65 protein-coding genes and 3 tRNA genes (1 of these 68 only partly in view) are annotated in these 55482 nt (G+C 50.6%); 41 read left to right on the top strand and 27 right to left on the bottom strand.

What is annotated here, in order from left to right; translation table 11 throughout:
* Window positions 1-100 precede the first annotated feature (100 nt).
* From ACMHXI_RS05935 to ACMHXI_RS05920, 4 genes are all read left to right on the top strand, one after another.
* Complete coding sequence (locus ACMHXI_RS05935) at window positions 101-1543, top strand: glyceraldehyde-3-phosphate dehydrogenase (protein ID WP_028779943.1); 1443 nt, start codon at window positions 101-103, stop codon at window positions 1541-1543.
* Window positions 1544-2102: 559 nt separating this feature from the next.
* Window positions 2103-2178, top strand: a tRNA-Gly gene (locus ACMHXI_RS05930).
* Between the two features lie 20 nt (window positions 2179-2198).
* Window positions 2199-2272: transfer RNA gene (locus ACMHXI_RS05925), tRNA-Cys, on the top strand.
* Between the two features lie 43 nt (window positions 2273-2315).
* Window positions 2316-2402, top strand: a tRNA-Leu gene (locus tag ACMHXI_RS05920).
* 85 nt (window positions 2403-2487) lie between these two features.
* Here the strand turns inward: ACMHXI_RS05920 and ACMHXI_RS05915 are convergent.
* The 25 genes from ACMHXI_RS05915 to ACMHXI_RS05795 form a co-directional block, all read right to left on the bottom strand.
* Complete coding sequence (locus tag ACMHXI_RS05915; protein ID WP_413734335.1) at window positions 2488-3498, bottom strand: tyrosine-type recombinase/integrase; 1011 nt, start codon at window positions 3496-3498, stop codon at window positions 2488-2490.
* A gap of 8 nt (window positions 3499-3506) precedes the next feature.
* On the bottom strand, window positions 3507-3755 hold the full coding sequence (locus ACMHXI_RS05910) for a DUF4224 domain-containing protein (protein ID WP_082052656.1): 249 nt from the start codon (window positions 3753-3755) through the stop codon (window positions 3507-3509).
* Between the two features lie 115 nt (window positions 3756-3870).
* Window positions 3871-4329, bottom strand: a complete 459-nt coding sequence (locus ACMHXI_RS05905; protein ID WP_413734333.1) for a hypothetical protein — start codon at window positions 4327-4329, stop codon at window positions 3871-3873.
* Entirely contained in the window at window positions 4326-4706 is a 381-nt protein-coding gene (locus ACMHXI_RS05900; RefSeq protein WP_413734331.1) for a hypothetical protein, read from the bottom strand. The genes ACMHXI_RS05905 and ACMHXI_RS05900 overlap by 4 nt, the downstream gene beginning before the upstream one ends.
* Before the next feature lie 10 nt (window positions 4707-4716).
* Window positions 4717-5001 carry a hypothetical protein gene (locus tag ACMHXI_RS05895; RefSeq protein WP_129978534.1) on the bottom strand — a complete coding sequence of 95 codons (285 nt, stop codon included), beginning with the start codon at window positions 4999-5001 and terminating at the stop codon, window positions 4717-4719.
* Window positions 4965-5456: a hypothetical protein gene (locus ACMHXI_RS05890; RefSeq protein ID WP_167715875.1), complete on the bottom strand. Its 492-nt coding sequence runs from the start codon at window positions 5454-5456 to the stop codon at window positions 4965-4967. Before ACMHXI_RS05890 ends, ACMHXI_RS05895 begins: the two co-directional genes overlap by 37 nt.
* A 533-nt stretch (window positions 5457-5989) precedes the next feature.
* Entirely contained in the window at window positions 5990-6613 is a 624-nt protein-coding gene (locus tag ACMHXI_RS05885; protein ID WP_413734328.1) for a phage N-6-adenine-methyltransferase, read from the bottom strand.
* 43 nt (window positions 6614-6656) lie between these two features.
* A complete protein-coding gene (locus ACMHXI_RS05880; RefSeq protein WP_413734326.1) occupies window positions 6657-6977 on the bottom strand; it encodes a PapB/FocB family fimbrial expression transcriptional regulator in 321 nt (106 codons plus the stop codon).
* Window positions 6974-7276, bottom strand: a complete 303-nt coding sequence (locus ACMHXI_RS05875) for a hypothetical protein (RefSeq protein WP_234518151.1) — start codon at window positions 7274-7276, stop codon at window positions 6974-6976. The genes ACMHXI_RS05880 and ACMHXI_RS05875 overlap by 4 nt, the downstream gene beginning before the upstream one ends.
* On the bottom strand, window positions 7273-7518 hold the full coding sequence (locus tag ACMHXI_RS05870; RefSeq protein ID WP_413734324.1) for a hypothetical protein: 246 nt from the start codon (window positions 7516-7518) through the stop codon (window positions 7273-7275). The genes ACMHXI_RS05875 and ACMHXI_RS05870 overlap by 4 nt, the downstream gene beginning before the upstream one ends.
* Window positions 7515-8138, bottom strand: a complete 624-nt coding sequence (locus tag ACMHXI_RS05865; RefSeq protein ID WP_413734322.1) for a hypothetical protein — start codon at window positions 8136-8138, stop codon at window positions 7515-7517. The genes ACMHXI_RS05870 and ACMHXI_RS05865 overlap by 4 nt, the downstream gene beginning before the upstream one ends.
* The gene (locus tag ACMHXI_RS05860) at window positions 8135-8401 is read right to left on the bottom strand and encodes a hypothetical protein (protein WP_243893894.1); all 267 of its coding nucleotides are present in this window, start codon (window positions 8399-8401) and stop codon (window positions 8135-8137) included. The genes ACMHXI_RS05865 and ACMHXI_RS05860 overlap by 4 nt, the downstream gene beginning before the upstream one ends.
* A complete protein-coding gene (locus tag ACMHXI_RS05855) occupies window positions 8398-8985 on the bottom strand; it encodes a hypothetical protein (protein WP_345873027.1) in 588 nt (195 codons plus the stop codon). Before ACMHXI_RS05855 ends, ACMHXI_RS05860 begins: the two co-directional genes overlap by 4 nt.
* Entirely contained in the window at window positions 8982-9518 is a 537-nt protein-coding gene (locus ACMHXI_RS05850; RefSeq protein ID WP_413734319.1) for a hypothetical protein, read from the bottom strand. The genes ACMHXI_RS05855 and ACMHXI_RS05850 overlap by 4 nt, the downstream gene beginning before the upstream one ends.
* 8 nt (window positions 9519-9526) lie before the next feature.
* Window positions 9527-9706, bottom strand: coding sequence for a PA3496 family putative envelope integrity protein (locus tag ACMHXI_RS05845; protein ID WP_413734317.1), 180 nt, complete (start codon window positions 9704-9706; stop codon window positions 9527-9529).
* A complete protein-coding gene (locus ACMHXI_RS05840; RefSeq protein WP_144225486.1) occupies window positions 9693-10208 on the bottom strand; it encodes a hypothetical protein in 516 nt (171 codons plus the stop codon). Before ACMHXI_RS05840 ends, ACMHXI_RS05845 begins: the two co-directional genes overlap by 14 nt.
* 64 nt (window positions 10209-10272) lie before the next feature.
* A complete protein-coding gene (locus ACMHXI_RS05835; protein WP_413734315.1) occupies window positions 10273-11448 on the bottom strand; it encodes a hypothetical protein in 1176 nt (391 codons plus the stop codon).
* A 117-nt stretch (window positions 11449-11565) separates the two neighbouring features.
* Window positions 11566-12138 (bottom strand): exonuclease domain-containing protein, encoded by a 573-nt coding sequence (locus tag ACMHXI_RS05830; RefSeq protein ID WP_413734313.1) that lies wholly within the window; start codon window positions 12136-12138, stop codon window positions 11566-11568.
* A gap of 46 nt (window positions 12139-12184) precedes the next feature.
* On the bottom strand, window positions 12185-13120 hold the full coding sequence (locus ACMHXI_RS05825; RefSeq protein ID WP_413734311.1) for a RecT family recombinase: 936 nt from the start codon (window positions 13118-13120) through the stop codon (window positions 12185-12187).
* Window positions 13117-13494, bottom strand: coding sequence for a hypothetical protein (locus ACMHXI_RS05820; RefSeq protein ID WP_345842487.1), 378 nt, complete (start codon window positions 13492-13494; stop codon window positions 13117-13119). Before ACMHXI_RS05820 ends, ACMHXI_RS05825 begins: the two co-directional genes overlap by 4 nt.
* A complete protein-coding gene (locus tag ACMHXI_RS05815; protein WP_413734308.1) occupies window positions 13491-14696 on the bottom strand; it encodes a PD-(D/E)XK nuclease-like domain-containing protein in 1206 nt (401 codons plus the stop codon). The genes ACMHXI_RS05820 and ACMHXI_RS05815 overlap by 4 nt, the downstream gene beginning before the upstream one ends.
* Window positions 14697-14698: 2 nt before the next feature.
* Window positions 14699-15022 (bottom strand): hypothetical protein, encoded by a 324-nt coding sequence (locus ACMHXI_RS05810; RefSeq protein WP_234518183.1) that lies wholly within the window; start codon window positions 15020-15022, stop codon window positions 14699-14701.
* Window positions 15012-15386 (bottom strand): hypothetical protein, encoded by a 375-nt coding sequence (locus tag ACMHXI_RS05805; RefSeq protein WP_045282840.1) that lies wholly within the window; start codon window positions 15384-15386, stop codon window positions 15012-15014. Before ACMHXI_RS05805 ends, ACMHXI_RS05810 begins: the two co-directional genes overlap by 11 nt.
* 399 nt (window positions 15387-15785) lie before the next feature.
* Complete coding sequence (locus tag ACMHXI_RS05800) at window positions 15786-15911, bottom strand: hypothetical protein (protein ID WP_413734306.1); 126 nt, start codon at window positions 15909-15911, stop codon at window positions 15786-15788.
* A 112-nt stretch (window positions 15912-16023) separates the two neighbouring features.
* The gene (locus tag ACMHXI_RS05795; RefSeq protein WP_413734304.1) at window positions 16024-16266 is read right to left on the bottom strand and encodes a hypothetical protein; all 243 of its coding nucleotides are present in this window, start codon (window positions 16264-16266) and stop codon (window positions 16024-16026) included.
* Between the two features lie 480 nt (window positions 16267-16746).
* Here ACMHXI_RS05795 and ACMHXI_RS05790 point away from each other — a divergent pair, with 480 nt between their 5' ends.
* From ACMHXI_RS05790 to ACMHXI_RS05775, 4 genes are all read left to right on the top strand, one after another.
* Window positions 16747-17085 (top strand): hypothetical protein, encoded by a 339-nt coding sequence (locus ACMHXI_RS05790; RefSeq protein WP_045282838.1) that lies wholly within the window; start codon window positions 16747-16749, stop codon window positions 17083-17085.
* A 28-nt stretch (window positions 17086-17113) separates the two neighbouring features.
* The gene (locus ACMHXI_RS05785) at window positions 17114-17755 is read left to right on the top strand and encodes a hypothetical protein (protein ID WP_413734302.1); all 642 of its coding nucleotides are present in this window, start codon (window positions 17114-17116) and stop codon (window positions 17753-17755) included.
* The gene (locus ACMHXI_RS05780; protein WP_045282836.1) at window positions 17752-18051 is read left to right on the top strand and encodes a hypothetical protein; all 300 of its coding nucleotides are present in this window, start codon (window positions 17752-17754) and stop codon (window positions 18049-18051) included. Before ACMHXI_RS05785 ends, ACMHXI_RS05780 begins: the two co-directional genes overlap by 4 nt.
* Before the next feature lie 354 nt (window positions 18052-18405).
* Complete coding sequence (locus tag ACMHXI_RS05775; RefSeq protein ID WP_144406717.1) at window positions 18406-18954, top strand: hypothetical protein; 549 nt, start codon at window positions 18406-18408, stop codon at window positions 18952-18954.
* 2 nt (window positions 18955-18956) lie between these two features.
* Here the strand turns inward: ACMHXI_RS05775 and ACMHXI_RS05770 are convergent, their stop codons facing one another.
* The gene (locus ACMHXI_RS05770; RefSeq protein WP_045282833.1) at window positions 18957-19406 is read right to left on the bottom strand and encodes a hypothetical protein; all 450 of its coding nucleotides are present in this window, start codon (window positions 19404-19406) and stop codon (window positions 18957-18959) included.
* A gap of 622 nt (window positions 19407-20028) precedes the next feature.
* Between ACMHXI_RS05770 and ACMHXI_RS05765 the strand changes: the two genes are divergently transcribed.
* The 31 genes from ACMHXI_RS05765 (at window position 20029) to ACMHXI_RS05615 (ending at window position 52711) form a co-directional block, all read left to right on the top strand.
* Window positions 20029-20769 carry a hypothetical protein gene (locus tag ACMHXI_RS05765; RefSeq protein WP_413734299.1) on the top strand — a complete coding sequence of 247 codons (741 nt, stop codon included), beginning with the start codon at window positions 20029-20031 and terminating at the stop codon, window positions 20767-20769.
* A complete protein-coding gene (locus ACMHXI_RS05760; protein WP_413734297.1) occupies window positions 20766-21455 on the top strand; it encodes a replication protein P in 690 nt (229 codons plus the stop codon). Before ACMHXI_RS05765 ends, ACMHXI_RS05760 begins: the two co-directional genes overlap by 4 nt.
* A gap of 307 nt (window positions 21456-21762) precedes the next feature.
* Window positions 21763-22194: a hypothetical protein gene (locus ACMHXI_RS05755; protein WP_413734295.1), complete on the top strand. Its 432-nt coding sequence runs from the start codon at window positions 21763-21765 to the stop codon at window positions 22192-22194.
* Between the two features lie 10 nt (window positions 22195-22204).
* Window positions 22205-22771, top strand: a complete 567-nt coding sequence (gene ssb / locus ACMHXI_RS05750) for a single-stranded DNA-binding protein (RefSeq protein ID WP_407829357.1) — start codon at window positions 22205-22207, stop codon at window positions 22769-22771.
* 84 nt (window positions 22772-22855) lie between these two features.
* Window positions 22856-23449 (top strand): hypothetical protein, encoded by a 594-nt coding sequence (locus ACMHXI_RS05745; protein WP_413734293.1) that lies wholly within the window; start codon window positions 22856-22858, stop codon window positions 23447-23449.
* Window positions 23450-23740: 291 nt separating this feature from the next.
* The gene (locus tag ACMHXI_RS05740) at window positions 23741-24049 is read left to right on the top strand and encodes a hypothetical protein (RefSeq protein ID WP_413734291.1); all 309 of its coding nucleotides are present in this window, start codon (window positions 23741-23743) and stop codon (window positions 24047-24049) included.
* 45 nt (window positions 24050-24094) lie between these two features.
* The gene (locus ACMHXI_RS05735; protein WP_413734289.1) at window positions 24095-24466 is read left to right on the top strand and encodes a DUF1870 family protein; all 372 of its coding nucleotides are present in this window, start codon (window positions 24095-24097) and stop codon (window positions 24464-24466) included.
* A 215-nt stretch (window positions 24467-24681) separates the two neighbouring features.
* Window positions 24682-25230: a DUF2829 domain-containing protein gene (locus tag ACMHXI_RS05730; protein ID WP_413734287.1), complete on the top strand. Its 549-nt coding sequence runs from the start codon at window positions 24682-24684 to the stop codon at window positions 25228-25230.
* Between the two features lie 2 nt (window positions 25231-25232).
* On the top strand, window positions 25233-25877 hold the full coding sequence (locus tag ACMHXI_RS05725; protein ID WP_413734285.1) for a lysozyme: 645 nt from the start codon (window positions 25233-25235) through the stop codon (window positions 25875-25877).
* The gene (locus ACMHXI_RS05720; protein ID WP_413734283.1) at window positions 25843-26253 is read left to right on the top strand and encodes a hypothetical protein; all 411 of its coding nucleotides are present in this window, start codon (window positions 25843-25845) and stop codon (window positions 26251-26253) included. The genes ACMHXI_RS05725 and ACMHXI_RS05720 overlap by 35 nt, the downstream gene beginning before the upstream one ends.
* 83 nt (window positions 26254-26336) lie before the next feature.
* On the top strand, window positions 26337-26600 hold the full coding sequence (locus ACMHXI_RS05715; RefSeq protein WP_045282901.1) for a holin: 264 nt from the start codon (window positions 26337-26339) through the stop codon (window positions 26598-26600).
* The gene (locus tag ACMHXI_RS05710) at window positions 26593-27135 is read left to right on the top strand and encodes a terminase small subunit (RefSeq protein WP_413734280.1); all 543 of its coding nucleotides are present in this window, start codon (window positions 26593-26595) and stop codon (window positions 27133-27135) included. The genes ACMHXI_RS05715 and ACMHXI_RS05710 overlap by 8 nt, the downstream gene beginning before the upstream one ends.
* A gap of 6 nt (window positions 27136-27141) precedes the next feature.
* The gene (locus tag ACMHXI_RS05705; protein ID WP_129978501.1) at window positions 27142-28644 is read left to right on the top strand and encodes a terminase large subunit domain-containing protein; all 1503 of its coding nucleotides are present in this window, start codon (window positions 27142-27144) and stop codon (window positions 28642-28644) included.
* Window positions 28644-30872, top strand: coding sequence for a hypothetical protein (locus tag ACMHXI_RS05700; RefSeq protein WP_413734278.1), 2229 nt, complete (start codon window positions 28644-28646; stop codon window positions 30870-30872). Before ACMHXI_RS05705 ends, ACMHXI_RS05700 begins: the two co-directional genes overlap by 1 nt.
* A gap of 3 nt (window positions 30873-30875) precedes the next feature.
* Complete coding sequence (locus tag ACMHXI_RS05695) at window positions 30876-31058, top strand: hypothetical protein (RefSeq protein WP_144225507.1); 183 nt, start codon at window positions 30876-30878, stop codon at window positions 31056-31058.
* Between the two features lie 92 nt (window positions 31059-31150).
* Complete coding sequence (locus ACMHXI_RS05690) at window positions 31151-32119, top strand: hypothetical protein (protein WP_413734276.1); 969 nt, start codon at window positions 31151-31153, stop codon at window positions 32117-32119.
* Between the two features lie 11 nt (window positions 32120-32130).
* On the top strand, window positions 32131-33141 hold the full coding sequence (locus ACMHXI_RS05685) for a N4-gp56 family major capsid protein (protein WP_219031478.1): 1011 nt from the start codon (window positions 32131-32133) through the stop codon (window positions 33139-33141).
* Between the two features lie 68 nt (window positions 33142-33209).
* On the top strand, window positions 33210-33716 hold the full coding sequence (locus ACMHXI_RS05680) for a hypothetical protein (RefSeq protein ID WP_144225510.1): 507 nt from the start codon (window positions 33210-33212) through the stop codon (window positions 33714-33716).
* Window positions 33716-34342: a hypothetical protein gene (locus tag ACMHXI_RS05675; RefSeq protein WP_413734273.1), complete on the top strand. Its 627-nt coding sequence runs from the start codon at window positions 33716-33718 to the stop codon at window positions 34340-34342. The genes ACMHXI_RS05680 and ACMHXI_RS05675 overlap by 1 nt, the downstream gene beginning before the upstream one ends.
* A gap of 41 nt (window positions 34343-34383) precedes the next feature.
* On the top strand, window positions 34384-35931 hold the full coding sequence (locus ACMHXI_RS05670; protein WP_413734271.1) for a hypothetical protein: 1548 nt from the start codon (window positions 34384-34386) through the stop codon (window positions 35929-35931).
* 8 nt (window positions 35932-35939) lie between these two features.
* Window positions 35940-36587, top strand: coding sequence for a hypothetical protein (locus tag ACMHXI_RS05665; RefSeq protein ID WP_368880696.1), 648 nt, complete (start codon window positions 35940-35942; stop codon window positions 36585-36587).
* Window positions 36587-37072, top strand: coding sequence for a hypothetical protein (locus ACMHXI_RS05660; protein WP_413734269.1), 486 nt, complete (start codon window positions 36587-36589; stop codon window positions 37070-37072). Before ACMHXI_RS05665 ends, ACMHXI_RS05660 begins: the two co-directional genes overlap by 1 nt.
* Before the next feature lie 2 nt (window positions 37073-37074).
* Entirely contained in the window at window positions 37075-38004 is a 930-nt protein-coding gene (locus ACMHXI_RS05655) for a hypothetical protein (RefSeq protein WP_413734267.1), read from the top strand.
* 2 nt (window positions 38005-38006) lie between these two features.
* Window positions 38007-39344: a hypothetical protein gene (locus ACMHXI_RS05650; protein ID WP_413734265.1), complete on the top strand. Its 1338-nt coding sequence runs from the start codon at window positions 38007-38009 to the stop codon at window positions 39342-39344.
* Between the two features lie 112 nt (window positions 39345-39456).
* Entirely contained in the window at window positions 39457-40812 is a 1356-nt protein-coding gene (locus ACMHXI_RS05645; RefSeq protein WP_413734263.1) for a hypothetical protein, read from the top strand.
* 2 nt (window positions 40813-40814) lie between these two features.
* A complete protein-coding gene (locus ACMHXI_RS05640; protein WP_045282811.1) occupies window positions 40815-41276 on the top strand; it encodes a GNAT family N-acetyltransferase in 462 nt (153 codons plus the stop codon).
* A 249-nt stretch (window positions 41277-41525) separates the two neighbouring features.
* Window positions 41526-42059 carry a hypothetical protein gene (locus tag ACMHXI_RS05635; RefSeq protein WP_413734261.1) on the top strand — a complete coding sequence of 178 codons (534 nt, stop codon included), beginning with the start codon at window positions 41526-41528 and terminating at the stop codon, window positions 42057-42059.
* A complete protein-coding gene (locus ACMHXI_RS05630; protein ID WP_342203246.1) occupies window positions 42020-42289 on the top strand; it encodes a hypothetical protein in 270 nt (89 codons plus the stop codon). Before ACMHXI_RS05635 ends, ACMHXI_RS05630 begins: the two co-directional genes overlap by 40 nt.
* Before the next feature lie 3 nt (window positions 42290-42292).
* Entirely contained in the window at window positions 42293-42814 is a 522-nt protein-coding gene (locus ACMHXI_RS05625) for a hypothetical protein (protein ID WP_045282808.1), read from the top strand.
* A 1-nt stretch (window position 42815) separates the two neighbouring features.
* The gene (locus tag ACMHXI_RS05620; RefSeq protein ID WP_413734259.1) at window positions 42816-43640 is read left to right on the top strand and encodes a hypothetical protein; all 825 of its coding nucleotides are present in this window, start codon (window positions 42816-42818) and stop codon (window positions 43638-43640) included.
* Window positions 43641-43702: 62 nt separating this feature from the next.
* A complete protein-coding gene (locus tag ACMHXI_RS05615) occupies window positions 43703-52711 on the top strand; it encodes an LPD38 domain-containing protein (RefSeq protein WP_413734257.1) in 9009 nt (3002 codons plus the stop codon).
* On the opposite strand, the gene ACMHXI_RS05610 is transcribed toward ACMHXI_RS05615, so the two are convergent.
* Window positions 52697-52903 carry a hypothetical protein gene (locus tag ACMHXI_RS05610; RefSeq protein WP_413734255.1) on the bottom strand — a complete coding sequence of 69 codons (207 nt, stop codon included), beginning with the start codon at window positions 52901-52903 and terminating at the stop codon, window positions 52697-52699. The two genes, ACMHXI_RS05615 and ACMHXI_RS05610, sit on opposite strands and share 15 nt — an antisense overlap.
* A gap of 929 nt (window positions 52904-53832) precedes the next feature.
* On the opposite strand from ACMHXI_RS05610, the gene ACMHXI_RS05605 reads away from it, so the two are divergent.
* Together ACMHXI_RS05605 and ACMHXI_RS05600 are read left to right on the top strand one after the other, a co-directional pair.
* Window positions 53833-54702, top strand: a complete 870-nt coding sequence (locus ACMHXI_RS05605) for a CLCA_X family protein (protein WP_144133616.1) — start codon at window positions 53833-53835, stop codon at window positions 54700-54702.
* A 94-nt stretch (window positions 54703-54796) separates the two neighbouring features.
* Window positions 54797-55482, top strand: the 5' portion of a protein-coding gene (locus ACMHXI_RS05600; protein ID WP_054744399.1) for an SDR family oxidoreductase. 4 nt of this gene lie beyond the right edge of the window; the window shows 686 of its 690 coding nt (coding positions 1-686); the start codon lies at window positions 54797-54799; its stop codon lies beyond the right edge, outside the window.

Raw genomic sequence — 55482 nt, 5'->3', positions numbered from 1 at the left:
GGCAGGTTTAGCTGTCATAAATATGATTATTGGTCTTTTCTTTTTGTTACTCAAACCTTTCCCGACAATAAAGTGGAAAAGTGAGATAAAGGATCTGTAAATGAGCGCTGATAAACACCTACAAAGTTGGCAAGAACGCTTCGAACTGGCGGAGGCTATGCAGCCCCTGTTGGGCAAGTTGTATCGCAATCAGGGCGTAGAAGTGGTGGTTTATGGTAAACCCCTGCTGATCGCCTCCACCATCGATATTATCAAGGCCCATCGTCTGGTTCGTCGCCATGTGGGCGATAAGCTGCGCCTGCGTGAGAGCTTCCCCTTCGTAGAAGCCCTGAGCAAACTGGATGTCAAACAGTGCAAAGTGGATATAGGTAAACTGGCGGTTAAATACTGGCGTAACCACACCGACGGCAGCGAAATCGAAGCTTATATGAGCCGCGAGCTGGCCAGTGCCATTGAAAGCAAAGATGAAGTTGAGCCACGTAACGTTGTACTCTACGGTTTTGGCCGCATCGGTCGTCTGCTGGCCCGTTTGTTGATTGAAAAAACCGGCCGCAGCAACAAGCTGCGCCTGCGCGCTATCGTTCTGCGCGGTGGCCGTAAGGGCGATCTGGAAAAGCGTGCCAGCCTGCTGCGCCGTGATTCAGTACACGGACCTTTCAACGGCTCTGTCGAGGTGGATGAAGAGAACAACGCCATCATCGCCAACGGTACTTATATTCAGGTGATTTACGCCAACTCACCCGATGAAGTGGATTACACCAAGTACGGTATTACCGATGCCCTGGTGGTCGACAACACAGGCATCTGGAAAGATGAAGACGGTTTGGGTCTGCACCTCAAGAGCCCGGGGGCGTCCAAGGTTCTGCTGACAGCCCCTGCCAAGGGCAGCATCAAGAACATAGTCTATGGTGTTAACGACAGCGATATTCTGCCGGAAGATGTTATTGTTTCTGCCGCCAGCTGTACCACCAACGCCATTACGCCTGTACTGAAGGCCGTTAATGACAAGTACGGTATCGAAAATGGTCACGTGGAAACTATCCACTCTTATACCAATGACCAGAACCTGATCGACAACTACCACAAAGCAGACCGTCGCGGTCGCAGTGCACCGCTGAACATGGTGATCACTGAAACCGGCGCCGCCAAAGCGGTTGCCAAGGCGTTGCCGGTACTTTCCGGTAAGCTGACAGGTAATGCGATTCGGGTGCCAACTCCGAACGTGTCCATGGCCATCATCAGCCTGAACCTGAACGCCGAAACCAGCAAAGAAGATATGAACGCTTATCTGCGTGATATCGCGCTGCACTCTGAGCTGCAGAACCAGGTAGACTTCACCGAGTCTACTGAAATTGTGTCCTGTGACCTGGTGGGCTCACGCTACGCCGGTGTGGTTGATTCTCAAGCCACTATCGCCGACGGCAAGCGCGCCATCCTCTACGTGTGGTACGACAACGAGTTTGGTTACAGCTGTCAGGTGGTTGGCGTGATGCAGAAGATGCTGGGGCTTAACTACCTGTCTCTGCCTTTGTCTGAAGAGTAATTTCGACTCTTGCTATCAAGGCCCGGTCTGAGTATCGGGCCTTGTTGTATTCAAGTCTTGTGTAGCTAAGGAAGGTGCGAACAAGTCCCATGCGTGCTCTGCGTCAGCTTACGGGCATGGATGCAAGGCGTGGTTCGCAGCAAATGGCCTTAGTCCTTTGTAAGATTCCCGAAGCCTCAATACGCTCATTTTACTGGAATACTTATCAAATATTTTGATAAGGGCCTTGATAAGGGGGTTTTACAACGGCTTTTGTGATGGTATTCGGTGGGAGAGGGCGCTGACAAGCTACTGAATCGGATTGTATTTTAATCATGATAATGAAAATTTGACCCGCTTTGAGCAAATTGCCAGCATCCGAGTGATTTTGGCATAAAAATGCCAATTTGCCGATTGACTCCCTGCCTCAAATCGGTAGAATGCCAATCCGCAGTCAGGGGATAACACTCTGGCTTCCGCTTCAATAGCGGAACAGGTATGCGACATTAGCTCAGTTGATAAAACAGAAGGTTGGTACCTTTGTTGATTGTCAACTCGGAAGATGAAGCAAACAAGTGATGCGACATTAGCTCAGTTGGTAGAGCGGTACCTTGCCAAGGTACAGGTCATCGGTTCGAACCCGATATGTCGCTCCAATCCCAGCCTTATGGCTCGGGGCGCGATGGCAGAATGGCTATGCTGCGGATTGCAAATCCGTCGATCTCGGTTCGACTCCGGGTCGCGCCTCCACTCTTTCAGTGACAATGAGTAATATCTCCTTGTTACACAGTTTGCCCGAGTGGTGGAATCGGTAGACACAAGGGATTTAAAATCCCTCGCTGGTAACAGCGTGACGGTTCAAGTCCGTCCTCGGGTACCAATTCAATCAACAGGTTACAAAAAGTTTCCTGTTTGAAATAATCATCTTCAGAACAATTTCAGAAGATGATTTCAGAAGAAAAGCGCTACTTCTTGGCGCTATCTACTGCATAAACTTGCTTAATCTTACGGTCATAGATGGCCGTTTGATTGGCATTTTTGTGCCCTGATATCGCTTGCTTTTCCTGCAGCGTCCCGTCTATATCAGATATGCCCTTGGCCTTCAGATCATGAAATGTAAAGTCCAAAGGTAACCCGGTTAATTCCCTTGTCTTGCGCCGGTCTTCTGACCATCGAGAATTAAATCCGTCTCGAGTCCACTTGCCGCCATCGGGTTTGCATACCACAAACGTCGAGGCAACTCCCGGCGCCGAAAGGGTTTTAGACAACTCTATCGCTGCACGAAGGCGAGGGGACCATAACTTGATTTGTTCCGCGCCAGTTTTGCCCTGGGCGATGAATATCCCTTCTTCAAGTATCTGTGATGTACGCATGGCAAGAACATCCCCTTGTCTGGCGCAGCACAGATACGCCAACTCCATGGCCACTTTCACCGGAGCTGATGAATTCTTGTATAGCTCATTATACTCCATGTCGGTTATATACCGCTTCCGAGCTTCTTCTTTGAACTTTCTCACTCCCTTGCAGGGGTTACCCTTGCACAGGCCTCGCTCATAGCCAAAGCGATAGCAGCGACTGAAGAACGCGTGCTCTCTGTTTGCTTGGATCCGGCTTTTGATGCCTCGTTTGTCCATGTAGATCCTGATGTGCTGGGGCTCCACCTTGTCAACGTGCATACTGCCGAAAACAGCCAGGATGTTTTTGGAGTATTTGCGATAGTCCTTCTGTGTTTCCTTGCTCAGCTCAATAAAGTCGGCACTTGCAAAAAATCTCGATACCAGGCCAGAAACAGTGGCCGCATTCTCGGCTTCGCTGCTTACGGCCTCATATTGGCGCCATACTTCTGACATAGGAGAATCAAGCGAACAGAGACGGACAGTGCCGCCGCCTTTCGGTTTCCATTCAAAGGCACTGCGCCCGCGGTATACCCTAAGCGGTAGCGAACTGTCAGCTTTGTTTTTGCGTTTGCCTACCATGGCACACCTCACTTTCTATCTAACGCACTAAAGTCCGGGCCGTCGTTAATTGGCTGGCGCATCATGTGCGCATTGTTGTACTGATACCAAGTAAGTTTAGGACGCCCATTGGCATCCACCAGGTGGGGAATGCCGTTCCGGCACAGGATAGCAATTTGCTTAGCTGGTTGTTTGGCGCCTGTCACTTCTGCAATGTCGTCCTGAGTCATCAGCGCGCGCATTGAGTCGATTTCTGGTAGTACCGTTGCTGTTTGCATTCTGATTACCTCAAAAAGAAACCCGCCGTGGCGGGTTAGATGGTTTTCAGTGAATGATCCGGAAATTCCGGATAGTTGGATGGTACCGACATCTGTGTCGGTACCAAATTAAGGTCTATTGAAGAAGTGGCTTATCCAGCTTATCGAGACTGAACTCACCGCCTTTCTTTGTCATGCCCCTGGCATAGCGCAGGATACCGGCAGGGTTTGCCTTTACGCGCCGTGGGCATGTGTTAATTGGCCATTCGCCATCCGGAGCGCTTTTCCAGTCGTCAAACGAATCGACTACGTATGACTTGATGATTGACCATGCATCCAAGTCAGACCATTCGCGCTCGTAGTAACCAGTCATTCCGCCGTAGCCAACAGTTCCCGTAAGCTGAACGAAGTAGCCGTATCTATTTGGTTTTCTGCCCCAGAGCTCAAGGTGCTTGCGCTCTACTTTGACACTGGTTTCAAAACCGTATCCTTCACGCTCCCCAATAACGCAACGATTGCCATAACCGCCAACACCAAGAGCCTGAATCAACACGTCAGCTTTCTTGGTGAGTTTCTTTAGAATTCGTGGATTCATTGATCACCGCCTTGCTTTTTTGCCTGTTCTTCCAGAACAGTTAAGCATTTCGGACTGCATGCACCTTTCCCCATCCACAGGATGTTTGATGGTCTGCCGCAGGCACACTCTGGAAATGGCTCATATTGGTAGGCATCAAACCATGCTTGCGCATCCTTCCCCCACAGAGCGTTTTCATCCGGTATATGGCCAGGGCCAAAGAGTCCATTCTGGATCCAGTTCATAGCCGCTTCAGCGCCTTTACCGTGGCGCCACTCAATCCAGGCCGCTTGGTTAGCAACAACCTGATCGTGCATTATCTTGTTTGAAAGCCTGACAGCGGCCTTCAGTGACTCGATTTCTCGGCGAGCTTCTGCGAGTTGTTGGCTCATATCCATGGCGTACTCCTTAGCTTTTCGCCTCGTTGCTTCGGTTAATATCGAACATCAGCTTGTTGACAAAACTCCTGAGGTCATCGGTATTGATCTTTGGCTGGCCGCTTAGCGCCTCCAGTTTTGTTGGCGCCTCTCGAATAGCCGTTACCGCGTAGTCGTGCTGTGCCTTCAATAGCTTCAGCTCGCTTTCGAGTTGTGATATTCGACGGGAAGCTTGCTCAAAAAGCGCCTGCATCAAGTGGAGCTCGCCTGCACCCTTGTTCAATGCCTGAATGATAGTTTTGCTGTCTGGTTCCATGACTTGGCTCCAAAATGGTTGAGAAATTTGGCGTCGAGTGTCGCAATGCACTCGTTGAGGTTTTGCTGAAAGTGGGGAAGTGGCACGCACCGCATACGGCCGTTGTCATTGTCGAATCCAACCGGAACGCCAATTGAACGCCAGTATTCACATGCTGTTTCTACCGCCTGACGCGCCCGGCAAGACTCGATATAGAAACTGAAGTGGTCAATCTTTAGCTCCCCCTGGCGCCCAAGCTCGCGCAGCCTGTGCAGCAATTGCTGTTTGCTTATCTTTGTTGTTACACAGTGGCGCGCCGTGGTTGATGTTGTCATAGCTGAGACAATCCAGCTGTTGTCCTGCTGGTTGATCAGCCCGTATCTGTCACCGACATAACGATGCAGCACGCCTTGCGCCGTCCTTCGTAATTGGTTGGCAAATATGCACTGCAACAGTTCTTCATCTGTGATTTTCATGCAAACACTCCTGTGGCAAATCCAATGTAAAGCAACAGGCCACCGACAACGGACACAAGCGCCCCGGTGACGCACCAGGTAAACCGGGAATCTTCTTCGTAGCTATCCATAGTTGTTACTGAAACAGCGGCAAGACGTAGCTGGCACCAAGAATGAGGAGGCCAAGAACAATTGATGCAATAATGCATGACAAGGCCCACAGTCCGCGGTCGGTTTCACGTTTGTCGAGGCGCATAGGGCCCTCCATGTATGGTTTGGTTTCAGGTGGTTTTATGAGAAAGAAAGTGATCAGCGCAGAGTTTGTCGAAATGCTCTGTGAAAGCTGCAAGCGGGGATACATGCGAGTACTCCCCGGTGCAAGAGTTATTCATTCAAACCCTAAAATGTGGCAGCACTCATGCTCAAATTGCAGCACAGAAGTGTTTTACACCGTTGCATACCCCTGCATTGAGTACAGAGGTGAGACATTCATGCTGGCCAAGCATGTCAGGTTTCAAACCGAGATAACGCCGGTTCAGATGAGGGATGAATAATTATGCCGCTCTGTTTCTTCTCAGGATCTCAAGCATCGTTTCACCATCCTGCCTGAGCTTTTCGCGGCTGATGTAGCCAATACGCTCACCTCGGTAGGATTTGTCGAAAATGCAGATAGCGGATGCGAACCCGGCGCCGGTGCTTTCCTGTTTCTTGTCGGCTGGGATAAACCACTCTGGTAACTCGAAGCCGATACGGCCACGGATGAATACCACGCTATCCGCTTCTTCAGGCCACCAGACTTCTGATGTGGCCGCCTTGATGACTCCAACCATTGCGGCTCCTTTGTCGCGTTCTGCCATCACTTTGTCGATGATGTTGCGCATGCCCGTAATCGCCTGGCCATCCTCATAGCTTGAGCGACTATAAGGTGGATTAAAGAAACCCTTGCCGCCTGCCAAGTCCTTGGTCCAGTCTTGAACCAGGGCATTATCCTTGGCTGTATAGAAGCGGCTGCACTTGGCGTTATCACCATCGCTGAACAGGTCAATAACGAAGGGGCCGAAGTTGGCAAACACGCCCCAGTAAAGCCAGTCTGGGGTGCGCCATTGGTCACCGACCTCTTTGAGTTTGTGGCATGGTTGCGCCTTCAGCTCAGCCAAGCGGCGGGCATAGTTGTTCATTCGGTAAATCCTTGTTGAAAGTTGTCAGTTAACTGACTTGAATTTATTTAACTGGAATAGGGTTAGTTTGTGGGACTGGAACGCGCAGAATCTTGCGCTCACTGAGGTGGCAGTAATCAATCTCTTTGATAGCCTCAACCGTTGCGGCTATTTCTTCTAACTTGCTCATGTCGCGTGACAGATTGCTTTTATCAAGTCCGAATCGTGCCGCTGCTCTCTCCTGTGGCAGCCCGTTGACGTATATTTCACGCAGTGCGCCAATGACGGCCTCAGAGCGGATCTTGGTGCGTGAAAGCAACAGCTCAAAGCGCTTTTCCGATTCTCCGCCAGGCAGCAGGTAGTTCATTTGGCGCGGTTTGGTCATGCTGCCTCCTTGCCTTCTTTTTCATACTTGCGACCGCAGAACGGGCAGTAATCGCAGAATACCGAAACACTATTTCTGGTAAGGCTCTTTGCATTGGCCCCGTCACGCTTTACTTTACGATAGCTGTAATTAATTCTCGGGTTTACAGATGGATAGTCTCCGGAACTTAGGATAATTGCTGAGTTTTCCCAGTTGGCTTCAAACTCAGTTGCATCTTCTGGAATTTTATCTTTTAAATGACTCTTTACTTTTTCAAGTAAGTCTTGAAAACAATTGCACTGTTTTTTCTGGTCGCTCATGCGGCCTCCTTGGCTTTGACTATGGCATCGATACGCGCTTGCGATTCAGCCATAGCCTCGGTGGCAACTTCGGCTTCTTCTGCATTTGAAGCGTTTGACAGCTTGGAACTGGCGACTGCTAAATCAGAAGCGGCTTTTGCCAGCTCATTAAACTTGCTATCGAGCTCTAGATAATCGCTGTACATTACCAGCGCACCTTTTGGGTCAACCTTGCAAGTCTTGGGTGCTTTTATACGGATCATGCTGTCTCCTTAGCCGATGCGTGTTCTAAGCGATCTGCCTCGTAGGCTTCCCATGCTTTGATATCACCGCGTGCGATATGCCAGGTTATTTCACCGTTACCGTCTTGGTCTCTGGCACTCCCTCCATACTTTGCACCTGGGAATGTGAATTCCGCTACCATGGTTATCCGCGGCCAGCCGCCTTGAAAGTCAGTAAAGGTTAGGTCTGGCCTTTTGGTTTTTACTGACTCCTTGAATGCCTGGAAGGCTGATTCTCTATCGGCCTTCTCTTTGTCATGGCCATCCTTGCAGCTTTGATTGCAATAAACGGCTTGCCCGACGACCACGACCTTATCTAGTGGTGTGTTTTCATCTTCGTCGCGCCCGTCGTCATCCATCACTTGGTGCCCGCAGTGGCTGCACTCAAACCACCATCCGGCCTCGAGTAGAACCATTGGAGGCACTTTCCCCAGCTCTGCAAATTGGTCGAATTTAGGAGCCCTGGCGCACTCGACATCCTCAAACTCCTCCCCCAGTTCGCCAGCCCCCTCTCGTCGAGCGGCTAGGCCGTGGTGGTGAAAGACGATGCAGCTATGACCTTCATATTCCCAAACCTGCCAAGCTACGTTTTTCTTGCTCATGCTGCCTCCTTGGTAGCTAACCCTTTTAGAAATGCGTTCACCAGCTGCTGGCGCGTGCGTGTTCTGCCGTCGATTGCTACAACCTGAACAGTGCGTCGAGGCAGGGGAGTTACATTGCAGCGATAGCGCTTGCCGGTACGGATGTTATAGAGCTTTCCGGCAGCCAGCTCGGCGCTGATGCCGAGCTCTTTGCCAAGCATGGCGGCGGTGTATTGTTTGCCTGACTTGAGCATGTGCTCTGCGGCCGCCATTGTGGAGATCATGCAACCTCCACAATGACACCGTTGGTTGTCAACACCTTGAACTCGATTACCCATACCCAAGGATTAGATGACCAAGATTCATCGCCATAAATTGATGACCAGAGATATGCAAAAGATTTTTCAAATGATGGGCTGCCACCACTGTCTGGATCGTTAAAAGAAGGAATCCAATATGGATCTTCATCGGCTAAAACACCTTCAGCAATTGCATCTTGCTCACTGATATCCTGTAAGCGCTCGACGCGAAAACCTGTGATCTCTATTGTGGCGGTGCGCTCGCCGTCAGTAGCAAGCAACTGGTCACCAATGGCACCGTAAAGCTTACCAACAGGCACCACGCCTTCTTCAGGATATTCGGTGCAGTAAACAAGCCATTCAGGGCCCCAAACAGTCCCGTCGTCACTTTCCCATTCCCCATGTCTGAGCCCGACAAAATCAAAACTGGCGTTTTCTTCATCGCTACCGCCCATAAATTCGATGAACGAAACAATCTTTGGCTTAACAAGTAAGCGAGCTTGTGACTTGCGGCCGGCAATGATGGCATCCATCATTTCGGTGTTGAAGTTAATAGGGATGACTTTCATGCTCGCTCTCCTGAGTCGATAATTGGCAGTTTAGCCGCGGCTTCACGTACTGCAGTTCTGGATTCTTTGCCGTAGCCCCAAATGTCACCGTGTTCAGGATTAATGCGGATAGGCGCAATCCAAGCTATTGGCAACTTATTGCCCTTGGTGATGTAGTCGCGCATGGCGCAAACCAAATCCCTCAGCGTTCCGCCGTGACTAAAGCCGCTCCAGTCGCCTTTGTAGTGGGTGTAAATCCGGCGACGGGTATAATCGTCCACAAACCAAACCTTGCCTTTCGCATCAAGCTCAAGGCTTGCGATCACCCCTTTGCGCTCGAAGAATTTGCGACCATGGCCAGCAATCACTTTTATCAGTGCGTTGGCGTGTTCAACACGCTCGGTAATCACAGGATCCGGCAAATCGTAAAAGCTATCGCAGCTGCAACGTGGGCAAATGTAGGTAACCATTCCACCGTTTTTACGTTTTGATGCTGTTGAAAAATAGCCAGTCCAGCGGCACGCGCGGCGGCTACATTCGATACGTTGACTCATACGTCCCCCTACAGTTCAAGCTGCTTATTGAGCTCGCGGTCTTCGAGAATATCTTCGATCCGCCGGCGAACCTGGCCGCGTTTCAGTTGATCTTGCTGGACTTTAGCGGACTGTCGCATGTCGCCCAGAACGTGGCTGTTATTGAAGCCGCCAACCCGGCGACCAAAAGCTTCATCAAGTGGTGACATCGCTATCTCCAGTCCATTCTTTCCATTCGATAACTTGCGTACCGCGCTTTGTGTATTTGCCCATGAATGCGCGATACATGATTTTGAGGGAGGCTGCTTCACCTGGCTTTACCAACTTCATAAACTCACGGCAACGACCAGGTGTGCTGAGGTCGTGGCTAAGCTGCTTTGGCCTTGCGATTAGCAACTGATGCTCAATTTCCTTTTTGAGTTCGGCCTGATACTTAGCTTCAGTTTTTTCCTTCCTTTGCTTGCCCCGGCCTTCGGTGCGCTTCACTTTTCGAAGTGCAGCAGCTTCGGCCTGAGCTCTGGTTACACCAAATACCCTGAACATAATCAGCCCCCCATCATTAACCTGTGGATCTGCTTTGCGTGGTTCACAGCAATTCGCTTCTTGCTCGTGAAACGTCCACCAACAAGCGCCCAGCCATGCTTGAATGCCTTGACTGTAGCGCTGCCGAAAATGATATCCCCGCGCTTGCACAGCTGCTCGCTCGGGCATTCAATGGCGCCCATTTCAGGAATGGCGCCAAGTGTTCTTCCTCGGCCCATTGCTGTGCCCCCGTTTAGTAGTTAATGACCAAGGCGCCAAGCTCACCTTTGACTGCCGCGGTGATCACCGCCTTGGCTGTCTGTTCATCGAGTCCAAGCGCTTTGAGTTTGCTCAGCACATCGTTGTTAACAGCCTTGCGGTGAGCTACGTTTGATGCTCTGCGTTCTTCTTCCTCACGCTGCAGGCGATCAGCTTCAGCTTGGCGTGCTGATTCTTCCTCGGCCTTTTTTAGCTCATCTAACTTTACCCAGGCGGCGCGGTGAACCGTGCCCCACACATCCATTACGCGGCCACACTCTCCACCAGTGTTTGCGGTGAAGTCTGTTTCTGAAATCTGTTCAAATAGCTCTGCAGCATCGGCCCGAGTTTTGATGCTACCTATTTGAGATAGCTTGTCTGTGAGGTTGGTAATGGCCGCATCTGCGGTCATTCGGTGCTCATTTGCCAGCTGTTCTTGTCGCTCGCGCTCGACTTTATCCGCTTCGGCCTTGGCCCTTTCATCAGCAGCTGCTTTGTCGGCAGCTTCTTTGATTTCGCGCTGGCGCTGTGCCTCGGCTTCTTCCTCGGCTTTTCGAGCTTTGTCTGACTCAATGATCGCGACTTCAAGAGATTGCCGCAGGTCACGCAGTGCTGCGTCCTTCGCCTGTTGACCGGCCTCTTGAAAATCTTCAAAGGACTCATCCACAGGGGTTTCTTGTACCTCTGCAATGATCTCGTCGATAAACGCTTCACGCTCGTGGACGTCGATACTGAGCAGCGTCTGGCGCATAGACTGAACTTGATCGCCAAACTCATCGACCATGGCTTGTAGCCGCTGGGCTCTGGCTTTCTGTTCTTCTTCCCAGTCAGTGAGAGGCTTGCGCACCTCATCGCGCAGCTGGTCGCATCCATTTACAAAACTTCGCAGGTTGGTTTCGACCGGCTTTACCGATTCCTTGAGGTGTTTGAGGTAGGCGCGGCCGGGCTTCTCTACTGCCGTTTTGCTGCGACTAACGCTGGCGGCCAGTGAGGCGATTCGGTCGCGGCCTTTTTTGGTTGCCAGGTCTGGGACTTCGTTAACACTTGCACGGATGTGCTCAAGGTATGGCTCAAGTGAGCCAGGATTGGTGTAAAGCTTTGGGCCAAGTTCGACGGCTTTGGCTTCGGTGATTTCCTCAAATGGGACGGGCAGGGTGGTTTGCTCAGTCATTGATTGCTCCTTGCTGCAATAGACAAATACATAGCGCAGCGCACTCGATTGTGAGCGCACTCTGATATGCAGTTGTTGAGAGGTGTCGCCCGGCTCTTGGCCGGGCTTGTGGTGGGTTTAGGCTGGGGTGCCTTGGTTGGCGTTAAGTGAAAAGTAAACTTCCATACACGCCTTGGTGTCAGCCATGGCGGTGTGCGCATCTTCCAGCGTCTTTCCGGTCAGCTGTTCAAAGCACTTGGACAACGCAGTACTTTTGCCTCCAAACTTCTTCTGAAAAAGGCGCATGGTGCATTCAAAGTCGTCCTTCTGCGCCCAGGCTTCTTGGACTTCTTCGCTGTAGCCGTAACGCTTGAGCCCAATGCGAATAATGCGTTGATCGAATGTCTTGTTGTGGGCGCTTCGCTTATCCGCCTTGCTCACCAGTTCAAGCAGTTTGTCCAGCGCCTCGCGTTCCGGGATGCCTTCGGCAAGTGCACGCTCGGTGGTAATACCGTGGATAGCAGCAACTTCGTCAGGGATGATCCAGCCGTCAGGCTTCACTATCACTTCAAACTTCTCGAGCGTTTCGCCTGTTTGGTCATCGGCGAGAATGCAGGCCAACTGTACAAGGTGCGGCTGGTGTTCTGCGTCGCTTGGTGACTTCCAATCTGGAAGGCCCGTTGTTTCTGTGTCTAAGAATGCGATTTTCATTGGTGATCCTTGTGGCCCGACATAAGCCGGGCTGTATGGGTAGAGGTTATGCTGTTGCTACTTCGCCTGTTTCGGTGTCGAACTTTGGCTCAAGCCTGGCCTTGCGGTTGTTGTAGATAGCACCCAGGTGTTTGCGCTCAGAGTCGTTCACTTTCCCGGAGCTGACCGCGTTCTGCACGGCCTCGACAACTTCATTCAGTTCGTCAATCGTTGTGCAGTCATTAAGAGACATGCTCAACTTCTCGAATTGAGAAGGAAGTGATTTCTGAGTTTGCTCTGGCTGCTGGTCTGCTTTGTCCAGAACCTGCTGAAGCTCGGAGCCGTGGTTTTTTGGTGTAATATCTCTGACTTCGCGAGGCTCAAGCTCATCATCGGAATAAACACCAAGGATGGCTTCTGGGCAGTAAAGTCTAGCCCACCGCTTTACTGCCAGATAAGCCAGTTGCTGCTTAGGGTCAGACGCCCATAAGGTGGAGTTTCGTACCTGAGCTTGTGATAGCAAAAGTTCCAGTTCCCGCGGTTCAGACTCTCCGGTAAGCGTATTACGTACATAAACACCTAAGCCTTTTTCATCGGAAAGATTCCAGTTTGGTGCTTGATACTGTTTTCCGTTCTGGTTAGTTTTTACGATAAAATTGCCGATCACCTTTGACCAGTCGCCAAAAAACTCGTACTGAAACGCACCCTGCACAGCACCTGAATGCTTCACCACAGCGTTAACTAACTGCGCCTCGTAGCCAAGCGTGCCGCTTACAACGTGAGTTTTTTGAGCTACTGCGAACGGGTTCATGCGCCAGATTGCTGATTGCATCACTACTGCCATACAGTCAGCAACATTTCCTTGAAGATGCTGAGGAACGGTTGCCTTACCACCTGCCATTGTTTCAGCAAGCCGATACATGTTGTTCATGGCGTCGTGATTCATCATCAACTCTGTGGTGCTGGTAGGCTGGTCGATGGTCACTGGGGTATGGTTGTTCATGATGCTTCCTTAGTAGTTTGAATGAATTTAACTTGCCAAACTGGAGTTGTGACTATCTGGCCATCATCCTTTAGCAAGACAGCAACGGTTAAGTTTCCTATACCGTTATCAAATTCTTCGTATTCGGAACCGAACTGAAGAAATGTCGCTTCATATAAAACGTAGTCTTCACCTCGTGCTCTGCGTTCAACTACTTGAACTCGATTGCTGAAAGGCAACACCATTGCTACTACTGATTCGCCGTAGACTTTAGAAGATTGTTTACTGATCAGCCCATCAGGGGTTTTATGGTACGACTCCCAGCAAAGCTGTTTATCTTCAACCCCATCGTTTTGGCTGACTTTGGTAAACATTGGAAATACTAAATTACTCATGCTGCATCCCCGTAGGCGTTAACGCCGTCAAATTGTGCTTCCAAGTCGTCAAGCTCTGACTGCTCCCAGCTGTTCAGCTCAACGTATGTTGTCTCGTCGGTGTATGCCGGCCATTCTCCTGTAGACATGCACTGTTTTATTTCTCGTAGCGCCTTGCGATACTTGAGGTATCCGAGTCGCTTGGTTTTGTCGTCCATAATGACCGGCGCCGTGATGACAAACGGTCTGGCTGACTCAATCACGAAGAAACAAAACTCGTTGCATTCCGAAATGTCCGAATACATGGCATCTTGAATGTGATATCCAAGTCGCTTGGCCTTGGCGCCAAAGAAGCGTGGTTCAGCTGTGTCGCTGGTCTTTAGGTCAACAATCAAGCCGCCAATCGTGTAGTCAGGGCGGCACTTGATAATCAGGCCGGTTTCTTCATCGCGCTTGAAGATGCTGCGCTCAGAAACACCGCCAGTTGATAGCGCCAGTGCCGTCTTGTTCGACTCGAGCGATTGTCTGAGCAGTGGCATGTCTTCCCACTGCTGACGGGTGAGCACCACTTGACCCCCATTATCAGCCTGAGCTTTAACATCGTCCCAAGCCTTACCGCGGCGAACCTTGATTTCGTCTGGCTGGCAGATGTATCGCTCACTGAATGCCCAAGGCTCCAACACCATACAATGCGCGGCCTTGCCAAAGTCGAAGTAGCTTTTTTCGGCGTCAGGTATCATGCCGTCAATGTACTTGGCCTTGTACTTCTGTGGGCATTCAAGAAACAGCTTCAACTTGCTGCAGCTAATGCCGTTTGAGCCGTGGTAGATATCATCCGGCAGTCCATCGATAACTAAACGCTCTCCAGGCGCGAGGTGCTCAAGGCGATCATTGAGGCTTTCAATCGTCCAGTTAACAACAAATGCCGCAAATGGGTCGTCGTCATTGGCCGCTTCCTGATCCACATTACTCTTGTCAGCTACTGCGGCAGCTGGCAGCTCAGTTTCATCAGGCTGTGGCTCTGGTGCAGGTTCCGGCGCGACTTCAGTGCACTTGATTGCGCGCTTGAAGTCGGTGCGGACATAACCCTCAGACTCCAGGTTGGCTATGGCCATCAACTCGGCTTTTACTCGAGTATCAGCTTCAACTATGTAGCTGATAGAGACCAGGCCACGAGCCTTTCTGGCCGCGGCCATGGGTTCAAATGTCAGTTTGAATTGCATGATTAAATTCCTCTTTCTGCGCGCACCAGGTCGGGGGCTATCAGACTTGCAACACGGTCAATTTCGACCTGAACCAACGCTTTGAACTCGCGCGCATCATCAATCGTGAAAACCTGGGCCAGGGCCTCAAGCGCTTTGGGCTCAGGCAGCACTGTTTCCAGTACTGTCTCAATGTCGTGACCTTCAACTTCACCGCCGTTCGCAATGGTCCGCGCTATCCACTCGGCCTTTGCGTCAATAGCCTCTTGTTCCAGAGAATCGTTTGCAGAGGCGCTTGACAGCATGTCAGTCAGATAATCACTGGCGGCATTTGCATTAAGCAGCATCTTGCACCTCCACAATCTCAATACTGTCGATAGCCTTGTTGATTAGATTCATTCGGTATCTACCGCGCCTATCAACAATGGATATCTGTGGCAATTTGCGGTCGTGACCGGTTAGCCTGATATGCGCTTCACCGTCGACAATTTCCAACATTGCAAGGAATTGTTCATCGTATTGCCGTATGCAAGCGATGAATCCGAAAAAACGGCTCATGAAATCGTCGGAGAACATCCCCAACAGCGCCATTTGAGAAATCAGCAACAGCTTCTTTTTCACGCGTGGATTTCGCTCGACATTCTCGCCAACTGGGACCATCAAAATGGCAATAGCCAGCCGATGGAGCAGGGCGCGCTCTCCAGTAGTCATGGTGCTTTCCTTGTGATTTGGTTGAATGATGTTCCGCTAGGTAGCCACTGGCGCGGAGCAGATAGAATAGAGTGCCGGTTACGTCGTCCGGCGGCCTGAACCCGTCATCTGCCGCAATCTTGCCGCTAATAACTGGTGCGCGACTTTCAGGCGTTCGCGCTGCTTTACCAGTGGACCCTTGTTTATTAACCCTAACCAGATCCAAAGCTGGCTCAAGAACAGTGCTTGACTCGGGGCGCAGTCATTACCTGCGCTTGTAGGTGGCCGCTTCTAACGGCTACTGATTACATAACAAGGTCCTCAGTTAGTTGTCTGGATGGATGCTTCCAGTAGCATTGAAAAAGAGGGGCAGACCTTCCAGCCTGCGTGGAGCTTGAACCTGCTTTCACAGTTTGGGCTCTAGGCGGTATCGGCATTCACGGCGCCGCCTCGTTGCTCCGCCAATGCCAGACCGTTAACCGCGTCACCCGGTAATGCGATGGTAAGTTGTTTAGCGGCTTGCGCGACTATTAAGAGATTCGCCAACTTACAGCGCTATCTGTCATCGCATTGGTGAAGGTGATTGTGAGGGAATCGAACGCGCTCAGCGTCAACCATCAATCACCTTCCCAATGCGCCCTGATAACAGGGCTTAATTTCAGGATTTCATAATTTGAAGGCTTCTCGCCAGCTGAAGACGGTTGGCACTGGCTATTTGCTCAGGTGTACCTTGCCAGTTATCAAGTAACTGTTCGCCGGCTTCTCTGAACTGTTTACCAATTTCTCTGCGTTGAATGCATAGGCGCTGTGCGTCTTGCTCACTGATATTGTGAACAGGAATTACCAGCTCCAGCAGGTTGTCCTCGGCAATTTCAAGTGAACTGCGGCCATAGGTTTGCATTATCTTCTCCTATCAGTTGGCTTTATCGCTGACTCTCGCAAGAGCCAGCTGTAAAACCTGTTCCTACCTCACCGCCGGAACTGGGCGGGGTTGTGCGCGTTGCGGGTCGTGCTCTCAGGGCGGACTCAAGATCCTTATCAGCCAGCCGGTTTTTCCGGCCGTTGTTTGCCTATCTGAGCAATCTGATACCCGGTCGCCGCAAGAGGCGCACAAGTCTATTTACGCAGATTTCTGTCCTCCGCTGCGTGTTCCTCGGAGTGACCTAGCGGCCGTGGCCGGTTAGTCGTTCATGGGACTGATTGTTAAAGAGCGGATGCTTTGGTGCATCTAAATTGCATATGTGCACTTTAGGCATTGCAAATTGCCCTGTCAATAAAAAAATTGCACAAATGCAAAAAATGCGTAATTATTAGCTTGCCGGGAGAATCTGGCAATTTACTTGGTACATTAGTGCAACTAAATGCACTTAAAGGAGGATGTATGACGGGAATCAACACCAACGTTGGAACCGCTGGTTCGTATTCAGTGAACAAGCAAACAATTGAGTCTGGTGGTGTCAAAGAAAATGGTGATGTGACACGTGATCAACAATCGGATAACATACCTGGTTATTCAGAAGTAGATTCTGTAAACATTTCGCAAGAAGCACAAAACGCGCTGGACGCCGAAACTCAGGGTGGGGGATCTGGGAATGAGCCTCCACTTGTTGATGTACTGGGTGGAGGGTCAGGGAATGAACCACCAAAAGTTGACGGAAATGGCTCTGGTACAGAGCCGCCAACTTTAGATGGTGGTGGCTCAGGCAACGAACCTGGTTGAGTTTTGACTGTGAAGTAAGGGAATACACATGAACTGGCAAGAGTTCTCTCTGCATATTGATGATATTGAAACGATATATTCTGCGTTTTTGACGTTTATCTTCTATTCATTCTGGAAGGCTGGTTGGGGAAGTTTGTCCAGTTTTATCTCTATGGGTATATGGACTGCGTCTAATTATATCATGGAGCGGATAAGTCCTATTTACCTCAATCTTGCTGATCCGGTGGCTTGCACTGAGTTCCTTGCCAGTCTTGGGGTCTCTGGTGACCCAACGTCTTGTCAAAGTGTTATTAGGCAGTTGTGGTTTCCAACTTGGGTATTTTTTTACTTCATTTCAATTCTATTGATACCAAAAATACATAAGCGCCTACACACTGGGTTTAGTGCAATGACTAAAACCATATGCCTCACAATGTTGTGCTTGATAGTCCTGCAGGTAGCAAGATACTTAGATAGGTTTGTATTCAACTCAGAAGTACTATACGACGTATACAGGTTGGGGGTTCTGTCATTGAATTTTGGCCCGGCCATTCTTGGAACGTTGGTAATCTTAGCGTTTGTATTCAATAATTTTGATAGCGTTGTGGATGGGATTGCAAACAAATTCTTATCGGTAATCGATGGTTTTGCCAGCGCCATATCTAAGATTTTTCAGGGACCACGCAAATGAACTTTATAATTCTGGCAAACAGTATCTTATTGATAGCTTTGCTAATCTATTCCGCTGTGATTTTTCTTAGAATACGGAATGACGTAGAGAAGAAACGTTTTGATGCTCGAGCGCACAAGCTGTGTATGGATAGGGTGATAATTGATGATATGAAGCCATCGATGGAAAAAATTGCGAGCTTAGAACGATGGCAGCGTGATCTTGAGCAATATGCAGAAGATCATGAGGCTAGTGACTCTAAAGGCAGAGAAAGCCACGCAGGAGTCAGATTGGTGGTGGACAATAAGCGAGCTTGATGATATTTGGTATACCTATCTCCTGTAAGAAAGGAAGAGTTATGAGAGATAGGGAAATCGACACTGAACTGCAACACCTCCAAGATCAAGAAACCGAATACTCGCTTAAGCGTATTTCGCAGTTATCTAAACTTAAACAAAAAAATGCTAATGATAGAAATCAGCTTTTTATCATGTCTTGGGTTGGCCTTGGCGTGATACTGTCACTTTTGATGGAAACTAACATAGTTCTTGCCTGGGTTATATCTACGCTAGTGAGTGCTGTGTATTCGTATGGATTCTATAAAAAGTAGCTTGTGTACCATAAGACAAGCTTTAATAACGAACCTCTTTATCATTGATTAGGTATTTCTCATGAGAAAGCTTTTGGTCGTCAGCATGCTAATGGCTGCGTCATCTTCAGCGTCCGCCGGGGACTTTTCACTTTTTGGTTTTGGTAGAACCTATTACGACTGTCTGGAAGACGGCATAAAGGAGATCCACTCTACAGAACTGATAGGCGAGCTGAAGAGGGTATGCCGAATCAAATATCCTCTGGAAACGTTTAAGCTTACCAGTGACCAAGTGGCCAATATTGAAGGAACAGCGGTTAACATTCGGGGAGAGATGAAATCTTCTGGTAGCCTGTTGAATTTTGATGTTCAAAATATGAAGAACATAAATGCGAGCCTTCGGGTAAACATAACTAACAGGAACGATGGAATTCTGCTTAAAAAATTCTCTGTGGCTGTTAGGGCCAGCAAGAGTGACCCAATGAAGATTTACACAGTTGAAGTACCTGAAAAGCAGAAGTTTACATACGGTGATTCATACACATTCTATGTAACGACAGAAAAGCCAATACCAGAAAATGATGGTTGGAGCTGGGCGTTATATGAAGTTGAAGGGTACAAACTCCACTGACATCAACCAGAGCTTACATCTTTGGATTCATCTTGGATCATATCAGGGAGTTGTTTTCTCAGATTGATACCTATGTAGTCTGAAACCATCTTCTTGGGCACATCATTATCAATAGTCAACCAGCGAAGATCTGTTAGCTCAAACAGCAGTTGGTTGATTATTCCTGTCAGTTCATCAAAGCAAAGAACCCGTTTGCCCTGTGTTATGGAATCAGGAGTAAGCAAATCTGCTGCAGTTATGCCGGGCTCTAAAATGTTTATGGCCTGAACCAAAGCGTCAAGCTTGTGCATTGTAATATTAACGCTGGCGCCACTCATAAGTCTTGACATGAATGACCTGGTTACATCAAGCCCGTTCTCAACAGCCATATCGGCAAAGTGAGATGGCCGCATTTGGTGCTTTTTCAGAACCGCATCCAGGTTGTCTATAAGTATTTTTGACGTAGACAACATAGGTTGCCGCCCTCCAATTTACACGTCCTATGATTATATGGCGCTAAATTGCATATATGCAAGAAAATCATTTCGAAAGGCCGCATGTTTTCGTTTTTGAAACGAATCGGATCTACATCAATAACACCGGGATTGCGTAAATGCATTGGTAATTGCATATATGCATTTTAGGGTGTACCATCTGTTCCTACATGTACTTTAATGCATCCAGTAGGGGCCAGCATGAATCTAAAAGACGAGCTAAATACCATCATGAACACGCGGAGAGGAGCTCTGGCTGCGTTCTGCGAAAAGCATCAACTCGATTACAACTCTGTGTACCGTGTTGCCACCTCTCGAGTTTCATCTCCGTCTTTTGAGTTAGGAAAAAAAATCGAATCAGCCATAAGCAAGGAGCGCGAGTAACAAGGGTTTACTGAAGGCTTTCCCGAAGCCTTTAGGTAAGCGTGTTATCGGAGGATCTATGAGTAGATACCGAAAAATTGAGGTGCGAACTTGGTCTGATGAGAAGTTTCGGCACCTATCTCAGCTTCCTGCTAGTGGGCAAGGCCTATGGTTCTTCTTGCTTACGGGACCACACACTGGGCCGATTCCTGGACTGTTTCGCGCCGGTAGGGCGGCCATGGCAGAGGAACTTGGTTGGTCACAGGAAGGCTTCGACAAAGCCTTTAACGAAGTCTTTGTTCAAGGCATGGCAAAAGCTGATTTTAAATCCAGATTGGTGTGGCTTCCGAACGCCATTAAGCACAACAAACCTGAGTCCCCAAATGTTGTTAGAAATTGGGGTAAAGAGTTCGATCTCTTGCCTGAATGTCAGTTGAAAGATGAGGCTTTAAAAGAGATTGGAGCCTATATCTGTGGGCTTGGGGAAGGCTATAGGAAAGCCTTTGACGAAGCCTTTAAGGAGGCTTTAGAAAAGGTTTCATCCAAGGCTATGCCGAATCAGGAACAGGAACAGGAACAGGATCAGGATAAACAACATACGTCTCAAACCGGAAATCAAGAGGAGTATTCAACCGAGTTTGAAGAACTGTGGTTGGCAAGACCAAGGAGGGAAGGAGCAGATTCAAAGAAATCCGCTTTCAAGGCCTACAAGGCACGTATTCGCCAAGGTGTTGGGCACCAGCAACTGATGGACGGCATAGAGGCCTATCGCCGCTATTGCGAAGCCAAAGGGCTTATCGGCACAGACAAGGTGAAGATGACGAGCACTTTCCTCGGGCCTGACGAGCACTGGAAGCAAAACTACACGATCACTTCCCATTCTGTTGGCAACGGCCGTTTTACAGAAAACTCCGATCCGCTTGGTTTGGACGATACGGGATGGGCTGAAGGAATGCATATCCTTGGAGGTGACAGATGAAACCAATTCAAACACTGATGCCTGAAGCAGCGGCCAATATCGGACTACCTGGACAACTGGCAGAACGGCGCCATGCAACAGTCGACAGTGCAGTTGTCAGTATCGTTAACCAGACACTCAAGCGCCTAATGGCTGTTAAGCCTGCCTGGGTAGCCAGCCTGAAAGACGCCAAAGCGGTTGAGATTTGGAAGCGGGAGTGGATAACTGCTTTTGCAGAGCAGGGCATCGATACCGTTGAGAAGATTGAGCGCGGAATGACAAACGCAAGAGCTGACAGGCTTCCATGGATGCCTTCAGCCGGCCAGTTCGTTGCTTGGTGCAAAGAAGGCGAGATTGACGATGCTGAAGTAATCGCAGCGTTCACTCGCATGATTGACCGGAAGAAGCCGCTCAGTGATCCGGAGTATGCTGCTCGCCTCAGCTGTGAGTTTCATGTCAGACGATTACCAAGGGACTCAGCAATCAAAACGTGGACTGCAGAGCTTCGGCGATATGCTGCGATGGACGCCAGGGGAGAGCCCATACCGCGGCGTGGGGTGAAGCTGCTCAGCTGTAACACTGCCACTTCGCGCAATGAGTATCTGGATGAGCTGCATGATAAATGCAGTTCGCCATCGCACGATCTGCAAATCCGGTTGCTGGGGATCCGTCAGCGGAGTAAAGACAATGCGGACAGTTCCAGATGATGCGCCGGATTTTTACAGTTCGATCTGCAATGGGGAGCCTGAGCCTACAACGCCAGCTGCATCAGAGCCGTCACTTGGCACCCCTGCTAATCCATTTCTTGAATACCCAAGATTCTATTTCTGCCGAGGGGGAGTATCTGACCGTAAGTTCGTCATGTCACGAATGGCGGTCATTCCTAAGGAACACAAGCATGCTGTCTCATCCGAATATGAGCGACTGTTTGCCAACGGCAGAACAAGAGAGCAACGGCGTGCAGCGAATGAATACCTGCATCGCGTTGCGTCTGAATACAGGAGGAATTGAACAATGTTAGTCGTAGGCATTGATCCCGATTTGGAAGCCAGTGGTTTGGCTATCGTTAACAGAAACAAAATCGCAGAGCTGAAGAAGATGCCATTTGTTGAACTGATTGAGTTCATCACGGCGCTGGCAGCTGATAACGATGTGGTTGTGAAACTTGAAGACGTCAATCTTTGGAAAAGCGTCAAGAAGCGCCCGGGCACAAACTACCTCGTTATGCGCAAAATAAGCCAGAACGTCGGGCAGGTAAAAGCAACGGCAACGCACATTAAGGATTTGCTCAATAGCAAAGGCATAAACGTCATTCTGGTTAAGCCACTGCGTGGGCCGGTTAAACAAGCGAAAACAAACAGCGCCTATTTCAACAAGCTCACTGGTTGGAACGGCAGAAGCAACGAAGATACCCGCGATGCTGCATTAATCGCGCTATTTGGATGAGGGGGTAGTCATGGCAGCACGTGGAGTAAACAAAGTCATTCTGGTTGGCAATCTGGGGCAGGATCCAGAGGTGCGCTACATGCCCAACGGCAACGCTGTGGCAAATATCACCGTGGCCACCAGTGAGTCATGGAAGGACCAACAGGGCCAACAGCAAGAGCGTACCGAGTGGCACAGGGTTGTTATGTACGGGAAACTCGCTGAAATTGCCGGTGAGTACCTGCGCAAAGGTTCGCAAGTGTACCTGGAAGGCAAGCTGCAGACCCGTAAGTGGCAAGACCAGAGCGGTCAGGATAAGTACACCACAGAAGTGGTTATTGATATGGGCGGCACCATGCAGATGCTGGGACGCAAAGATGGAATGCCTGCTAATGTCCAGAAGAACGCGCAAGGACGTGGTGGCTACCAGGACCCGGCGCACCAGCAGCAGTATCGTGCTCCACAACAGCAAAATACCGCTAACCAAGGGCAATATCAGCCCGCTAAAAGCCATCAAAAGCAGCAATCGGCACCACCTAAACAGCAGTCGTATACGCCTGACCTTGATGATGGTTGGGATGATGATATTCCATTTTGAAGGATAAGGCATTGATGCGCCGATGGTTTTTATTGTGGCGCACTGATTTGAAGTGTTGGATTTGATTAGAGTTAGGAGCCGCAGATGATTTCCATAGAAAGACTGTTCACCCTGACAGCTCAGAAAGCGATATCACTTGAGCCGATAAACGGCCGTGGTGTATTCAGCGCTGAAGATGCTGCCGGTGTTATTGCCCAGGCCATGAAAACATGCCCGGTCGGAGTCAGAATTCTGGAGGCGCGAATTGCCGGGAACAAGGGCGCGTCTTTGGAGCTTCGCGAGATTGTGAAGGACAAACTGATAGGCGAGGGCCGAGAGTCGAGCGAAGCAGCGGCATTGGCCAGGCTGGTTGTGCATGAGGTTTGCGGAACGAAGGTTTGCCCCAAGTGCAATGGCAATGGGTTCAACATAACCAATTTCACCAAAGGGACCCGCGTTGACTGCCATGGTTGTAACGGCGTGGGGCAAATCATCCTCAGCTGTGATGATCTTGCCTACATGATGGGGCGCATTCTAAACTGGCGCATGACCAAGGGCCGCCGAGAGCAGTTTGTCTCCGAGTATTACGATCAGTATTCGCAGGTTGTTGATTGGATGTACCGGGCAGCTGGTGATGCCGACAGTGAGTGCAAGCGGATCCTTAGGCTGGTGTCAGAGCAGCAGGGGTGGGCGGCATGATCGAGACACCTGAAGAACGGGAAGCATTCGAGTTTATAACCAAGCGCCAGAATGCAGCATCGAGCAATCCAGATTGTAACGATTGTTTATCTGAAGCCGTAGAGGTAATACGAAGCTGCCCAACAACCAGCGCGGACGGAATAGCGAGAGCTCTGGCAAATGCCGGGCTTCTTGTTAAGTCAGTAAAGTGACAACTTTTTAAAAATAAAGCTTGCAATTGGTCGCGATTGCGACCAAGCTGAACTCAACGGTTCGGAACGGGTTCGAATCAACTCAAAAAGTGAGATTGACATGAATACACTCTACTCAGCAACTCGCATAAACAGTATAAACGATTCAGCCATGGTTCTTGTTGATGGCAAATATAAAGGTCAGGTAATGCCTATGACTGACCTTAGAGAATTGCTTAAAGCTGATACTGAGACGGTTACTTGGACTAGAAAAGTATTGAAAAATCGTGTTGTTGTAGAAAGGAGCATGGAGTTTGACAAAGCATCACTAATTCAATTTGCGACAAGTTATCTACGGCCGGATGTTTTTGAACAATTATCAACCGATGAATTTGTAGAAAGATTGCGCGGTAAATCCCTTAACAAATAGATTTCTACTAGGGGGCTTATCGCCCCCATTTTTCGGAGTTTTATTGTGACAAATCACGAACTAAAGCAGCTTAGACGATTGCTGTTTATCGAAGTTAGCGAGGCGGCTAGGTTGATAGGCGACTGTGAACCTCGAACATGGCAGCGCTGGGAAAAAGGGGATCGTCAAGTTCCTGGTGATGTAATAGAAACATTGCAAATGCTGGCATTGTCTAGGTATGAAATGCTGCAATTTGAATTCGATGAAACCAATCCTAATTACCGTTATTTCGAAACCTATGATGAATTTAAGGAGGCAGGAGGCGGGGGTAACGAATTAAAGTGGCGTTTGGCACAATCTGTATCTGCAGCATTGTTATGTGAACGCTCTGCTGATTATTGGAGAACGCAAGAGATTGTTCAACCAGATGGAGTCTGAGCCATGGTTGAACCTGGAGATCAGTATTCCAAACTGCAGTATCGAGAATTTGATTCATCAAATCCCTGTTGACATAGAATAACACCACACTAAGATTGACCCATAGTGCGGTTAATACCGACTACAGCAGGCCACCACATCGGTGGCCTTTTGCGTTTCTGAGCCCTGGCATTCGCCGGGGCTTTTCTTTGGACTCCAGAAACAGGACTCCCGCAATGCCTAAGTTCAAGAAAAAGCCAGTCGTAATTGAGGCTGTTCAATACCCGTGCGAACATCCTGCACTCAAGCGATGTGCTTGCGATGGACGCCAGGGGGGAGCCCATACCGCCTGCGGACATTGCGGCGTAGATTTCATCGAAACGTTAGAAGGCAATATGAAGGTTGCTGATGGTGACTGGATTATCACTGGTGTCAATGGCGAACATTACCCATGCAAGCCGGATATCTTTGAAAAGACCTATGAGCCCTATTCAGAGAAAACCACAGGCTTAACCTTTGGCGAAGCGCTTGAGTTGGTAAAGAAGGGTTATTGCGTTTCTCGCGATGGATGGAATGGCAAAGGGCAATTTATTTACCTGGTCAAAGCAGCTGATATTCAAAATGCTCTGCATTATGGGTATGGCGAGTACATTGGCGAGCCAACTATTCAGCCAGCTCTTGCGATTAAGACCGCTACTAACCAGATTCAAATCGGTTGGTTGGCATCACAAACCGACATGTTATCTAACGATTGGGTTTGGCTTAACGAGCCTGTGAGCGAATAGCCATGTCCAAAATCCGCGCCTTTCTTCTCGCTGCTGGCCTTTCAGGCGCCGCCGTAACTGGCGGCGTTTTTATTGTGGAACAAGAAGAATTGGTGCTTGGTACCTACGTTGACCCGGTTGGCATTGTTACTGAATGCGCCGGGCAACGGGCTGACGGGCAGGAGCCTGGGCAACCTCGCTCACTGGAGTACTGCCTGAATCAGCTTGCAGACAATCTGGCGACATACAACCGCCAACTGTTGCGCCTCACCGACGGGGTGAACCTGACAGAGGGTGAAAATGCCGCTTACCTAAGTTTCATCTACAACGTCGGCGCCGAGGCGTTCCGCACATCCACTTTGCGCAAAAAGCTTCTGGCAGGTGACCACATTGGGGCCTGCAATGAACTTATACGCTGGGTGTACTCAAAGGGCCGAAAGCTAAATGGCCTGGTTAATCGTCGTGCCAAAGAACTCGCACTGTGTTTATCAAACCTGAAAGGAAACGCCAATGAACCCTTTAAACCGTCTATTGGGCCCGGCTACGGTCCTGTTGTTGCTCATCGTCGTGAGTTTAGTCTTCGCATTGTCGATGGCAAACGCCAACCTGGATACGGCAGAGTCAAATCTCGAATTGTCCGAACTGCAGAAATCCCAGCTGCAGCTTGATGCGGATCTGCTCGCGAAACAGCTGCAGGCTGCCGAACTTGAAAAGCAGGTGGCGCTCAGTGACGCCAAGGCGCTGGCAGCGGCGCTAATTGAGCGGGAACAAAACCGGCGGCAGTTGGAGCAGGCATACACGGAACTGAAAACCCAGGTATCACAACTGCTGGAGAATTCGAACGATGAACATACGCGAAGTTGGGCTGCTGATCATGTGCCTAGTGATCTTGCAAGGTTGCTCGAGCACGCAGCCGATTGTGCGAACAGTGACGGTAACAAAGCAGGTGCCTGTACTTCCACCGGAAGAACTGCTGGCGTTCTGCGAAATCCCGTCAGCACCGAAAACCGAAGGCCGGAAAGTCAAAAATCCGGAGCTGCTTAATTACGCGATGACACTCATTCAGGCACTGGATGACTGCAATGTCAGTTGGCAGAGCCTGCATGACTGGAGGGAGCGAAAACTCAATGAATCACAGCATACAAGCAACTGAGGCCGGAACAGCAAAAGTAGTGGCAGCTGCTTCCTACGGCGCTTCAATTTCAACAGCGGCAGGAGGCGCATTTACCGTGAATGAATTGGCGCTATGGGGTGGCTTATTGCTGGCGTTTTTGACGTTTATCATCAACTGGTTATATCAGTGGCGCAGGGAGCGCAGGGAGTCAGAGTTGACGCGCGTTGAGACTGAACTAGCCAAAGCTAAGCTAGCCAAAGAGTTGAGCAATGAGTAAGTCTCAATTCGACTGGAGTATCCACAAATATACAGACTTCGAGCGTCGCTTTATTGCTGCCTATGTCGAGCTGTCGAGCAAGAAAGAAGCTGCTGTCAAAGCTGGCTCAAAGTCAAAGGAACCGGCGAAGGTTGGCTATATCACATATAACCGGACTCATGTCAGAGAAGCTATCGATTGGCATATCAACAAGTCATTTGAAGAAGCAGGCGTGTCCTCCGAGCGGATCATTCGTGAGCTCGCAATGGTCGCTTTTGCCGACATGGCGCCGATCTTTAATGAAGATGGCAGTCTTAAACCGTTCAAGGAGTGGCCACAGCATTGCCGCAGAGCATTGTCAGGGCTTGAAGTTGATGAGTTGTTTGAGGGGCAGGGAGAGGACCGGGAACAAATAGGGTTTACCAAGAAGTTTAAGCAGTGGAATAAGGTCGCTGCACTTGAGCTGCTCGGTAAGCACAAGAAAATGTGGACAGATAAGGTGGAGGTTGCAGAAAGGCCCAAGGTTATTCGTCGGTACGATGGCGTAAAGGGCTGATCCGGTGTGGCACAGCAACAGGAAATTGAATTCTGGGTTAAGCCCCAGGGCGAAGTGCTGCGCCAGTATATGGAGCTTCGCGACCGCGTAACAATGATCATGGGGCCTATCGGCTCTGGTAAAACGTATTGTTCAGCCATGCGGGTCTTTGACCAGATGTGCGAACAAACGCCCAATGCAAATGGCGTGAGAAAGTCACGCTGGGCGGCGGTGCGAAATACCTACACCGACTTAAAAAACACCACAATTAAAGACTGGTGCGACCTATACCACAACGAGGAAGTTATTTTAGGTCGGCTGGTGATGGACTCGCCGCCAACTCACTATCTGGACTTTGACCTGGAAGACGGCACCAGAGTGCTGGCCGAGCTGGTGTTCTTCGCTTTGGACAGGCCCGACTCAGTGAGGAAGCTGAGGGGGTTCCAGGCTACCGGGTTTTGGCTAAACGAAGTCAAGGAACTTTCAAAGCCGATCGTTGACATGTGCGATGGCCGGCATGGTCGATACCCAAGCAATGCCGAAGTCTCTGATTATTGGCATGGAATGATTGGGGATACCAACGCCCCAGACGATGATCACTGGTATTACAAGCTGGCAGAGGAAACGAAGCCAGAGGGCTGGGTATTCCTGCGTCAGCCCGGGGGCGTAACCGAAGAAGTTATCGGAAAAGGGGAGGCTGCCTATTCTATTTGGCGGCCTAACCCTGAGGCAGAGAATTTAAACAACCTGCCAGACGGCTATTACATCCGAATGATCCAGGGTAAGGATGACGACTGGATCCGCGTCAACTTGGCCAACGACTACGGAACGATAGTCACTGGAAAGCCTATTTACCGTGGCAGCTACAAGGACCCAATCCATGTGGCCCGCAATCCAACGCTGCCAATCAAGTCCCATGGAAAACTGCTGCTTGGGTTCGACTTCGGCCGAACCCCGGCTTGCATTGTTGGACAACTGACAGTGCAGCATAAGCTGAGAGTGCTCAAAGAGTACATCAGTGAAGACATGGGCATCCGTAAGTTTATGAAGGAGCTTATCCCCCAGCTCAGAAAGGACTTCCCGGCTTACACAAAAGCGGAAATGGAAGGCTACTGTGATCCGTCAGGTTGGGCAAAGTCTGGCAACGATGAAAACAGCCCGATTGAAATCATTAACCGGGAATTCAAGATCCGCGCCTATTCAACAAGCAGCAACAAACCAGAACACCGATGGGAGGCCGTGAGGTTCTTCCTTAACGGTGATATCGACGGTGCGCCAGCATTTGAACTGAGTCCTGTTTGTAAGGTGATCCGCAAAGGTTTCATCAGCGGCTACCACTTCCGGCGCCTAAAGGTATCAGGTGACGAGCGATATCACTCCGAAGCTGACAAGAACCGATATTCACACCCACATGACGCATTGCAGTACTTGGCACAAGGTGCCCAGGGTGAAATCGACTATGAACGCACAGACCAACTTTATCAGACCACAGCACAGACTAGGGCAGCAGACAGCAAGGCGGGTTATTAATGACTGAGCAGCGCAACGGGCCGAAGCCAAAGCAATACGGACATGATTATGACGACAAGGACCGTATCGACGTTTTGGCAATTGAGCTGGAGCGTAAACTCGCTGAAGCCATCTATGACCGTGGCAGAACGGATCTGCGTATGGTTGAAGACCTGCGTATGTACTATGGCGAGTACGATCCTGAGACTGAGAAAAATCTGAAGGAAGCAGATAGGTCCAGGGTATTTATCAAGCTGACCCGCTCAAAGACAAATGCCGGCATAGCGCAGTTGGTTGATCTGCTGTTCCCCAATGACGATAAGAACTGGGGAATATCCCCCACACCCAACCCGACCTTGGTAGACATGCTGGCCAATGGTGATAAGCCATTCAAGCTGGGTGACACCATGTATCAAGACGGCGAAGGGAACATTGTCACCGAAGCCGACGTAGCGAACCGCAAAGAGGAACTGGCAAAGGCGGCTGCCGAAAAAATGGCAAAGCTGATTGATGACCAGTTGGTTGAAACTCAGTACAACGCAAAGTGTCGTCAAATGCTGCGTGATGCCGGGATCATCGGCACCGGCATTCTAAAGGGCCCAGTTGTCAGAAAAGACAGACAGAAAGCCTTTATAAAAAAAGACGGCGAGCATGTGCTGGTTATTAAAGAAGAGTTCGTGCCGTGCGTTGAATTGGTGAGGCCATGGGACTTCTACCCTGACATGTCGGCGGCGAGTATCGAAGAAGCTGAGTTTGTGTTCGAGCGCCGCTATATGAGCAAGCGCCAAATCAGGAGCCTAAAAGGGCGTCGAGGATTCCCTGACGAGCAGATAAAGAAGGTGCTGGCCATGACCGGCAACCAGACTCAGCACAGGTCGACTTATCAGGATGATGTGAGGCAGTTGGCCGGGCTGTCTGACCAAATCAACGACACCAGGTATGAAACCTGGGAATACCATGGCCCTGTACCTAAATCCGTTCTGCAGCAGGTTGGCATCATTCCACTTGATGCTGATGACAACGGGATCCTGACAGGTTATAGCGAGGAAGAAATTGACGCCGTTGTGTTCTATTGCGGTGGCATTGTCCTCGGCGCCAGGTTGTCAATGATGGACCACGATAAGGGATTGCCTTATGTGGTGTTCAATTGGGAGGAAGATGATTCAAGCATCTTCGGCTTCGGGATCCCCAGGATCATTCACGATGAGCAGTCCAGCTATAACAGCATCTGGAGAATGATGCTCGATAACGGCGCCATATCTTCAGGTCCCCAGCTTGGCGTAAACAAGAACGCAGTAACCCCCCAGGACAACGATTGGAAAATCAGGCCTTGGAAAGTGTGGAATGTGGAAGGGCAGTTTTCGGACATTAAGGCGGCATTCAGTACCTTTGATGTGCCCAGTCACCTTCAGGATCTGAATCTAATTCTGCAAACCAACCGGGTAATGATTGATGAAGTATCTGGCGTGCCGATGCTGCAGCATGGCGAGCAAGGTCAGTCAACTCAAACGCTCGGCGGCATGTCCATGTTGATGAATGCTGCCAACACTGTCAGACGGGCCCAGGTTAAGCAGTGGGACGACTGGGTGACCACGCCAATGATCCGCGACTTTTATCATTTCAACATGCTTCACAGTGACGATTCAGCTGTGAAGGGTGATTTTAAAGTTGATGCGCGCGGCACTTCTGCACTGCTAATCAAAGAGCAGGTAGGCGCAGCGCTGACAAACTTTATCAATGTCGCTGGCAGTTCGCCGGTGTTTGCTCCGGTGCTGCAGCTGAAAAGCAGCCAGATATTGCGCGAGTGGGCAAAGACCCAGCAACTACCGTCGAGCATTATCCCTTCCGACGATGAACTGAAGGCTTGGCAGAAACAGCAGGAAGAAAGCCAAGGCGGTCAGCCACAAGACTCGGCAATGCTGGTAGAGCAGTTGCGGGTTGAGCAGGTGAAGTTTAAGGCTGAACAGGAATGGAAACTGGCAGACTTCAATGCTCAGCAGAAGCATGCAGAGATGCAGATGCAAATGCAGATCAAGCAAATGGAGCTGTCTGCTGATCTGCAAAAGCAAGAACGCACTGAACGCATCGAACTGTTCAAGCTGCAGCAGTCAGGGCAACTGAAAGAGAATGAGCTGATCGCCAAGCTGCAGGACTCCAGCGCCAAGCGGCAGTTGGAGTGGGACAAGGTGATGACTGAAATCTCAATGAAGAATCAGTTAGGCAATACCGGCAACTATGGCCTGGAGTAACGCATGAGCGATATCAGTTGGAACAGATTGAAGAAAGTGCTTCAACAAGACCGCGAAAATGCAATTCGGACCCTGCTGCAGATAGGGATCACCGAAGCTCAAGCCAATATATGCAGAGGACAAGTTAACCAAATCGACAAGATCCTCAAAGAATACCCGCAACGACTGGAACTAAATGAAGACTGAGCCCGGCAATTAAGCCGGGCTTTTTGTTTGCCAATTTACACATCGACCCGCTCTTGCAGCGGGTTTTTTATTGACTGCATGAGGCACTCACTATGGACCCAAAGCAAGAGCAGGAAAAACTCGCTCAACAACAACAGAGCGAAATCCAGGATCAACAGGACAACCGTTCTGATGAAGAACTGGATGCTGTCAGCTTCTTTAACGAAATCTCAGCCGAGGACTCGAAAGACTCCACAGGTGAAGAAGGTAGTAAAGGGCTGGATCAGGAGGGTGGAAAAACCGACAAGCAGGCAAAGTCAGACGCACAAGATACTTCAGCGGCCACAGACCAAGGCCAGGTTGCAGCCGATGAAGAAGATCCATGGGCCTCTGTACCAGAGCATGTGCGTAGTCAGTTTTCTCAACTCCAAAACGACCACAGAGCCAATGCCGGCCGTGTGTCTGCACTCACCCGAAAAGCCAATGAGCTGGAGGCTGAGAATCGCAGGCTCAAGGAGTCGCAGCAAAGTGGTCAGGCGAAAGACAAGGGTGGCGAAGAACAAGCGCCTTCAGCGGAACAACTCTCTGGCATGTCAATGGCCGAGATAGAGCAGGAGTTCCCGGAAATTGCAGCCCTTATCAACGCCAAGCTTGAACAGGCAGTAAAGCCGCTTACCGAACAGCTCACGCCTTTGCAGGAACACAGGCAGCGACTGGAGCAACGTGATCACGAAGACTTTATTCAGTCTCAGTATCAGCAGTTGGCCCAAGCGCATCCTGACTACCAGCAAGCATCGGCGGATCCGCGGTTTGGTCAATGGTTATCGATGCAGTCGCCAGGCGTTCAACAGATGGCGAATAGCGATCTGGCCAGTGACAACATCACCTTACTCAACCAGTTCAAGGCTGATACCGGGTTTGGCAAGGCAACGCCTGAGGCACAGCCACAACAACCAAACGGTAAAGGCAAAAACAGTCTTTCGGATTTTGCAGAGCTTGACCGCAAGGGCGCCAGCCGCGCGTCAGCAGAACCGGACGACGTTGATCCCGTCGCTTTTTTCAACCAAATTACATCTGAATAAGGAGACACGCCATGTCTAATAACTATGGTGATCTCGGCACGCGCGCAGGTGTCTACGCCGAGAAAAAACTGCTGGAGCATGCTGAGCCAATTCTGGTGCTCAACAAGCTCGGCGATCACAAGCCGATGCCTAAGAACAGTTCCAATACTGTTAAGTGGCGCCGACCAATTCCGCTGCAACCAGCGACAACCCCACTTACTGAAGGTGTTCGTCCTGCCGGCACTAACTTCCGCTACGAAGACGTAACGGCCCAACTTCAGCAGTTCGGTGACTGGATGCCACTGACTGACGTAGTTGAAGATCTGCACGAAAACGAAGTCGGTAAAGATATGGCCATGATGGCCGGCGAGCAGGCTGGTGAAACCGTGGAAATGGTTTGCTACGGCAAGCTGATTGCCGGTACCAACGTGATCTACGCCAACGGTGCAGCACGGAACGCTGTGAACGCCCCCCTGGGATTGTCACATGTGCGCCTGGCGTCTCGTTCGCTTATGGCGCAACGTGCCAAGCGCCTGACTTCAATTCTGGGTCCAAGCGTGAATATCTCGACCAAGCCGATTGAAGCAGCATTTGTGGCTATTTGCCATACGGATATCGTTGGCTCAATCCGCAAGATCCCTGGCTTTACTCCGGTAGCCGAATACGGCAGCCGGCAGCCACTCTGCCAAGAAGAGATCGGCAGTGTTGAAGACATTCGCTTCATCTGCTCACCGCTGTTTAACCCATGGGCTGATGCCGGTGGTGCGGCTGGCGGTACAGCGCTGTCTACTGGTGGCACCAATGCCGATGTTTATCCGGTTCTGGTCATGGGCCAGCGCGCGTTTGGTCACATCGCACTGAAGGGCTCCAAGGAGTCGGGCGGTGCGATTAAGCCGATGGTGCGTAACCCAGGTACACCGCAACACGGTGACGAAATGGGGCAAAACGGTAGTGTGGCGTGGAAGACATACTACACCGCCAAAATCCTCAACGATGCCTGGATGATCCGTATCGAGGTCGCCGGTGAGGTTAATCCGGCATAAGTAAGGCCAAAGACTAAAAGGGCTCCTTTGTGGGGCCCTTTTCTATTTCCATAGCGGAGAGCGTGAAGATGAATGTCAACAAGAAAACCAGCACCGACAACCTCATTAAATTTGCTGCTGAACACCTCGGGCAAGACCTGAGCCACCTCAAAGATGACCGGCCAAAACTTATCGAAGAACTCGAGCAGTTGAAGCCAGGCTTATTTAACGGTGGCAATACCAACCAGAGCAAGCCAGGCAGCGAAGACAAAAAGCCAAAGGCCGATGCCAAGGCTTCTCATTACACCATCATCGTAGAAGACGATGGCGATGAGACCATGAATTACATCCAAGTTGGTTTTAATGGCCGCATGTATCAGATCGTCAAGGGCGAAGAAGCTAAGGTGCCTTGTGGGATTGTCGACGTACTGAACAATGCTATTGAAATCAACTACAAGCAGAAAGAAGTCAACGGGCAGAAGGTCACCATCGAAACCAAGAAAAAGCGCTGGCCGTTCCAAACTGTCGATACGCATTTCGACATTGAAGATCCGGATAAGCATTTTGGCATCGAAGGTGAGAAGGGGACCCGGTAATGACATATCTGGAGCTGTGCCAAAAGGTCAGGGAAGAGTCCGGAGTGTCCGGTACTGGCCCTGACTCAGTGACCGGGCAGGTCGGCGTCTTGAAAAAGATCTGTACTTGGGTGCAGGAAGCTGATCTTGAGGTCCAGCGAGCTCGGCGCGATTGGCGCTTTCTTTGGTCCAGGAACAGCTCCAGTTTGTCTGCTTCTCAGCAGGAATACACACTTGCAGAACTGAATATGAGTCAGTTCAGCACCTTGCAGCAGGTAAAAGTTTCCGGTCAATGTGTGAAGGTCGTTGATTGGGATGAATGGCTGGATTACTACGATGGCGATATAAGCACTGGGCCCGGCGTCCAAGTAGTAACTGAAAGCCCATCTGGTTCGTTGTTGTTTTTTCCGGTACCTGATTCAGCATTGCCAATACAAGTGGATTACTTCAAGTCTGCGGCTAGGCTCCTGGTGAACGATGATCAAAGCCAAATTCCAGACGACTATCAGGATGTGGTTGTGAAAGCGGCGCTCGTAAAATATGCCAAGTTCGAAGAAGACCAGTTTCTGTATCAGTCGGCATCGGCTGATTATATGGTGGCATTTAAGGAACTGTGCCGAGATCAGCTGCCAAAGGTGAACTTCTGATGTTTACACCTGCGCCAATATCCCTTCGGGGTGGCCTTAACATGGCCGACTCAGATAACGATGCTCCACCAGGCACTTGCCGTGAGTTGGTAAATTTCGAGGTCAATACTGCCGGCAGGTACCAAAGAGTATCTGGCTTTGAGCGCTATGATGGAAAGCCTTCACCTTCTGCGGTGAGGATTGTTGATCTTCCCGGGTTCCCTTTCCCAACTGATGAAGATTCTCTGATTGCCTTCGAAACTGAAATTGAGTTAAGGAGAGAGGCAATAGGCAGTGTGCCGGGAGATGGCCCTATCATTGGCGGGTTTGTTTTTGACGGCATTGTTTACGCGATGCGCAATACTGCCGGTGGCGCTGCTGCCAAGCTGCATAGAGCTACGGCAACCGGATGGCAAGAAGTCACAACTCCTGCACTATCACCTGGCGGGCGGTTGTTTACGCGTCAAACCAACTTCAGCGGCGGCAGTGGCAGCATGGAGATCATTGGCGTAGATGGTAAAAACCCGGCATTTAGATTTGACGGTACCACTTTCACCCAAATCACAGGGCCAATAGCTCCTGACGCACCGATATTGGTTGAAGTGCTGCCAAGCCAGGTATTGCTCATGGCTTACCCAGGCGGGAGCCTGGTCGCGAGTGCGGTTGGTGACCCAACCAAGTGGACCCCTACGGATGGCGGGGTAGAGTTTGCCGTCGGGGATGAAATTACCGAGCTTCAGGTACAGGCTGACAGTACATGCGCAATTGGATGCCGAAATAGAACCTATATGCTCTATGGGACCAGCAAGGCTGACTTCCAACTAAAGAGCTTGTCCACTAAGGTCGGCATGCGCATGGGAACGGCGCAAACGCTGAGTGACACACTGTTTCTGGATGACCGCGGCCTGACAATGTTGGCCAGAGTGCAGCAATTTGGTGACTTCGCCCAGGCGGCGATTAGCCAAGGTGTTAAGCCACTACTGGACCAATACGCCGGCAGGGAAGTATCGAGCTTGGCGGTAAAGTCAAAAAACCAGTATCGGCTACTTTTCGGCGATGGCAGTTGCTTGTTTACCACTTTTTCACCGGATGGGGCGCCACAGTATACCCAGGTCAATTACGGCAAGCCGTTTTCATGCGGGTTTGGCGGTGAGGATCTGGAGGGGAAAGAAGCGGTATTCGCCGGCGGCCAAGACGGGTATGTGTACCAACTTGATCGGGGAACTTCATTCGATGGTGCCGAATACTCGAGTTACCTGTTAACCACATTTATTAACTTCGGCAGCCCTGAGGCCAGGAAGAAGTGGCACAAGCTTGTAATCGAGTGCGACAGCGTGACAGAGGTAGTCATGTCGGCCGCGGCATTCTTTGACTTTATGAGCCCAGATATTCCTGACAGTGAAGTGATTATCGGCTCAGGCAGTAAATGGGATTTGTCAGAGTGGGACAATGCGACTTGGGGCGGCAGCTCTACCAGCTGGGCTGATATGTATATCAGTGGGGTATCGCGGAACATAGCCATTTACCTGGAAACAACGTCAAAGCGGATCCCGCCATTCATCTTATCCAACCTATTTTTGCACAGTAAACCAGTCAGCCGCAGGCGCTAAGGAGCTATATGCCACCGCTTCCATACTGGCAAGACAACAGCCCTTTCATTCAAGGCACTACGATACGTGCCACCCCAATGAATACAAAGCTTGGCGGGATATCTGCGAACCTGCAGCAGATTACCGCGCAGATAAACGGCTTTGCGATAAAGCTGCCAAGTAACTTTGTTGGTGAAACAGAGATCCCCTTGCAGCCATATACAGACAGCCTGCTCTATATCAACAAGCAGGGTGATATGGATTTGTTGCCGGCGACAGCACTTCTATTGCAAGCAGATCATGAAGTGGCCATTGTCAGTAACAGTTCAAACGCGATAGCTGTTTCAGGCTCAAACCACAGCCAGTGGATAAACTGCGAATACCTGGTGCCAGACAACCCTACTGAAGCACAGAGCAAAATACTGGTCACAGTAGGCCGCTCAATTAGAGCTATTGCCGGTGATCCCACTGTGGCACCCGGGTCAATCATCTTCTTCGCTAACAAGAGTGGCGCGGAACTATGGTTTCAAGGCAGCGAAACCGAAGGGGTTACCATCCTTTCCAGCGGCATCCTTAGGGCATACGGTGAAAACTCTGCTGTAGCCCTGATCAGCATAAGCGAAACAGTGTGGTTTTTGGTGGGTGATGTTTACCCGGCTGATGTTGTGGTGCCGTAATGGCTGAACGAATGACTCAGGCCCAGGCACTGCTGGCGGTATTGGCTGGTGGATTAACAAAAAGACGAGTTCGTTTGTACTATCGAGATCAGGTGTTAAAAAGTACTTTATACTCACCGATAGCTGCATATAAAGATTCATTTATTAGCTCTTGTGCATTATCGATATATGCGACGTACATCAACCCTATTAACATTGAAAATAATGACTCGATTAACATATCAGCTTCAATGTTTATTGAAAGGCTTGTCACAAATAAACCTGAGGCAAGTGATTTTATTGCTAATAGCGGTGAGCTGTATGTTACCGCATTTTACACAAAGACTGTTGGTGATGGTCTAATTAATAAGCCTAGTAACGGGGTGCTAGTTGATGAAGTGTCTAGTGGTGCTTCTCTCTCTGTTTCTAGGTATGACGCTATATATCCTGAGCCATTAGATGACATGGTTTATAGCACAGCCTCTTTATTAATTATGGTTGAATGATTATGAATGCACTTGAGATTAAAGCTGAAGTTAAAGGTAAATTTGAGATTTGCGTTACTCGCGCAGATGGTAAGAAGGATAACTACAAATTTGAGAATATGTTGCTTAATAACTTCTTCAAAGAAGCAACAGCGAGTTTATCGTATCTGGCTGTTGGTACTGACTCAGTTGTTAACGCAGAAGACACAACTATAAACTCCTTAGGTCATGAGGTTTTATCTTCACCGGAACATATCGTTGAGTTTGATACGGTCAACTCAAAAACTATCGTGACTCACACTAGAACGTCAGTTTTTGCTGCAGGTGCTATAGTTGGTAATATGTCATGCATTGGATTGGCAAACTCAAGCAATCTTTCTTCAGGAACCAATCTAAAAATCAAGTCTCTTATTAAAGATGTTGATGGACAGCCAACAACAATTACAGCAACACAGTCTGATCAAATAACAGTAAAGCATTATCTTATATATACAATTGATCAGCACCAAGATTTAGGTGTGATTAATGTTGGTGGCACTGATCATCAATTGGACTATTATTCGAGAGGCAATTCTGACTCATATTTTGGTAATGTAATAAGTGGTTTCATCCCCCTGGTGAACAATGTGTCAAACATTAACAATATTCATATCGGAACTGGAAAAGGTAATGAATCACCACCTTACTCTATCCCTGGTAACGTTGAAATTGAAAACAGCATAAAGATTCCTGCTAGTGCTCAAAATATATTTGTCTCTAATGTGTCGCTTATTAGTAGGATGACAGTATCAATAGCAGCCAATGTTAACTTACCAAATAACGCTTCTATAGGGGCAATAGGGGTTGGTTCATCTTTATATGCCAAGTCGTTAATTACCTTAACCCCACCATTGCCTAAGGATAATACTATTGCATATTCCATAACTTTTGACTTGGTTTTGTCTAGAGGTTAACTATGATTCCTGAAACTGGGTGGCTAAATATTGGTGACTCACCAGCATTAGCGCCTTATGCGACTTATGGAGTTAGCAAGCCATCAGTATCACTTGTTGAACCTCATGAACTAGAGATTGGCCCAACTGCGTTAAATACAAGTGAAGGCTCAATCAAAGAAAATTGGTGGTTGTTTAGATACACAGGAGTTAGTGTTGTTGCGTCAAGATTTGACAATATCACTGAAGAGTTTGGTGAAGAAAGTGTGATTTTTTCAGCTCCAGACATTAAGTTACTGTCTGCAACTTTCGACCAGCTCGGAAGGGCTATTGTTTTCTACGAGACAATTCACAATAAGTTATACTTATATTGGTTTGATCCTATCTTAGAACAAAATACCATTACTGAATTTGGTGATGGCAGCTATCCGTTTTCAACGTTTGATATTCGCTGGGATACATCTAATGCCAGAAGCGATAACATGCTGTTTTATATTCGAGAAGGTGGCATTTTCTATCGCCTTCAGCGAGATCGTTACAATATTGAGTATGCAACTCCAGTAACAGAAAATGCAGTATTTATCAAAGAAGCCGATATGAGTATTTACTATCGAATGCAAGTGTCATATCGAGAGCTGCTTCCAGGATACAAGCCACCTACACCACAGCCGCCGACACAGCCTGAGCAGCCTGGAAATTGGAGTTACTTTCTGAATGGCTATCAGAGTGTGATCGACTTCAGGGTAGACATGCTGCAGCTGAACACCGAATTTAGCATCGGTATCCAGCTTGATTCTGTCGAGTTGAACAAGCCTGATATAGCGCTTTGGTCGCATCAAATGGCCCAGGTCGAAGGGTATTCTGGTGGAATGATGGCCGTGAGCTTTACAGGCCAAAGCCATAATGTTGTTCGCGTGCTGTATGGCGGCAGAGTATTTGAGTCTCTGGCACCATTTCAACTGCAACCAGGGCACTGGCTCAGCGAGGTTACGATAGAGCCAACAGGCACATATCTTACGGTCAGCGTGAAACCGAGCGGCCAAAGTGGATACATTTCTCATAGGGTTAAGGTGAGCCCTAATTATGAATCATCAGAATACTCATCGCTCAAAATTGGTGCCATGAGTGGAACGCGCGGCCGCATGATGAATTGCTTGCGTGGTTCCATAAGCGCTGTGACTGTGGTTACACCGACTTACGCGTCAGGCCTAAAGCTGGCTATGGACCATAACAGCTACCCGGAAACAGGTTTGCCTGGCGAGCTGCAACCAATACTCAATACTGATGGTTCTCCAAGTGGAATGGATAACGCCATCATAAGCGACTACCGGCCGCAGAACTGGGCTTTTAACCCTGATTAACCGATTGCAATAGAATGTAGTATCACTAAGATTTACCCATACTGCGGCTTGTTGCAGCTTCCTCCTTTTTAACTCCCCCAGCACAAACCTAAAAATCTGAGGTGCATTAATCATGCAACAAATTAAGCCTATCCAGACCGGGCAGGTGAGCGCTTTGCCTGTGCCTGAATCCAGTCAAAACAAACCCATTTATCCTGTTAGCGGTGGTTCAGCGCCGAAAGCCGGTGGTCTGCTTGGGAATACTCAGCCCCTAAACAAGCCAAACATTGAACCTGTTTCAGGCTCCTACACTGCCAGCAACACTATGCATACTACGGCTGCAGGATCTCCACCAAGACCTACCGATGGGGGGAATCGGCCGGCCAACTACAACGTACCGATTAAGCCTGCACCTCAAACCGAGTTTACGCCCCGGGAATACCAGTCAAACGGCTTTGAAGGCGTCACCAGCGACAAGCAGTATCAATACGACCCAAGAGAAGAATCGCTTGTCCAGAATCAGATTACAGGCCTGCTGGACCCAAACAGCGACATAATGCGAAAAGCCATTGCGAATGCAAATGGGCTCGCAGCATCCAGAGGACTTCAATCTAGCTCAATCGGTTCAGAGCTGGCACTGTCCAGCATGATAGACAAGGCATTGCCGATAGCTCAGCAAGATGCCCAAACCTACAACCAAGCTCAGTCGCAGCAATGGCAAACCCAGGCGCAGCAAGATCAGCTCAACCAGAAAAACCAGCAAGATGCTGCCATGGCCGATAAACAGTATGACGCCAACAACCAGCTCCAGAATAATCAGATGGAATGGCAGACAGGTGAAAACAACGCCAATCGCGAATTCCAGCAACAACTTGAAGACCTGAAGTATCGCCAGCAGCTCGGGACGCTGGACAAGCAGCAGGAGTTGCAGCTCAAGCAAATGGAAACGAGTCACGTTCTGCAGGTTCAAAGGGATTCAATACTTCAGCAATACCAGGTTGAGCTCAATCAACTGCAAAACGACCAGCGTTGGAAAGAGTTAACCGCTCAACTTGGTACGCAGATGGAAATGCAAATGCGCGGCTTCGATCAGCAAACCAAGATGGAGTATGGCAATGCTACTGGCCAGGCTGTGAATGCAGCGCTTCAGGCTATTGGTATGGCCATGACCAATCCGAACATGACACAGGCCCAGCAGCAAGCCGCGGTTAAGAACATCATCGACTCGCTCAAGTCTCAGACAGCAATTATCGGCACCATCTATGGCATTGGCGGCAACAGTGGCCCTGCGCCAGACGTCGGAGTGCCACCGCCAACGACCAGTAACCCGGGTGGAACAGTTGGCGCCGGTACCGGAGGTGGTTCAGGAGGTTCGTTTGGTGGTGGAAGTAGCAGCACTGGTGGGCTTCTAGGGGGATCCGGCGGTGGATGGTCTGAGCCTGTCGGTACACCTGGCTCCAATAACTGGATTCACCAACTCCAGAGGTAACCATGATTAGAACAGCGACTCACGCAGACATGAACGCCATTGTCTCAATCGGCAAAGCAACGCTTGAGAAGTCTCCAACTTACCCTGTCACCCTTGACGACAACAAAGCCAGGTACATGGTGAGACGCTGTATTTCAGACAGGAGTATGGAGATTTTTGTTGCAGTGGTCGACGGCGAGGTTGTCGGTTTCATCATGGGAATGATGGAGGAACACTGGTTCAGCAAAGACTGCTATGCAACAGACTTAACTTTCTGCGTTCTGCCAGAGCATGGAGATCAAGCGGTTTGGTTATTAAGGCGATTTATTCGCTGGGCCAAATCATTCCCAAAAGTCAAAAGCATCCTGCTTGGAGTGAGTAGCGGAATGGATGCCGATGGCCGTATCGGTCAGCTCTATGAGCGCCATGGTTTTACCATAGTCGGTGGTTTCTACAGTCTAATTTTTTCACAGGAGGCAGCATGAGTGCAGTCGGCAAAGCTTTTAAGAAGTTGAGAAAGTTTGCCCATAAAATTACTGGAACACTTGATCCTGTATTCAAATGGGTTCACAAGAAAACAGCCAAGATTCGCAACAAAATTGAATCGAGTCCAATATTCAAAGTGGTGGCCGCGGCCGTCCTTATCTATTTCGGAGGTGCGGCCCTTATTGGGGCCATGAGTGCCGGCGGTACGGCTGCAGGTGGTATCGCTTCTGCCTGGGGCGGTGTGCAAGGTGCAGGATCCGCGCTTATGTCAGGAAACTTGGCCGGGGCAGGTTCTGCCATTGCCGGTGGGTGGACAGGTGCCGCGGGTGGCGCTGCTGCAGCTGCTGGTTCTGCTGCCGCGAGCGCTGCAGCAAATACCGCTGCTTCAACGGCGGCCACTGGTGCCGCAGGTGCTGGAACTGGAGCAGCAACAGCGACAAGTAATATCGGTGCCGGAATTTGGGGCTCTGGAGCAGGAGGCGTCGCTGGAGGGGCTACTGGTGGTGCTGCTACTGGTGTGGCCGGGGGCGTTGCAGGCGGAGCTGCCGGAGGCGCGGCCGGCGGTGCAGGAGCTTTGGCAGCCGGTGAAACTGCCGTTATCAATGCGATGGGCGGAGCCGCTTCCACTGGTGTTACTGGTACTGCCGTGGCTGGAGGTGCAGGGGCGGCCGGTGCAGCAGGGGCTGCTGGTGGCGCGGCAACAGGCAGCGGGTTACTTGGTGGACTATCTGCAGGTGAGGCCATGCTCTGGAGTACAGGTATCAACGCCGGTACACAGTTGATAGGTGGTGCTGTTCAAGGCCGGGCTGCAGAGAAGGAAGCGGAGGAAGCTCGGAAGCGGATGACTTACTGGGGTGTTGATGGTGAAGGCAATGCTGCTGATCTGAATATCGGTGGCTTGCTGAAGAATATTAACCTTTCGCCAATGGCCTCTATACCTCAAGCAGGTACGTATGAGCAGCAACCCTGGCAGCCGCAAACCCTTGATGACTTAACCGACAGGGTGGGATAAGCAATGGACCTCAAACAAATCAAAGAGCCAGAAGGCGAGGATCTTACCAAAGAGGAAGAAGCTCAGCTTTCTGAGGCGATGAAGATCTCCCAGGTCATTATCCACGGAGAAGGTGAAACCGGGGATAAGATTGCGGCCATGGTAAGAGAAGATCAGGACGTTGCCAGAGGGATTGGCAATGCCACTGCGACCGTGTTGATTGCTGTCGGCCGTCAGTTGCAATACAGCGACGACATCAAACTGATTCTTGCGATGGAAATACTGATGGAGCTCACAGCCTTGGCGGTCGACGCCGGAGCCTTGGCTGAGGATGAGGTTAATGACGAGTTCATTGATGCAGCGGCCAGCAACGCTTATTCAGCGTATATAAGCGCTAAGGAAGCAATGGGCGAGCTCGATGTGAACGAGCTCAAGCAATCAGTTGAGGAAGCCACCAAGGAAGGTGAGGCCCTGGGCATCGTGCCGAAACAACAAACTACAGGCCTATTGAACCGTAAGCCTAAAACACCAATGCCGGAGGTCTGATATGTCACTATTGATGGGGATCGGTAAAGGGTTGGAAGGAGCCGGGCAAGCGATAGGTGCTGGCTTGGCTCAGTATGCCCGGATGCTGCAAGCAGAGGACTTTGAGCGGATGCGCCAGGCCAGCATGGAAAAACGATGGGCGATTGAGGATGCCAGGTATGCGCGGAGAGAGGCCAGGGATGAGCAACGCTATAAAGATACGGTTGAACGTCAAGAACGTATGGACGCAAGAGCTGATAGCAGAGAGCTTCGTGCTGAATCCCGCCAGGCCGTGACCATGCTGAGTAAAAGCCTTGACCGGCTCGACAGCATGAAGGCTGACAAGGAAAGGCAGATCCGGGAAATGTTCACTGACCCAATGACGAAGCAGATCACCGACGCAGCAGGGTATCAAGCTGCAATGTCAGCGTTGAATACCAGTTATCTGAGTGACGCAAAGAACATGGTTACCCGGTCAGGTCTTACGGAATCTGAAGCCAACCAGTACGGATTTGGGATGTATCTGGATGGCAGCGAACAACCCGCCTTGTCACAAGCTACAGTATCCCCGCCGACACCTGAGCCGACCCCAGCACCACAGCCTTTCAATGTTTCAGGCTGGGCAAGCAAGGTAAGGGAAAAGAATCAGCCGAGCGTTCTTTTTGGCAATGGCGCTTATGGTGATGATGCCGGCACAATGCTGCAACGATCTGAGCAAATGACGAACCGAGTAAGGGGGCCTTTGAATCAGCATTACTCCAAGACTGAAGCAATGTCATTGCCAGAACAACCAGATTACAGCACCCCATTGATAGGCTCAGGCCTTCTGCAACAACTGAACAAATAAGCAGACCATCATCATTCTGAACCCGGCCTCAGCGCCGGGTTTTTTGTGTTCGGAGATTCCCCATGTCGTTACTCAACTTTGATCCAAACCAGTATCGTACCCAGTCGCCAACCCAGCAAAGCCAAACCAGTCAACAGCAAGGCCGGTTTGCCGATTCTGTCGATATGTTTCAGGCCGGTGCTGCTTCTGGTCTTGGTGGGATCTTCGATTTCTTTGGTGCTGACGGCATAGCCAAGTCACTGTATGGCATATCAGACGACCAATTCGGCCAGCTGTCTGACCGTGGGCGAGAAGCTATGAGCAAGCCCATGTTTGAATTCAATGAATTGGGAGAGGTCGCGCTTGGTGAAGGCATGACAGATCTGGATTCATGGATCCTCAATATGGCCAACATGGCCGGACAGTTGGCGCCAACCATGATACCTGGTGCCGGTATGGCTGGCGCCGCAACCAAAGCTTTAAGTCTGGGAGCCAAAGGGGCAAAGGCCGCACAGGTAGCAGGTATGGGCCTAACTGGCGGGTCTTCGGCTACCGGCCAGGCAATGAATCAGGCACGCCAAGAGGTGATGAACATACCGGATCAAGTGTTAGCCGATTCCGACATTTTTCAGAGGAAATTTATCGAGCTGGATCAGCAAAGCCCTGAACTTGATGATCTGGCCAAGTGGAATGCTGCTAAGTCAGAAGTTGCTGAACAGGTAGCAAAAGAGGTCAGAGCCGATCCGAAAACACTGCTGGCTAACTTTGCGGCCTCAGCCATAGGAGATCCGATCCTTGGTAAAGCGTTGACAGGGATAAGGTTGGCTAAGTCTGGAGCGTTCCGCTCGGCGCTGGCCGGAGCCTTTACCGAAGGCGCCACTGAAGCTGCGCAGGCTGGCACAAGCCAGTATGCCGTTGATAGTGCAGTCTCAAAGCTGGATAACAGGGATCCAACTGCAAATGTAAAACTTGCCGCACTGAATGAAGGGGTTCTTGGGGCCGGTGTTGGTGGAGTCGCTGGCTTTGGTGGTGGGCTTCTGAATAGAAAACCAAAGCCGGGAGTTAAAAATGATGCAGCGGATCCAATAAGGGAGGACAGCCCAGGGTTAGCTAGCGCAATGGATTCACTCGCTGGCGAAAGTGTTGCGAGGCAGATTGATATGGCCGAAATAGCAGCCACACAGACGCCTGCATCACCTGCTATAGACTACGACCAACCTGCGGCAGCGCGTCAGGCTGGCATGGGTGGCACCATGGATGCTGGCCGCTTTGGAGACGAAGTTATCGCAAGAGATAATGCGATGAAAGGCCGAAGCTTTCCAACTGTGCCAGGCTCTGACTTTCAGCGCAGCCGCTTGAGCGATGCTATTGAACAAGCGCAAAGCCTTGCCGATAACCGCCGTGAAGGTGAATGGCTGCCGCCGGAAACACAGGCGCGTCCAATCGTTACCGGCTTGCTGGCCAACCCTGCTATTGACAGTGAAACCTTAAACGCCGAGCGCACCCGCGAAGCAATGGCTGCGCAGCCTGGCAACCTTGTCGGCAAGTCATCGACCATATTTGCCGATGACGGCAGGCCAGCGCAGCAGCGCCAGCAGTTTGCCGACGAAATCACCCGGGAGAACGCCGCCAGGCCACTGGCCATTGAGGACAAGGGCATTGTCTTTGCCGGTGATGAAACTGGCGTTAACGTCAAAGCCAGTGGTAAGGCCTTTGCTAGTCGCAAAGAGGCGCTTGCTAGCAAGGGGGCCAGGCAAGCCAAGCGCGCTGGCAATGAAATCGAAGCGGTTAAGTTTGGCAAAGGCTGGGGCTGGCAGGTGGCTAGCGATGTAAAAAAGCCTAATGCAGCTCATGAGCCAATTGGAAATGTTGAGCAGCAAAAAGTAAGAACAGGTCGCGACGAAAAGTATGGGATAGATGTGGAGATGACATCCAATAAGGACGGTTCTTACACTATCAAAGATTCAGATGAAAACTCGCGAGATTTAACTATTTCTAGCGGCTATGGTGGTGTGTATCGCGGGAATCAGATACTTAATCAGATAGGCGAGTTTGTTGAAGCTAATGAGATTGTTCAGGCTGGAACTGGCAATATTTCAAGTGAAAACACACCATACAAAGGTACAAAAGAAAATATTAAAAAAGCTGTAGACCTTGTTGCTGAGATTGAATTTAGCAGAAAAACAGGGGATATGGATAAAGTTGATCAACTTGAGCAAGATCTTTATAACCTAGTTACTGGTAATACCGCAAAATCTAAAGTTACACCAAAAGCCACAGGCAAAATAGCCAAGGTTTTTACGCCAAGCAATAAAGAGATAGAAACTGAATACCAACTCATTGAATCAGATGAGCTTATCGCATCCAACGATTTTGCCGGCAAGGTGGATCCGCGCTATCCAGCCAGCCGCCAGCCACGGGACCGCAGCCGCGCAAGCTCGCAGCTGCAGATTGCCGCCATTGCCTATGAACCCAATCCGGCCCGCCTGGCAGACAGCGCCGAGTCTGACCGGGGCGCGCCTATTGTGTCTGGCAACGTGGTGGAGTCAGGCAACGGCCGCAGCATCGGACTTAAAGAAGCCTATGCCAGGGGCCGCGCTGAAAACTATCGTCAGTACCTGATTGATAATGCTGAGCAGTTTGGCTTTACCCCTGAGCAGATCCGCGCCATGAAGTCGCCGGTGCTGGTGCGTCAGCGCCTGACAGACCTCACCGAGGACGAGATCCGCGCCTTTACGGTGGACAGCAATAAGTCGGCATCGCTGGAACTCTCCCCCATGGAGGCAGCCAAGGCAGATGCCGAGGCGGTAACAGATGACATGCTAGATATGCTGAGCGTGCCGGATGACGGCAACGTGCTGTCAGGCTCGAATCGCCAGTTTGTGCAAGCCTTTACCCGTGGCATGAATCAGCAGGAGTTGGCCCGTTATCTAACTGCAGATGGCGGCTTTAACAAGGATTTTGCCGACCGCGTAGAGCGGGCCATTTTTGCCAAAGGTTACGATAACGATACCCTGCTTGAACTGGTGGCCGAGTCTACCAGCACCGAGCAAAAGAACGTGCTCAATTCGCTGGCCAATGTGGCCGGTAAAATGGCCAGGCTGCGCGGCGTCAATCAGGACGTATGGACCGAAGTCAGCAACATCCTTGGCGATGCCACGGCGCTGGTGATGAAAGCACGACGGGAAGGCAAGGCGCTGGCAGAGCTCGCCAGTCAGGGCGACATGATGAGCGGTTACGTCGCCTCAGAAGTGGATACCATGGCCGCCGCGATTGATGCTAATATCCGCAGTGGCAAGAAGATCACCGCATTGCTTGACGGGGTGATCACCTCGCTTATCAATGCCAATATCAATCAGGGCAGCATGTTCGACACCGAACCGCTTAGCCCACAGCAGGCGATAGCGTATGTCAAACAGCAACAGCAAACCCAGCAACAAGCCCCACGACCCGGCGCGGATTTATTCGGCGCTAATCCGCCAAAACTCCCCCGAGGCGGTGAAGGCCAGACGGACAGCGTTCAAGCAGCTGGTAGAACAGAGCCAGAAGCAGTAACAGCCAAGCCAAATCCCAACACCATCTTTACAGACGAAGCCGTCTATGATGCAGCGCCATCAAAGGATGAGGCTGCCAAGACGCAAGGCGAATCTGAGAAAGCCGAACCAATAACCGACTTTGGCGAGAAGATTGGCGGCGCCAAAAAAGACACTTGGCAGGCTACGATAAAAGCCCTTGAAGATACCGGGACAACCGAGTCACAGCCTTTGTCAAAATCATGGCCTGAACCTGACTACCAAAAGCTGATCGGCGAAGGCGTTACACCTGAAGCAGCGGCGCTGGCGGCCATGCTTCGAGGCGTAACCGGAACCAAGCCAAGAGATAAGCGCCGGCTTGCCGGTTGGACTGCTTCAGTTAACAAGCTGAAGGAAATCGCTCTGTCTGCCATATCCGGAGAAAAGACGGCCGACCAAGCCATTGACTCAATGATAAATGAACGCCTGATCTCCAGTCGCGTCAATGCCTACGAGATCCGCCGCACCCTGCCTGTTATCGCCAAGTCGTCACCAGCAAACTTTAAGCGCGCCGCCAGATACATGATTGGCGGGGGCAATTTCTCTATGTTCAACGGCGTGCAGTTTGATAAGCCCAAAACCATGCACCTGGTAGAGTTTGACGGAAAATCAATCTACAGCACCGCAGATGAATCCCTCGAGGTGGTGCAGGGCAGGCTGGCTGAGTTGCTGGCTGCCGACGCCAAATCATCGGGCACGGCTGGCGACACCAAGAAGTATTCCAAGGTATCAGTCTACGTTGATCGCCATACCAAAGAATCGTTCCTTGGTTGGGAGTCGTCCACTGGAGTGTTGAGGATCAAGACATTCCCCGGCACCAAAGAGGCGCGCGCCTACCTTGAAGCAAATCGCGATGAGGTTGAACAGCGTCTACAGCAGATGAAGAAGATCCCATCAGAGCGCCGCGCCGAAAACCGCGGCCGAGTAGGACCAAAGCGCTACTCAGCCAATGTGACCCCAGCGGTGTTTGCTGAAACCTTCGGATTCCGTGGCGTGGAGTTCGGCAACTGGGTAGAACAGGGCAAGCGTCAAAAAGATTTGAACGAGGCCTATGACGCACTGGCTGATTTGGCCGATGCCATTGATATCCCGCTCAAGGCCTTGTCACTCAATGGGCGCTTGGGTATGGCGTTTGGTGCCCGTGGCTCAGGTGGCGTTAATCCGGCCAAGGCTCACTATGAGCCAGGCAAACTGGTCATTAACTTGACCAAGAAGGCTGGTGCCGGTTCATTGGCACACGAATGGATGCATGCGCTGGATAATTACTTCAACCGTGATCGCCGTGGCGGTGACTTCATCAGCGACAATGCCTACGGTCAGCACAACGACCCAGTGCGTGAGCCTGTAGTAAATGCGTTCAAGGGACTGATGAAAGCCATCGGCAAAGACTCGGGGATGCTCAAGCGAGCGCTGGGGCTAGACTCCACACGCTCAAAGGCTTATTGGTCAGAAAATACTGAAATGCTGGCACGAAGCTTTGAGCGCTTTATTATCGATGAGCTTGGCCGCAAGGGAATGAGCAACGACTATCTGGCGAACATCATAGATGAGGCCGAATGGAACAAGGTGCAAGGCGCACTGGCTGAGGTCGGACTGGAGGCCAAGCCGTACCCATACCCAACCAATGAAGAAGCGGCCGGCATTAATGCTGCGTTCCAAACCCTATTTGAAACCATTGACAGCAGGCCAACTGAAGGCGGCAATATTGAGCTGTTCAACAAGAACTCCCGGGGCGTAAACCGTGGCAGTCGCAAGTTTAGTCAGGCCGATGCCCAGCGCGCCGTTGATGACGTAATGAAACGCCTTTCAGGCGCTGCTGGCATCAGAGTTAACTTATTCACCAGCCAAGAAGAATTTTTGGAACGATTCAACGTGCCAGCCATGGCGCAGCAAGGTCAGACTATTTACGGTGCGTATGATGATCGCCGCAATTCTGCCTATTTGATACTCGATAACTTCGCCAGTATTGATGACCTTCGTTCTACTCTTGTGCATGAAGTGCTGGCCCACGGCGGGCTGCATACAGTAATTGGCCAAGCCAAGTATCAGGAATTTGTCAAAAAACTCACCAGCACCCGGGCACGCGCCGAGCTTAAAGACCTTTGGGCTCGCATAGACAAGGACTATAAGGGCGCATCTGAATCTGTTAAGGCTGAAGAAGTCTTTGCCAACTTTGTCCAGAACCAACCAGAGCGCGGCAGCCTTAAAGCTTGGTGGTTTGAGTTGAAGCGGTGGCTTCGCCGTCAGTTTGAGGGCTTGGGTATTCTGCGTAAGAACCACGCCCGCAATGAAATGGAAGATATGGTAAAGGCCATTGTGCGCGGCTTTGATAAGCGCAAGCAGCGAATGGACAGGGCAAGCGCTGTTCTTGAGCGCAGCGGCAAGAGCCCTGCTGATATTCGCTACAGCAAAGCAGGCAGCATCACAGACACTCCAGCGTTTAAGCGCTGGTTTGGTGACTCCAAGGTGGTGGATGAGAACGGCGATCCGCTGGTGGTTTATCACGGCACTGGCGCTGACTTCTCTACGTTCTCACTAGACAAGGCTGGTAGCGGTACTGACACTGGGATGCTTGGCAAAGGCTTCTACTTTTCCACAGATCCCAATTACGCAAGCCAATATGCAAGGCGGGGCGAGTCACCGAATGTAATGCCTGTTTATGTCTCGCTAAAAAAACCACTGGTAACAAACAACTTGCGCGATTTGCCTGCAATACCTGAACCGCAAACCATTGAAGAAATGGCAATCGCTGACGTTCTGTATTCGCAGCAAATGCGCGACACCTTGATGTCCCAAGGTTATGACGGGGTTATTTATGAAACCCCCAACGGCACGAAAGAAATCGTCGCTTTCGAGCCAACCCAAATCAAATCAGCCAACGGCAACAACGGTCAGTTTGATCCCGAAAACCCTGACATTCGTTTCAGCATGGCAATGGAAGAAGATGGCCGCACCGCCAAACAAAAGCTCGGCCTCGAGGAACAGGCAGAGGAAAGCGTTAGCGAGCGGATCAAGGCCAAGTATCGGGAGACTGCCGGCAACCTTAAAGACTCAAAGTTTTGGAACCGCCTGAAAGAGGGGATCTTCGACGGACTCCACGGCATCAAGCAGGCAGAAGAAGCCGCAGGCATTACCGACCCCAACAAGATGGGATATGTATCTGCGCGCTTGGCTTCAGGCTTGGCTGACGTTCTGCACGGTGTTTTTCACTACGGGGCCCCAGAGTGGCGCGATGGCATCATTCAGCGCAAGGAAGGCACCAAGGGCCTCTTGGAGGTGCTTGGCCAGTTGCCTGACGGCGAGCTCAACAATTGGCTGGCATGGATGGGCGCCAACCGCGCCAAACAACTTAAAGCAGAGGGCCGCGAGAACAACCTAAGCCAAGCCGATATTGACGAGCTGCTGGCGCTGGCCGATGGCAAGGAAGCACTATTCGAGCAGGTCCGAAGTGAGTACAACGCCATTAACAGTGCTGTGCTCGATGTGGCCCAGGGCGCCGGGCTTATCAGCGCCGAGCAGCGTGCCGGGTTTGACGAGCAGTATTATGTGCCGTTCTTCCGCGAGCAGGATGTTGATCCTGAAATGCAGGATATTCACTCTATGGTAGTGGCGCCGTACAGCAAAAAAGGCATTGCAGGGCAAAACGCCAAAATTAAAGAGCTGAAGGGCGGCAAACAGTCCACCAAAGACCTGCTTGAAAACATCATTCTCCGCCAGTCAACAATGCTCGATGCCGCACTCAAGAATAAGGCAATGATGGAAGTGACCGACAATCTTACCGGCACCGACTTTATGACTAAGGTAGATAGCCCAGAGTTTGCCAAGCTGAGCCAGCGCGAGCTGAACAGCATTCAGCGCGTTAAGGTGATGCGAAACGGCCAGGCTGAGGCCTACGCCGTGAGTGACCCGGCACTGCTGCGCTCGCTGATTGCCGTTAACGACATTGGCAGCTCAAGCATGTTCAACAAGATGGGCCGCAGCTTTAAGCGTTTCCTCACCACGGGGATCACCTTATCGCCCGACTTCATCTTTAAAAACTTTGTCCGTGATGCTGCCCAGGCATGGATGGTTAACAAGGATGGGTTCAGGCTGGGCGCCGACTCAATCAAGGGCCTGAAAGACGCCTTTGCCGAGGACGAGGCATACCGGGATTTGATTTTCTCCGGCGCCGCGTTCCAAGGCGGCTACGTCCACGGCGCGGATCCCGAAGCCGCAGCCCAGCAGATACGCCGGGCGCTGGCCAAGAAGGGCCTTGGCAAGTCCGAGATTGAAAGCTATATGGGATCGCTGGTTACCAACGGCGGCCAGCTGCTCGAGAAGTACCGAGCGATATCCGACAAGGTGGAAAACGCCAACCGCCTGAGCACATTCAAGGCAGGCATGAACGCTGGCAAGAGCAAGCGGCAGGCGGCATTTGAAGCCAAGGACCTGATGGACTACAGCCTCAAGGGCAATTTTGCGCTGATCTCCACCATGATTGACTTTCTCCCGTTCTTCAATGCGCGACTGCAGGGCCTGTATAAGCTCGGGCGCGCAGCTGCTGCCGGTGAAAACGACAAGGTGCTGAAAGTGCTTAGCGCCAACCTGGCTATGAAGGGCATGAAAGTGGCCGCGTTCTCGCTGGCACTGGCCGCCATGAATGACGACGACGAGCGTTATCAGGAGCTGCCAGACTGGGACAAGGACGCAAACTGGCACTTCTGGATTGGTGACGACCATTTCAGGATCCCCAAGCCGTTCGAGCTGGGCATTGTGTTTGGCACCCTGCCTGAGCGCATGTTGCACCTGGGCACCGGCACCCATGGCGGCGACGACACAGCCCGCGCTGTTGGTAACGCCGTATTCAACACGTTGGCGCTGAACCCGCTACCTCAGTTTGCGCTGCCGGCAGTCGAAGTTTTGGTTAACCGCTCCTTCTTTAAGGGCTCGCCCATTGAAGGCATGGCAGACCAGAACCGCCAGCCCGGTGACCGCTACAACGCCAATACCAGCGATGTGGCCCGCGAGCTGGGCCAGGCCCTGAACGTGAGCCCCAAGAAGATTGAGCACTTGATTGTGGGCTACACCGGCACCCTTGGCGGCTATGTGCTGGGCGCTGCCGACATACTGGCACGCCAGATGCTTGGCCGCGAGAAAGCGGAAACCCCGATCAGCCGCTATCCGGTGATCAAAGCCTTTTACGGTGGCGATGCGCCCAAGGGCAACACCAAGTTCCAGCAGGAATTTTACGATGCGCTCGAGGCCGCGCAGCAGGCATACGGCAGCTATAAGCGCGCCGTAGAGGAAGGGGACAACGGAAGGGCTCAGCAGATCCTTGAGGATAACCGCGACAAGCTGGCCGTGCGCTTGGCGCTTGGCCGGGTTAATCGCCAGGTATCGGCGCTGAATAAGCAAATGGAGCAGGTTAATAACTCAAGCATGAGCCCGGCAGAGAAGCGCCAGCGGCTTGACGAGATCACCCGTCAGAAGAACGCCGCCTATCAGGCCGCGTATGTGGGGCTGAACTTAATTGAGTGGTGAGGTACAGCCAAACAAAAAAATAACAACAAGTGAAGCGAGGCCAAGGAAGGCCCAAAAACTTTCCTGCCGGTGGCGCCACTTTACGCCGCCAGCTATCCCGCCGACATACAACCCAGCGCAGATCAGCAAAAGCCCCGCCAGCCAGTTGAGATTTTCCCCAACAGCCAACCCAACGATGATAAGTACCAGCATTCCGAGTATGTGCATAGGTTTAGTTTAGCTCAAAAAAAATGCCGGGCGAACCCGGCAGGAGGGAGGCAAGGCCTCAGATGGTTAGCAGCGTGTGAATTGGTGCAGACCTTCCAGCCTGCTTGGAGCTTGTACCCGCTTTCACGGTTTGGGCTCTAGGCGGGATCGACATTCACGGAGCCGCCTCTTTATTCCGTGAACATCAGGCCGATTAACCGCGCCACCCGGTTTGCTGTGAAACCCGCCATCGTCTAGGCCAATTACTCGCTGACGGGGGAGTTTACCCCCTTTGTGGCTCTCGCCAGGGTTACACATTGAATAAACCTTTCTACCGTCCCACAACGAGCGCCCTGTGGGGGGCGCGTCTCGAAAGGTTGAATCGATGTGTGCTGTCTTTCCAGCTGTCAGAGGTCTTTCCCTCAGTCAAACTTTTAATAAGCACCTGCTTGCGTATTGGGATTGCTTACAAGGTACCTTTGCTGAACAAGTCAGCGGCTTGAATCCTAACACCATGATCGGTGAATGCAAGCTGCAAAAATCATTCAGAATATGATTTTAAAATATCAGTAAAAACAAGGCCAAAATTAGCAGAAATACGCAAATCATATTCTGAAAAAAGGTCGCAATTGCTTGATATTTCTCAGTTGAGCGAGTGATTTAAAATCCCTCGCTGGTAACAGCGTGACGGTTCAAGTCCGTCCTCGGGTACCATTCTAAATGGTGCAAAAAAGGCTCCCTCGAGGAGCCTTTTTTGTGTCCAAACCCAGATGCTTTCTCTTGCTACATTTCCATAGCGTTGCCATTCTGCCGTTTGCTATTTATCTCTGAGTCGTTCCAAAAACGATATAGCCAATGATTTCAAGCATGATGGGACATTTACGTTCCTCGGGTATACACTCGTTTTGTTTGAAATCGATTGGGAGCCAAGAGTTTTGCTGACAAGCCGCCACTATTTGCGCGAAGGACCGGATTATCGTTTCGACGAGCAGGTCAGTTTTCTCGATATCAAGCAACAGTTCGGCTTTGCCAATGTGCGGGTAGGCAAGTGGGTCAGCGCTGAAGAATCGCGGCTGGCTGCCAATCTGATATTTGATTCTCTGGCGGACCTGGCTTTTATACTCAAGTTGCCGCCGGACGCCATTGGACTAAGGCAAACCCTGAATCTGGACTTTGGTCTAGGCGGTCAGAAAGGTGTCCAGGCGCACTACGCCCCCCATGAAAGGATATTGGCGCTGGCGAAAAATGCCGGTGCCGGCGCCTTGGCCCATGAGTTTTGGCACGCCTTTGATCACTATATTGCCAAAGCAGCCTTTGGCATTCATTCAAGTGTCGACCAGCTAGCCTGCTGCAACGATTCCGGTTTGGCGTTTAGCGTTGGCAGTGCTATTGGTTTTGGCAGTGACCTTTATCTTAAAGATGTTGAGCTTAGACCCCATCCACTCAACCGTCATTTGGCATTCCTTTATCAAACCGTGCTTATAAGCCCGGATGGCCTTGAGCCGAGTGACTATGTGCGCCGGGCCATTGCCTTGGATAAATATTATGGCAGGCGCTATTTTTCGCTCCCTACGGAGTTGATGGCCCGGGCCTTTGAAGCCGCTATCGAGTCTTTTACCGATATACGGAACCAATATCTGGTGTCGGGTACGACTTTCTCACAGCTCAATGATTCAGGGGCCTATCCTGATGAGGCTCATAGAAAAGCGATTCTCAACGCGCTGGCAAATTACTTTGGCATGCTCGGTGAAGCGCTTATCCGCCAGAGTCATCGCGAAAGTAACAAGAAGCCAAACGGAAGTTAACTGGCTTATGATAAGCTCGATCGTTAGCGTCATTTAGCTAATGAGTGACGACAACCTAAAGCCCGAAATTCTCAAGTAAAAGGAGATTAACCCTATGCCACAACTATTGATAACCGGTGCCAACCGCGGCATAGGATTGGCGTTGACCCAAGTCTATCTTGCCGCCGGTTGGGACGTATTGGCCTGTTGTCGCGATCCGGAAACGGCCGACGAACTGCTGGATCTGGTCAACGAATTTCAGGGGCTGGAGGTGTTTGCTCTGGATGTGACCGACTATGAGGCGGTGGCTGATCTGGCTGCAGAGCTTGAGGGACGGGGCCTGGATCTGCTGCTCAACAATGCAGGCTATTATGGCCCCAAAGGTTTGCAGTTAGGACAATTGCCTGTGGATGAATGGCGCACAGTGTTTGAAGTAAACAGCATAGCGCCTTGTAAGCTTGCTGAAGCTTTCCTGCCTCATCTTATCCAAGCAAAAGGCATCATAGCCAATATCTCATCCAAGGTCGGTAGTATGGCCGACAACCAGAGTGGTGGTGGTTATCTGTATCGTTCATCCAAGGCCGCGCTCAACTCGATCACCAAGAGTCTTGCCTTAGATTTGGCCAATGTCGGTGTCAAAGCGGTAGCCTTGCATCCCGGTTGGGTGCAAACCAGCATGGGCGGCCCCAATGCGCTTATTGATGTAGATACCTCGGCGGCCGGTATGAAACAACTGCTGGATAACCTCAGCCAGGCACAAAGTGGCGGATTTTATGATTACTGCGGCAACAGTATACCCTG

This window comes from Shewanella sp. BJSY2023SW005 (genome assembly GCF_047314585.1).
In the GTDB taxonomy this organism is placed as follows: Bacteria; Pseudomonadota; Gammaproteobacteria; order Enterobacterales; family Shewanellaceae; genus Shewanella; species Shewanella algae.
Note: the sequence above shows the minus strand (reverse complement) of the source record. Positions and strands in the feature narration are given on the sequence as shown.

Coding starts and splice junctions, on each gene's coding strand:
- ACMHXI_RS05895 (WP_129978534.1), bottom strand. CDS start 5,001: ATGGAACCAGACAGCAAAACTATCATTCAGGCATTGAACAAGGGTGCA.
- ACMHXI_RS05850 (WP_413734319.1), bottom strand. CDS start 9,518: ATGAGTCAACGTATCGAATGTAGCCGCCGCGCGTGCCGCTGGACTGGC.
- ACMHXI_RS05610 (WP_413734255.1), bottom strand. CDS start 52,903: ATGCTGGTACTTATCATCGTTGGGTTGGCTGTTGGGGAAAATCTCAAC.
- ACMHXI_RS05820 (WP_345842487.1), bottom strand. CDS start 13,494: ATGAGTAATTTAGTATTTCCAATGTTTACCAAAGTCAGCCAAAACGAT.
- ACMHXI_RS05645 (WP_413734263.1), top strand. CDS start 39,457: ATGCAACAAATTAAGCCTATCCAGACCGGGCAGGTGAGCGCTTTGCCT.
- ACMHXI_RS05615 (WP_413734257.1), top strand. CDS start 43,703: ATGTCGTTACTCAACTTTGATCCAAACCAGTATCGTACCCAGTCGCCA.
- ACMHXI_RS05685 (WP_219031478.1), top strand. CDS start 32,131: ATGTCTAATAACTATGGTGATCTCGGCACGCGCGCAGGTGTCTACGCC.
- ACMHXI_RS05885 (WP_413734328.1), bottom strand. CDS start 6,613: ATGAACAACTATGCCCGCCGCTTGGCTGAGCTGAAGGCGCAACCATGC.
- ACMHXI_RS05660 (WP_413734269.1), top strand. CDS start 36,587: ATGGCTGAACGAATGACTCAGGCCCAGGCACTGCTGGCGGTATTGGCT.
- ACMHXI_RS05780 (WP_045282836.1), top strand. CDS start 17,752: ATGAACTTTATAATTCTGGCAAACAGTATCTTATTGATAGCTTTGCTA.
- ACMHXI_RS05860 (WP_243893894.1), bottom strand. CDS start 8,401: ATGATCTCCACAATGGCGGCCGCAGAGCACATGCTCAAGTCAGGCAAA.
- ACMHXI_RS05825 (WP_413734311.1), bottom strand. CDS start 13,120: ATGAACAACCATACCCCAGTGACCATCGACCAGCCTACCAGCACCACA.
- ACMHXI_RS05790 (WP_045282838.1), top strand. CDS start 16,747: ATGACGGGAATCAACACCAACGTTGGAACCGCTGGTTCGTATTCAGTG.
- ACMHXI_RS05640 (WP_045282811.1), top strand. CDS start 40,815: ATGATTAGAACAGCGACTCACGCAGACATGAACGCCATTGTCTCAATC.
- ACMHXI_RS05690 (WP_413734276.1), top strand. CDS start 31,151: ATGGACCCAAAGCAAGAGCAGGAAAAACTCGCTCAACAACAACAGAGC.
- ACMHXI_RS05675 (WP_413734273.1), top strand. CDS start 33,716: ATGACATATCTGGAGCTGTGCCAAAAGGTCAGGGAAGAGTCCGGAGTG.
- ACMHXI_RS05700 (WP_413734278.1), top strand. CDS start 28,644: ATGACTGAGCAGCGCAACGGGCCGAAGCCAAAGCAATACGGACATGAT.
- ACMHXI_RS05915 (WP_413734335.1), bottom strand. CDS start 3,498: ATGGTAGGCAAACGCAAAAACAAAGCTGACAGTTCGCTACCGCTTAGG.
- ACMHXI_RS05765 (WP_413734299.1), top strand. CDS start 20,029: ATGGCAGAGGAACTTGGTTGGTCACAGGAAGGCTTCGACAAAGCCTTT.
- ACMHXI_RS05810 (WP_234518183.1), bottom strand. CDS start 15,022: ATGCTGCTTAATGCAAATGCCGCCAGTGATTATCTGACTGACATGCTG.
- ACMHXI_RS05910 (WP_082052656.1), bottom strand. CDS start 3,755: ATGCAAACAGCAACGGTACTACCAGAAATCGACTCAATGCGCGCGCTG.
- ACMHXI_RS05865 (WP_413734322.1), bottom strand. CDS start 8,138: ATGAGCAAGAAAAACGTAGCTTGGCAGGTTTGGGAATATGAAGGTCAT.
- ACMHXI_RS05805 (WP_045282840.1), bottom strand. CDS start 15,386: ATGACTACTGGAGAGCGCGCCCTGCTCCATCGGCTGGCTATTGCCATT.
- ACMHXI_RS05725 (WP_413734285.1), top strand. CDS start 25,233: ATGTCCAAAATCCGCGCCTTTCTTCTCGCTGCTGGCCTTTCAGGCGCC.
- ACMHXI_RS05730 (WP_413734287.1), top strand. CDS start 24,682: ATGCCTAAGTTCAAGAAAAAGCCAGTCGTAATTGAGGCTGTTCAATAC.
- ACMHXI_RS05710 (WP_413734280.1), top strand. CDS start 26,593: ATGAGTAAGTCTCAATTCGACTGGAGTATCCACAAATATACAGACTTC.
- ACMHXI_RS05815 (WP_413734308.1), bottom strand. CDS start 14,696: ATGCAATTCAAACTGACATTTGAACCCATGGCCGCGGCCAGAAAGGCT.
- ACMHXI_RS05625 (WP_045282808.1), top strand. CDS start 42,293: ATGGACCTCAAACAAATCAAAGAGCCAGAAGGCGAGGATCTTACCAAA.
- ACMHXI_RS05775 (WP_144406717.1), top strand. CDS start 18,406: ATGAGAAAGCTTTTGGTCGTCAGCATGCTAATGGCTGCGTCATCTTCA.
- ACMHXI_RS05935 (WP_028779943.1), top strand. CDS start 101: ATGAGCGCTGATAAACACCTACAAAGTTGGCAAGAACGCTTCGAACTG.
- ACMHXI_RS05680 (WP_144225510.1), top strand. CDS start 33,210: ATGAATGTCAACAAGAAAACCAGCACCGACAACCTCATTAAATTTGCT.
- ACMHXI_RS05890 (WP_167715875.1), bottom strand. CDS start 5,456: ATGAAAATCACAGATGAAGAACTGTTGCAGTGCATATTTGCCAACCAA.
- ACMHXI_RS05855 (WP_345873027.1), bottom strand. CDS start 8,985: ATGAAAGTCATCCCTATTAACTTCAACACCGAAATGATGGATGCCATC.
- ACMHXI_RS05740 (WP_413734291.1), top strand. CDS start 23,741: ATGAATACACTCTACTCAGCAACTCGCATAAACAGTATAAACGATTCA.
- ssb (WP_407829357.1), top strand. CDS start 22,205: ATGGCAGCACGTGGAGTAAACAAAGTCATTCTGGTTGGCAATCTGGGG.
- ACMHXI_RS05900 (WP_413734331.1), bottom strand. CDS start 4,706: ATGGATATGAGCCAACAACTCGCAGAAGCTCGCCGAGAAATCGAGTCA.
- ACMHXI_RS05785 (WP_413734302.1), top strand. CDS start 17,114: ATGAACTGGCAAGAGTTCTCTCTGCATATTGATGATATTGAAACGATA.
- ACMHXI_RS05620 (WP_413734259.1), top strand. CDS start 42,816: ATGTCACTATTGATGGGGATCGGTAAAGGGTTGGAAGGAGCCGGGCAA.
- ACMHXI_RS05830 (WP_413734313.1), bottom strand. CDS start 12,138: ATGAAAATCGCATTCTTAGACACAGAAACAACGGGCCTTCCAGATTGG.
- ACMHXI_RS05755 (WP_413734295.1), top strand. CDS start 21,763: ATGTTAGTCGTAGGCATTGATCCCGATTTGGAAGCCAGTGGTTTGGCT.
- ACMHXI_RS05840 (WP_144225486.1), bottom strand. CDS start 10,208: ATGCCCGAGCGAGCAGCTGTGCAAGCGCGGGGATATCATTTTCGGCAG.
- ACMHXI_RS05835 (WP_413734315.1), bottom strand. CDS start 11,448: ATGACTGAGCAAACCACCCTGCCCGTCCCATTTGAGGAAATCACCGAA.
- ACMHXI_RS05760 (WP_413734297.1), top strand. CDS start 20,766: ATGAAACCAATTCAAACACTGATGCCTGAAGCAGCGGCCAATATCGGA.
- ACMHXI_RS05875 (WP_234518151.1), bottom strand. CDS start 7,276: ATGAGCGACCAGAAAAAACAGTGCAATTGTTTTCAAGACTTACTTGAA.
- ACMHXI_RS05845 (WP_413734317.1), bottom strand. CDS start 9,706: ATGTCACCACTTGATGAAGCTTTTGGTCGCCGGGTTGGCGGCTTCAAT.
- ACMHXI_RS05905 (WP_413734333.1), bottom strand. CDS start 4,329: ATGAATCCACGAATTCTAAAGAAACTCACCAAGAAAGCTGACGTGTTG.
- ACMHXI_RS05650 (WP_413734265.1), top strand. CDS start 38,007: ATGATTCCTGAAACTGGGTGGCTAAATATTGGTGACTCACCAGCATTA.
- ACMHXI_RS05695 (WP_144225507.1), top strand. CDS start 30,876: ATGAGCGATATCAGTTGGAACAGATTGAAGAAAGTGCTTCAACAAGAC.
- ACMHXI_RS05870 (WP_413734324.1), bottom strand. CDS start 7,518: ATGATCCGTATAAAAGCACCCAAGACTTGCAAGGTTGACCCAAAAGGT.
- ACMHXI_RS05880 (WP_413734326.1), bottom strand. CDS start 6,977: ATGACCAAACCGCGCCAAATGAACTACCTGCTGCCTGGCGGAGAATCG.
- ACMHXI_RS05655 (WP_413734267.1), top strand. CDS start 37,075: ATGAATGCACTTGAGATTAAAGCTGAAGTTAAAGGTAAATTTGAGATT.
- ACMHXI_RS05670 (WP_413734271.1), top strand. CDS start 34,384: ATGGCCGACTCAGATAACGATGCTCCACCAGGCACTTGCCGTGAGTTG.
- ACMHXI_RS05745 (WP_413734293.1), top strand. CDS start 22,856: ATGATTTCCATAGAAAGACTGTTCACCCTGACAGCTCAGAAAGCGATA.
- ACMHXI_RS05630 (WP_342203246.1), top strand. CDS start 42,020: ATGCTCTGGAGTACAGGTATCAACGCCGGTACACAGTTGATAGGTGGT.
- ACMHXI_RS05665 (WP_368880696.1), top strand. CDS start 35,940: ATGCCACCGCTTCCATACTGGCAAGACAACAGCCCTTTCATTCAAGGC.
- ACMHXI_RS05770 (WP_045282833.1), bottom strand. CDS start 19,406: ATGTTGTCTACGTCAAAAATACTTATAGACAACCTGGATGCGGTTCTG.
- ACMHXI_RS05795 (WP_413734304.1), bottom strand. CDS start 16,266: ATGCAAACCTATGGCCGCAGTTCACTTGAAATTGCCGAGGACAACCTG.
- ACMHXI_RS05715 (WP_045282901.1), top strand. CDS start 26,337: ATGAATCACAGCATACAAGCAACTGAGGCCGGAACAGCAAAAGTAGTG.